At 55.0% G+C, this 56,996-nt stretch carries 51 protein-coding genes and 4 pseudogenes (1 of these 55 only partly in view); 29 read left to right on the top strand and 26 right to left on the bottom strand.

The window, feature by feature from the left end; genetic code table 11:
* The 6 genes from ACVC7O_RS22265 to ACVC7O_RS22240 form a co-directional block, all read left to right on the top strand.
* Positions 1–488 carry the 3' portion of a metal ABC transporter ATP-binding protein gene (locus ACVC7O_RS22265; protein ID WP_458326308.1) on the top strand. The gene continues 265 nt to the left of window position 1, outside the view, so only the last 488 of its 753 coding nucleotides appear in the window; the start codon falls outside the window, past its left edge; it ends in the stop codon at positions 486–488.
* Positions 481–1,383 (top strand): metal ABC transporter permease, encoded by a 903-nt coding sequence (locus tag ACVC7O_RS22260; protein ID WP_458326307.1) that lies wholly within the window; start codon positions 481–483, stop codon positions 1,381–1,383. Before ACVC7O_RS22265 ends, ACVC7O_RS22260 begins: the two co-directional genes overlap by 8 nt.
* Positions 1,380–2,255 carry a metal ABC transporter solute-binding protein, Zn/Mn family gene (locus ACVC7O_RS22255; RefSeq protein ID WP_458326306.1) on the top strand — a complete coding sequence of 292 codons (876 nt, stop codon included), beginning with the start codon at positions 1,380–1,382 and terminating at the stop codon, positions 2,253–2,255. Before ACVC7O_RS22260 ends, ACVC7O_RS22255 begins: the two co-directional genes overlap by 4 nt.
* A gap of 65 nt (positions 2,256–2,320) precedes the next feature.
* A complete protein-coding gene (locus tag ACVC7O_RS22250; protein WP_458326305.1) occupies positions 2,321–2,623 on the top strand; it encodes a hypothetical protein in 303 nt (100 codons plus the stop codon).
* A gap of 3 nt (positions 2,624–2,626) precedes the next feature.
* Positions 2,627–3,421: a cobalamin-binding protein gene (locus tag ACVC7O_RS22245; protein ID WP_458326304.1), complete on the top strand. Its 795-nt coding sequence runs from the start codon at positions 2,627–2,629 to the stop codon at positions 3,419–3,421.
* A complete protein-coding gene (locus ACVC7O_RS22240; protein WP_458326303.1) occupies positions 3,418–4,299 on the top strand; it encodes a DUF1289 domain-containing protein in 882 nt (293 codons plus the stop codon). The genes ACVC7O_RS22245 and ACVC7O_RS22240 overlap by 4 nt, the downstream gene beginning before the upstream one ends.
* Here ACVC7O_RS22240 and ACVC7O_RS22235 read toward each other — a convergent pair whose 3' ends face one another.
* The 8 genes from ACVC7O_RS22235 to dctP all read right to left on the bottom strand — a co-directional run bounded on the left by ACVC7O_RS22235 (position 4,300) and on the right by dctP (position 11,167).
* Entirely contained in the window at positions 4,300–4,824 is a 525-nt protein-coding gene (locus ACVC7O_RS22235; protein ID WP_458326302.1) for a GNAT family N-acetyltransferase, read from the bottom strand.
* Positions 4,821–5,093 (bottom strand): GNAT family N-acetyltransferase, encoded by a 273-nt coding sequence (locus tag ACVC7O_RS22230; protein WP_458326301.1) that lies wholly within the window; start codon positions 5,091–5,093, stop codon positions 4,821–4,823. Before ACVC7O_RS22230 ends, ACVC7O_RS22235 begins: the two co-directional genes overlap by 4 nt.
* 906 nt (positions 5,094–5,999) lie before the next feature.
* The gene (locus tag ACVC7O_RS22225) at positions 6,000–6,530 is read right to left on the bottom strand and encodes a YbhB/YbcL family Raf kinase inhibitor-like protein (protein WP_458326300.1); all 531 of its coding nucleotides are present in this window, start codon (positions 6,528–6,530) and stop codon (positions 6,000–6,002) included.
* Between the two features lie 82 nt (positions 6,531–6,612).
* Entirely contained in the window at positions 6,613–7,449 is an 837-nt protein-coding gene (locus ACVC7O_RS22220) for a helix-turn-helix transcriptional regulator (RefSeq protein WP_458326299.1), read from the bottom strand.
* A gap of 15 nt (positions 7,450–7,464) precedes the next feature.
* On the bottom strand, positions 7,465–8,247 hold the full coding sequence (locus tag ACVC7O_RS22215) for a maleate cis-trans isomerase family protein (protein ID WP_458326298.1): 783 nt from the start codon (positions 8,245–8,247) through the stop codon (positions 7,465–7,467).
* A 28-nt stretch (positions 8,248–8,275) separates the two neighbouring features.
* Positions 8,276–9,592, bottom strand: a complete 1,317-nt coding sequence (locus ACVC7O_RS22210; protein WP_458326297.1) for a TRAP transporter large permease — start codon at positions 9,590–9,592, stop codon at positions 8,276–8,278.
* Complete coding sequence (locus ACVC7O_RS22205; RefSeq protein WP_458326296.1) at positions 9,592–10,116, bottom strand: TRAP transporter small permease; 525 nt, start codon at positions 10,114–10,116, stop codon at positions 9,592–9,594. Before ACVC7O_RS22205 ends, ACVC7O_RS22210 begins: the two co-directional genes overlap by 1 nt.
* Before the next feature lie 64 nt (positions 10,117–10,180).
* Positions 10,181–11,167 carry a TRAP transporter substrate-binding protein DctP gene (gene dctP, locus ACVC7O_RS22200; RefSeq protein WP_458326295.1) on the bottom strand — a complete coding sequence of 329 codons (987 nt, stop codon included), beginning with the start codon at positions 11,165–11,167 and terminating at the stop codon, positions 10,181–10,183.
* Between the two features lie 112 nt (positions 11,168–11,279).
* Here dctP and ACVC7O_RS22195 point away from each other — a divergent pair, with 112 nt between their 5' ends.
* Entirely contained in the window at positions 11,280–11,942 is a 663-nt protein-coding gene (locus ACVC7O_RS22195) for a GntR family transcriptional regulator (protein WP_458326294.1), read from the top strand.
* 580 nt (positions 11,943–12,522) lie between these two features.
* On the opposite strand, the gene ACVC7O_RS22190 is transcribed toward ACVC7O_RS22195, so the two are convergent.
* Positions 12,523–13,500: a serine hydrolase domain-containing protein gene (locus tag ACVC7O_RS22190; RefSeq protein WP_458326293.1), complete on the bottom strand. Its 978-nt coding sequence runs from the start codon at positions 13,498–13,500 to the stop codon at positions 12,523–12,525.
* 602 nt (positions 13,501–14,102) lie between these two features.
* Here ACVC7O_RS22190 and ACVC7O_RS22185 point away from each other — a divergent pair.
* The 5 genes from ACVC7O_RS22185 (at position 14,103) to ACVC7O_RS22165 (ending at position 19,624) form a co-directional block, all read left to right on the top strand.
* A complete protein-coding gene (locus tag ACVC7O_RS22185; RefSeq protein ID WP_458326292.1) occupies positions 14,103–15,290 on the top strand; it encodes a tyrosine-type recombinase/integrase in 1,188 nt (395 codons plus the stop codon).
* Between the two features lie 595 nt (positions 15,291–15,885).
* The gene (locus tag ACVC7O_RS22180; RefSeq protein WP_458326291.1) at positions 15,886–16,071 is read left to right on the top strand and encodes a hypothetical protein; all 186 of its coding nucleotides are present in this window, start codon (positions 15,886–15,888) and stop codon (positions 16,069–16,071) included.
* A 57-nt stretch (positions 16,072–16,128) separates the two neighbouring features.
* On the top strand, positions 16,129–16,308 hold the full coding sequence (locus ACVC7O_RS22175; protein ID WP_458326290.1) for a hypothetical protein: 180 nt from the start codon (positions 16,129–16,131) through the stop codon (positions 16,306–16,308).
* Positions 16,309–17,355: 1,047 nt separating this feature from the next.
* Positions 17,356–17,571 carry an EAL domain-containing protein gene (locus ACVC7O_RS22170; protein WP_458326289.1) on the top strand — a complete coding sequence of 72 codons (216 nt, stop codon included), beginning with the start codon at positions 17,356–17,358 and terminating at the stop codon, positions 17,569–17,571.
* Between the two features lie 199 nt (positions 17,572–17,770).
* Positions 17,771–19,624, top strand: a complete 1,854-nt coding sequence (locus ACVC7O_RS22165) for an ATP-binding protein (protein ID WP_458326288.1) — start codon at positions 17,771–17,773, stop codon at positions 19,622–19,624.
* Positions 19,625–19,781: 157 nt separating this feature from the next.
* On the opposite strand, the gene ACVC7O_RS22160 is transcribed toward ACVC7O_RS22165, so the two are convergent.
* The gene (locus tag ACVC7O_RS22160) at positions 19,782–22,904 is read right to left on the bottom strand and encodes a calcium-binding protein (RefSeq protein WP_458326287.1); all 3,123 of its coding nucleotides are present in this window, start codon (positions 22,902–22,904) and stop codon (positions 19,782–19,784) included.
* A 54-nt stretch (positions 22,905–22,958) separates the two neighbouring features.
* Between ACVC7O_RS22160 and ACVC7O_RS22155 the strand changes: the two genes are divergently transcribed.
* From ACVC7O_RS22155 to ACVC7O_RS22145, 3 genes and pseudogenes are all read left to right on the top strand, one after another.
* Entirely contained in the window at positions 22,959–23,102 is a 144-nt protein-coding gene (locus ACVC7O_RS22155) for a hypothetical protein (RefSeq protein WP_458326286.1), read from the top strand.
* Between the two features lie 530 nt (positions 23,103–23,632).
* Positions 23,633–23,785 (top strand): annotated as a pseudogene (locus ACVC7O_RS22150) (IS3 family transposase); the annotation flags it as partial.
* 586 nt (positions 23,786–24,371) lie between these two features.
* Positions 24,372–24,572, top strand: a complete 201-nt coding sequence (locus ACVC7O_RS22145) for a hypothetical protein (protein WP_458326285.1) — start codon at positions 24,372–24,374, stop codon at positions 24,570–24,572.
* A gap of 258 nt (positions 24,573–24,830) precedes the next feature.
* Here the strand turns inward: ACVC7O_RS22145 and ACVC7O_RS22140 are convergent, their stop codons facing one another.
* A complete protein-coding gene (locus tag ACVC7O_RS22140) occupies positions 24,831–25,007 on the bottom strand; it encodes a hypothetical protein (RefSeq protein WP_458326284.1) in 177 nt (58 codons plus the stop codon).
* 180 nt (positions 25,008–25,187) lie between these two features.
* A pseudogene (locus tag ACVC7O_RS22135) lies at positions 25,188–25,787 on the bottom strand (acyl-homoserine-lactone synthase); the annotation flags it as partial.
* A gap of 331 nt (positions 25,788–26,118) precedes the next feature.
* Here ACVC7O_RS22135 and ACVC7O_RS22130 point away from each other — a divergent pair.
* Complete coding sequence (locus ACVC7O_RS22130) at positions 26,119–26,364, top strand: hypothetical protein (RefSeq protein WP_458326283.1); 246 nt, start codon at positions 26,119–26,121, stop codon at positions 26,362–26,364.
* Between the two features lie 203 nt (positions 26,365–26,567).
* Here the strand turns inward: ACVC7O_RS22130 and ACVC7O_RS22125 are convergent, their stop codons facing one another.
* The 4 genes from ACVC7O_RS22125 to ACVC7O_RS22110 form a co-directional block, all read right to left on the bottom strand.
* A complete protein-coding gene (locus ACVC7O_RS22125; protein WP_458326282.1) occupies positions 26,568–26,765 on the bottom strand; it encodes a hypothetical protein in 198 nt (65 codons plus the stop codon).
* Between the two features lie 552 nt (positions 26,766–27,317).
* Positions 27,318–27,512 (bottom strand): transposase, encoded by a 195-nt coding sequence (locus ACVC7O_RS22120; protein ID WP_458326281.1) that lies wholly within the window; start codon positions 27,510–27,512, stop codon positions 27,318–27,320.
* The gene (locus ACVC7O_RS22115) at positions 27,506–28,915 is read right to left on the bottom strand and encodes a putative bifunctional diguanylate cyclase/phosphodiesterase (RefSeq protein WP_458326280.1); all 1,410 of its coding nucleotides are present in this window, start codon (positions 28,913–28,915) and stop codon (positions 27,506–27,508) included. The genes ACVC7O_RS22120 and ACVC7O_RS22115 overlap by 7 nt, the downstream gene beginning before the upstream one ends.
* 299 nt (positions 28,916–29,214) lie before the next feature.
* On the bottom strand, positions 29,215–29,832 hold the full coding sequence (locus ACVC7O_RS22110; RefSeq protein WP_458326279.1) for an acyl-homoserine-lactone synthase: 618 nt from the start codon (positions 29,830–29,832) through the stop codon (positions 29,215–29,217).
* Positions 29,833–30,169: 337 nt separating this feature from the next.
* On the opposite strand from ACVC7O_RS22110, the gene ACVC7O_RS22105 reads away from it, so the two are divergent.
* Positions 30,170–31,150: an autoinducer binding domain-containing protein gene (locus ACVC7O_RS22105; protein WP_458326278.1), complete on the top strand. Its 981-nt coding sequence runs from the start codon at positions 30,170–30,172 to the stop codon at positions 31,148–31,150.
* Positions 31,151–31,331: 181 nt separating this feature from the next.
* On the opposite strand, the pseudogene ACVC7O_RS22100 reads toward ACVC7O_RS22105, so the two are convergent.
* The 3 genes and pseudogenes from ACVC7O_RS22100 to ACVC7O_RS22090 form a co-directional block, all read right to left on the bottom strand.
* A pseudogene (locus ACVC7O_RS22100) lies at positions 31,332–32,635 on the bottom strand (HlyD family type I secretion periplasmic adaptor subunit).
* Positions 32,632–34,370 (bottom strand): annotated as a pseudogene (locus ACVC7O_RS22095) (type I secretion system permease/ATPase). Before ACVC7O_RS22095 ends, ACVC7O_RS22100 begins: the two co-directional pseudogenes overlap by 4 nt.
* Positions 34,371–35,209: 839 nt before the next feature.
* Positions 35,210–36,142: an IS5 family transposase gene (locus tag ACVC7O_RS22090; RefSeq protein ID WP_458326277.1), complete on the bottom strand. Its 933-nt coding sequence runs from the start codon at positions 36,140–36,142 to the stop codon at positions 35,210–35,212.
* A 780-nt stretch (positions 36,143–36,922) separates the two neighbouring features.
* Between ACVC7O_RS22090 and ACVC7O_RS22085 the strand changes: the two genes are divergently transcribed.
* Positions 36,923–37,570 carry a response regulator gene (locus ACVC7O_RS22085; protein ID WP_458326276.1) on the top strand — a complete coding sequence of 216 codons (648 nt, stop codon included), beginning with the start codon at positions 36,923–36,925 and terminating at the stop codon, positions 37,568–37,570.
* 30 nt (positions 37,571–37,600) lie between these two features.
* Here ACVC7O_RS22085 and ACVC7O_RS22080 read toward each other — a convergent pair whose 3' ends face one another.
* Both ACVC7O_RS22080 and ACVC7O_RS22075 read right to left on the bottom strand, forming a co-directional pair.
* Positions 37,601–37,990, bottom strand: a complete 390-nt coding sequence (locus ACVC7O_RS22080; protein ID WP_458326275.1) for a response regulator — start codon at positions 37,988–37,990, stop codon at positions 37,601–37,603.
* Positions 37,991–38,005: 15 nt separating this feature from the next.
* A complete protein-coding gene (locus ACVC7O_RS22075) occupies positions 38,006–39,202 on the bottom strand; it encodes a sensor histidine kinase (protein WP_458326274.1) in 1,197 nt (398 codons plus the stop codon).
* Between the two features lie 530 nt (positions 39,203–39,732).
* Here ACVC7O_RS22075 and ACVC7O_RS22070 point away from each other — a divergent pair.
* Positions 39,733–40,938 (top strand): HAMP domain-containing protein, encoded by a 1,206-nt coding sequence (locus ACVC7O_RS22070; protein ID WP_458326273.1) that lies wholly within the window; start codon positions 39,733–39,735, stop codon positions 40,936–40,938.
* Positions 40,939–41,165: 227 nt separating this feature from the next.
* On the opposite strand, the gene ACVC7O_RS22065 is transcribed toward ACVC7O_RS22070, so the two are convergent.
* Together ACVC7O_RS22065 and ACVC7O_RS22060 are read right to left on the bottom strand one after the other, a co-directional pair.
* The gene (locus tag ACVC7O_RS22065) at positions 41,166–42,467 is read right to left on the bottom strand and encodes an MFS transporter (RefSeq protein WP_458326272.1); all 1,302 of its coding nucleotides are present in this window, start codon (positions 42,465–42,467) and stop codon (positions 41,166–41,168) included.
* 16 nt (positions 42,468–42,483) lie between these two features.
* Complete coding sequence (locus ACVC7O_RS22060; RefSeq protein ID WP_458326271.1) at positions 42,484–43,446, bottom strand: zinc transporter ZntB; 963 nt, start codon at positions 43,444–43,446, stop codon at positions 42,484–42,486.
* A gap of 135 nt (positions 43,447–43,581) precedes the next feature.
* Between ACVC7O_RS22060 and htpX the strand changes: the two genes are divergently transcribed.
* Complete coding sequence (gene htpX / locus ACVC7O_RS22055; RefSeq protein WP_458326270.1) at positions 43,582–44,433, top strand: zinc metalloprotease HtpX; 852 nt, start codon at positions 43,582–43,584, stop codon at positions 44,431–44,433.
* Positions 44,434–44,505: 72 nt separating this feature from the next.
* On the opposite strand, the gene ACVC7O_RS22050 is transcribed toward htpX, so the two are convergent.
* Positions 44,506–46,647, bottom strand: a complete 2,142-nt coding sequence (locus tag ACVC7O_RS22050; RefSeq protein ID WP_458326269.1) for a mechanosensitive ion channel domain-containing protein — start codon at positions 46,645–46,647, stop codon at positions 44,506–44,508.
* Between the two features lie 185 nt (positions 46,648–46,832).
* Here ACVC7O_RS22050 and ACVC7O_RS22045 point away from each other — a divergent pair, with 185 nt between their 5' ends.
* Complete coding sequence (locus ACVC7O_RS22045; protein WP_458326386.1) at positions 46,833–48,206, top strand: mechanosensitive ion channel family protein; 1,374 nt, start codon at positions 46,833–46,835, stop codon at positions 48,204–48,206.
* A 192-nt stretch (positions 48,207–48,398) separates the two neighbouring features.
* On the opposite strand, the gene ACVC7O_RS22040 is transcribed toward ACVC7O_RS22045, so the two are convergent.
* Positions 48,399–48,605: a hypothetical protein gene (locus tag ACVC7O_RS22040; RefSeq protein WP_458326385.1), complete on the bottom strand. Its 207-nt coding sequence runs from the start codon at positions 48,603–48,605 to the stop codon at positions 48,399–48,401.
* A gap of 218 nt (positions 48,606–48,823) precedes the next feature.
* Between ACVC7O_RS22040 and ACVC7O_RS22035 the strand changes: the two genes are divergently transcribed.
* The 5 genes from ACVC7O_RS22035 (at position 48,824) to ACVC7O_RS22015 (ending at position 54,294) form a co-directional block, all read left to right on the top strand.
* Complete coding sequence (locus ACVC7O_RS22035) at positions 48,824–49,765, top strand: LysR family transcriptional regulator (protein WP_458326384.1); 942 nt, start codon at positions 48,824–48,826, stop codon at positions 49,763–49,765.
* 126 nt (positions 49,766–49,891) lie between these two features.
* Entirely contained in the window at positions 49,892–50,719 is an 828-nt protein-coding gene (locus tag ACVC7O_RS22030; protein ID WP_458326383.1) for a DUF481 domain-containing protein, read from the top strand.
* Between the two features lie 726 nt (positions 50,720–51,445).
* Positions 51,446–52,105, top strand: coding sequence for an SOS response-associated peptidase (locus ACVC7O_RS22025; RefSeq protein WP_458326382.1), 660 nt, complete (start codon positions 51,446–51,448; stop codon positions 52,103–52,105).
* 547 nt (positions 52,106–52,652) lie between these two features.
* On the top strand, positions 52,653–53,570 hold the full coding sequence (locus tag ACVC7O_RS22020) for a hypothetical protein (RefSeq protein WP_458326381.1): 918 nt from the start codon (positions 52,653–52,655) through the stop codon (positions 53,568–53,570).
* A gap of 283 nt (positions 53,571–53,853) precedes the next feature.
* Positions 53,854–54,294 (top strand): hypothetical protein, encoded by a 441-nt coding sequence (locus tag ACVC7O_RS22015; RefSeq protein ID WP_458326380.1) that lies wholly within the window; start codon positions 53,854–53,856, stop codon positions 54,292–54,294.
* A gap of 515 nt (positions 54,295–54,809) precedes the next feature.
* On the opposite strand, the gene ACVC7O_RS22010 is transcribed toward ACVC7O_RS22015, so the two are convergent.
* The gene (locus tag ACVC7O_RS22010) at positions 54,810–55,208 is read right to left on the bottom strand and encodes a GNAT family N-acetyltransferase (RefSeq protein WP_458326379.1); all 399 of its coding nucleotides are present in this window, start codon (positions 55,206–55,208) and stop codon (positions 54,810–54,812) included.
* A 206-nt stretch (positions 55,209–55,414) separates the two neighbouring features.
* Here ACVC7O_RS22010 and ACVC7O_RS22005 point away from each other — a divergent pair, with 206 nt between their 5' ends.
* The 3 genes from ACVC7O_RS22005 (at position 55,415) to ACVC7O_RS21995 (ending at position 56,851) form a co-directional block, all read left to right on the top strand.
* The gene (locus tag ACVC7O_RS22005; protein WP_458326378.1) at positions 55,415–55,888 is read left to right on the top strand and encodes a DUF427 domain-containing protein; all 474 of its coding nucleotides are present in this window, start codon (positions 55,415–55,417) and stop codon (positions 55,886–55,888) included.
* Between the two features lie 540 nt (positions 55,889–56,428).
* Positions 56,429–56,614: a hypothetical protein gene (locus tag ACVC7O_RS22000; RefSeq protein WP_458326377.1), complete on the top strand. Its 186-nt coding sequence runs from the start codon at positions 56,429–56,431 to the stop codon at positions 56,612–56,614.
* A gap of 57 nt (positions 56,615–56,671) precedes the next feature.
* Complete coding sequence (locus ACVC7O_RS21995) at positions 56,672–56,851, top strand: hypothetical protein (protein WP_458326376.1); 180 nt, start codon at positions 56,672–56,674, stop codon at positions 56,849–56,851.
* Positions 56,852–56,996 lie beyond the last annotated feature (145 nt).

Below are 56,996 nucleotides of genomic sequence, written 5' to 3'. Positions count from 1 at the left end.
GTGATTTGGTGGCAATGGGGGCCTGGAAAGGCTTTGGCCTTGGCGGTCGTCTGGATCGCGAGACGACCGCCAAAGTTGCATCGGCAATGGATGCAGCAGGCGTATTGGATATCGCGGATCGGTCCTTGCACACGTTGTCTGGCGGGCAATTGCAACGTGCGCTTTTCGCGCGCGTGATCATGCAGGATGCTCCTCTCATCCTGCTCGATGAGCCCTTTGCGGCAGTGGACCAAACCACTGAGGCGCATCTGTTGTCGCTCATAGACCGTTGGCGGGATGAGGGCCGCGCTGTTGTGTTGGTCGTCCATGATCTTTCATCGGTCCTAGATCATTGCGACAACGCATTGCTCCTTGGGAATGGTGAGGCCTGCCATGGTGCAGTCGATGCGATCCTGACGCCAGAGCGCCTTGTTGCGCAGAACTACCTCTCCAAAAGCCAGGTATCTTGGATGTTCCGCGCCTCTCGGGAGGAAGCCGCGCATGTTTGAGCTCTTCTCTGAGATGTGGAGTTTCGCCTTCATGCAGCGCGCATTCGTTGCGACCACTGTTCTGTCGGCCTCCGTTGCCCCCATCGGCGCATTTCTGGTTTTGCGCAGGCTTTCACTGGCTGGAGAGGCCATGGCGCACGCCATCACGCCGGGCGTTGTCATTGGTTTTGTTGTTGCTGGACTGTCAGTCATTTCGCTCCTCGTAGGCGGCCTTGTGGCCGGGGTTGTCGCTGCTGCGTTAACGGCACTTCTCGCCCGCAAAACTATCCTGCGGAGCGACGCGAGCCTGGCATCAATTTATCTGATCGCCCTGGCTGCAGGCATCTTTATCCTGTCCGCCGCAGGATCAGCCGTTCCGCTGAAAAGTTTCCTGTTTGGGTCCATCCTGGGCATCGACGACGCCTCCATGCTCCTTGTAGGCGGCGTGGCGACGATCACGCTCGTGTCCTTCGCGGTCCTTTTGCGCCCCCTGATCATCAGCACGTGTGACCCAATCTTTTTTGAGGCACAGACCAAACGGCCCTGGCTGATCGAGCAAGCATTCATGCTACTTCTCGTTCTGAACCTGCTTGCCGCGTTCAAAACACTCGGCACACTGATGGCGGTTGGCTTGATGATATTGCCCGCAACGTCAGCGCGATATTGGTCCAGCACGATCACAGGCCAGCTTGGCCTGACGTTCTTCTTCGCGCTCGCAAGCTGCTGGGTCGGCTTGACGCTTTCCTATCTCTTTCCGGAAACCCCCTCTGGCCCCGCCATCGTGCTTACAGCCGGTGGGTTTTTCCTGATCTCGGTCCTTTTGGGACCTCTCGGTTTTGGGGGGCGGTGGCGCAAACCGTCCGACCAAACATCAACAACCCTTGCGCAGACATCAAACAAAGAGAGACCTCAATGACACTCAAAACCACTTTAGCCACTGGGCTCTTCGCCGCTTTTGCGGCTTTCCCATCTTTTGCAGACGACATGAAGGTTGTCGCCAGCTTCTCGATCCTTGGCGACATGGTTGAACAGGTGGTGGGCGATCACGCCGACGTCACGACCATCGTTGGACCTGATGCGGACGCGCATGTCTACCAGCCCTCCGTTGCCGACGCGCGCGCGGTGGCGGAAGCCGATGTTATCTTCGTCAATGGCATGGGTTTTGAGACTTGGTCGGACACATTGATCGCCGAATCCGGCACTGACGGCACCGTCTATGTCGCGACTGAAGGTGTGACGCCGGTTCTCGTTGATGGCGAGATTGACCCGCACGCATGGAACGCACTGACCAATGGCGTAGTCTACGTCCAGAACATTGCAGACGCTATGTCGGAAGCGATGCCGGATCATGCGACCGAGTTTCAGGCGAATGCGGCGTCCTACATCTCGACACTTTACGCGCTGCACGCTGACACGCTGCAACGCCTCGCAGCACTCCCTGAGGATCGTCGGACAGTTGTAACAGCCCATGACGCATTCGGGTATTTGGCAGATGCCTATGGCATGAACTTCATTGCACCCATTGGGATTGACACCGAGGCAGAGCCATCGGCCCAAGAACTCGCAACACTGATCACACAGATCCGCGATGAGGGTGTTGCCGCGCTGTTTGTGGAGAACATTTCGAGCCCGGCGCTTGTCCAACAGATTGCAGATGAAACCGGCCTGGAAATCGGCGGCCAACTGTTCTCCGACGCGCTGTCTGAGCGCGGCGGCTCGGCCACCAGCTACCTCGCCATGTTCGAGCATAACTTGGGCCAACTGCTGGCAGCGTTGGAAAGCAGCTAACGCAAATCGAGCCGGGGCATCCTTGTGGGTATGCCCCGGCCAAACCTCGCAATGGACTTAGGCTAATGTTGCTCGAACGGACGCTTTCACAACTGGATGTTGGATATGTTCCCGATCATATCGCACAGGAGATGGGACATCTTGGCTATGCCCAATGGCTCGGTGCTTTGAAAGGCGACGCAGGCTACTTCAATGAGGCGATGAGGGCCTATGAGTTGGCGCAACCCTTTATCCGCACCTCCCCAGCAGTCGCTGTTTTTTGTGACTTGCTCGTTGAATCAACCGCATACCCACTCAAAGCTTTGGAGTTGAAACTCCCCGCACCCGCCCGACGCGGCGGTGCCAAAGCACGCCGGGATGCTCTGTAGACCATGCGCAGGTTTCCTCCAGAGCGGATTGTCTGTTTGACCGAGGAAACGGTTGAGACGCTCTATCTGTTGGGGGAAGAGGACCGTATTGTCGGAGTGTCTGGCTACGCTGTCCGCCCTAAGCGGGTGCGTAAAGAGAAGAAACGCGTGGCCGCGTTTACCTCTGCCGACATTCCGAAGATCCTCGCACTCTGTCCAGATCTCGTTCTGACGTTTTCTGATCTACAGGCAGATATTGCCGCCGAACTCATCCGGTCAGGCGTCGCTGTCATGGCGTACAACCAAAGGGACATCGCAGGCATTCTCGCCATGATCCGCCACCTTGGTGCAACAGTAGGACAAGGGCGACGAGCCGCTCGTTTGGCGGACCATTACGAACAACGACTGGCGGCCATAGCTGCAAGAACGCAACAGCGTTCCCGCCTCAAAGTGTATTTTGAGGAATGGGACGCGCCGATGATTTCTGGCATCCGCTGGGTCTCAGAACTGGTGGAGATTGCAGGGGGCCAAGACGTCTTTCCGGGTTTGGCTGAGCAAGGTGCGGCGAAGGATCGGTTCGTGACCTCGGACCAGGTGATCGCAGCGGCTCCAGACGTTATCCTCGCGTCTTGGTGTGGCAAGAAAGTGCGACCTGAGAAAATCGCAGCGCGACCCGGATGGGACACCATCCCAGCAGTCCGCGACAACCGGATCATCGAGATCAAATCCCCTCTCATCCTTCAACCCGGGCCAGCGGCACTCACCGATGGATTGGATGCGATCCTGGCTGCGCTGACCAAAGAGAAAGAGACCCTATGATGACCGTCGCAAGTCCCTGCACAGGCGTATGCAAACTCGATGAGGCGACTGGTTGGTGCCTAGGGTGTGGGCGGTCCGGTGAGGAAATGGACGGGTGGCGCGTGCAGCCGGAAGCAACGCGGCAAGAGGTCTGGGATCAGATACCCGGTCGTTTGAAAGAGCTGGGTGTCACGTGCCGCAGGATGCCTTGGACCACAGACAATGTCCGCGCGTTTGTAACCTCAACGCTGGAAGCCGGACGCGGCACCTGGGTCATCGGAGTTGTCGGAGCCGTCGCTGAATTCACGGCTGCTCAGGGCGAAAAAGTTGAAGTGCAGGTCGATGGTGATGACATCATCGCCTACACGAAGAACGGCGCATTGCGGGTGAAAATCAACGATGACATTCGCGCGCTGACATTTGATCCCCCCGACTGGGAGGCCAAACCTCGGATTGTTCTTGCAGTTAAACGAGAGCGCGGACGTCTGCCCGTCGCCTCTGGTGTTGCCGATCTAGGCCCCGATGCCGGTGCTTTGCTGCAGGAGAAAAACACCAAGCTTTATGACCTTGGGTTGGCTCGAAAAGAGGGGCGTTTCTGTGTCCGATTGGGCGAAGGAGCCGCACAAGAGGCGCTTGATGCTTCCACGGGACTCACGTTTCCAAAGGCCTTACCAATGATCGCTGGTTCATTGGTCACAGAAAGTCCGACACGCATTGTCGAAAGCGCGCTCGGACGTATCGAAGTACAGGGGCAAATCCCGCCGCCTGACGCGAAATCACCTGATGGGCCTCACACGCATCTCTTGCCAGATCATCTAGAAACAGCGCGAGCGTTGCCCGTTGGTATGGATTTGCCGCGCGCATATTTGCCTGGGGCAATCTTTTACCCGCCGAAGTGATCAACGCGCTGCTGAGGCCAGCGCCAGGCTAAACTTATGGTCGGGATAGTCGTAGCCTTCGAACATCACGTCCCTTTCATAGGTCATGCCGATCTTCTGCAAGACGCGTACTGATTGTTGGTTGTTTGGATCGACAATGGCCACGACACGTTGGGTCTTTGGCAGGCATGTTGCGTGAGCCACCATGCCCTTTCCGGCCTCCGTCGCAATTCCGCGACCCCACCAATCATTGGCCAAACGGAAACCGAGTTCTGCTTCACCTTCGCTCACACGGTGAGGATCGTTTGCGAGTGAAACATATCCAATCAACCGATCGTCCGACTTCAGGCAAATGGCCAGCATCAGGGGCAATCCGTGATCCGGGGTGGTTTGTGTCGCACGCTTCAACCATTCGCAGCAGGCCGTATGATCAAGCGGACCATTGCCGCTGAAAGCCATAACCTTGGGATCGCCGAGGATTTCTTTGACTCGAGGAAGATCATCATCGCAAAACGGCCTTAAGGCTAGACGGTCGGTGTTGATCATGTCTCACTACTCTGTCCTGACCGAGGCGCATTCGCCAAGCGTGCCATGCTGACGGCATCAATGAATGCACCCCCTCGCAAAGCATAGTCTCGCAACACACCTTCGCGTTCAAACCCCATACGTTCGTACAGACTTATAGCGCGACCGTTGTCCACGTTCACGGTCAATTCGATCCTGCGCAAGGCCCACCAATCGTCAGCCACCTCAAGCAATGACGTCAACAAACGCGTTCCAAGTCCATTACCGACGCAAGCATCGTGAACGCCCATGCCTAATGCCTATGGCACCAACATGTGACCTGCGCCCCTCAAAGCGCGTCAGAGAGGCCATTCCAACAATCTCTTCTTTCGAGGTGGCCACAAGGCATACGAAATTCGGTCCGCTCGTCGACATCTTTTGTCGCGTTGTGCTCACGCTTTGGTAAGGCAGCCGCATCGTGCCCCAACGATAACCAGGCAGGTTCATCAAAGCTGTCACGCCAGGCGCATCTTCCGGCTCGACAGCTCGGATGAGTATTTCGGCTGCCAACCGCATCTCGGTTATCTCGCAGGCGCTATGCTTCGCATTTTTTGTCGTCATACTTTGCTCCTTGGTTTGCCGAAGGAGCAGCGACCCCACTCCAATCGGTGGGGTTCTAAAGAAAGGTCTCAGCCTATGCCGCGCACGCCTTTCCACCCCATACAAAATGGGTGAAATGATGTGCGTGGTTCAGTGCCAAAGCCATGGCTCCGGTTAACATGCCTGAATGATGATAGAAAGCGGCTGCTTCTGCGACCAAATCGAACATTGGCCTTTGCAAGGTGATTGGCCGCTTTGTCCGCGAATTGATCTTCGTATGTTTCGTTGCCACTGTGGATTGCATCAATGACCGCTTTACCCGCCGTGCAGCAGTGTAGAGTTCTGCGCCGTTGCAGCAGTCTCTAAGCTGCGTGCGCACGCAGCGAAAAATCACAATGACCACATTGGGCTCTCTGCCGACCTTTGCTGCAAAGCGATCGGATGGCCACAGGGCGGACTGAACGGCCGTTCCTGCATTTATTCTTGAGGGCCGCCTTGCACGAACCGCAGCCATCGCAGGTGTCACTTAGAACACCCAAAAGCTTTGGAGAAAGCGAAGAGCGCGACTAACTCTTCTCGCTCTTCGCCCTCTTTGAATCCTGAAAGCTGCTGAAATGCTATCGTGTGAACACCGCAGTAATCGTTGAGCTGTCTATGCTGTTGGCGTTCACCATGAAGCCTGCCAAGGCATTGCTGACCGAATTGTCGATTTCAAGCGTTGTGCCCAGGGCGTGCACGGTGAACATGTAGCGGTGAACTTCACCTGGAGGCGGGCATGCACCGCCAAAACCGGTCGCACCGTAATCATTGGTCAGCTCGACAGCGCCAGCAGGCATCGCCTCGCCACCCGGCAGCGACGTCACATTGTTCGGAATGTTAAAGGCAAACCAGTGCCACCAACCCGAACCGGTTGGTGCATCAGGATCATAGACTGTCACGGCGAAGCTTTCGGTTCCTTTAGGCGCACCTGTCCAGGAAAGAGTGGGGGCCACGTTGCCGCCATCGCAGCCAAATCCTTGGAAGACAAAGTCCGATGCAAGCTGCTGACCTTCGGCAATGTCGGGGCTGCTGAGGGTCAGGCCTTCAGCGGATACGGCCCCTGAAAGGCCTGCAACAGCGATTGTCGAAGCAAGAAGTGTGCGGATCATTTTCAAGTCCTTTCGATCAGTGTTTCGATGGACTTCAGATATGCGCAAGCGCCCTCCGCGACTTCCGGCTGGCGCGCAACAACTATCGGATTTCGATCAGATTTGCGGCTGAGCGTATGTCCTTTGGCTTAATTCCGAACCTTTGGCGGAAAGCATCCGCAAAATGAGACGGGGTTTTGAACCCGCAGTCGAGCGCAATCGATGATACCTGTTCCTGTGTTGTTTGCAGCAGCGTCAGACCGCGTTCTAGGCGTGAATTCTGCAGAATCCGAGCAAAACCCTGACCGGTCGACGAGAGCAATCTCCGCATTGACGCTTCGCTCATGGCAAGCTCGGACGCCACATCGCTCGCCCGCCAGGGATAACTCAGGTCGGCGTCGATGATGCGGCGCACCTGGCTGACGGGACTGTCTTCACCCTGTGTCGGAACATCGATTTGCGCGTCCTTGAGCCAAACCAAAGGTTCCAGCATCCGGCTCTCTCGGATGGATTGAGGCAGGTCATGCTCGGTCAACGTGTCTCGCAAAAGTCTCAGAATGCGGGCCGGCGCATGTTCGTCCGCCCGTAGAACACGAACCGTGGGCGGCTTCGACGGTTGCACGCGACGGGGAAACACGATCTCCGTCAGCGCGCGGGTATAGCTGACGCCTGTGGCCTTGTAAGACTGGTTCATCAGCGGCCTGTTGATCATCGTGACCATAGCGCCCGCCGGAAAGATCATCAGGTCTCCAGCTTCGCCGACCAGATCGCCGTGCACAGGATCTGAGACCAGTTTGCTTCCGCGCTCGATAAAGAACAGAAACGTTTGGCGAAAATAGAGATCGGTGAAGATGGCAGTGGTTGCTTGGGAGATGTCGAGGACCGAAACACCATTGGTTTCGATCCTCTCTGATTGGTCCACTAGGCCGTCTGGAAGCATAGTAGTTCGCTAGGCTTACGCCACTTGTTGCAAAGCGGCCGGAATGCCGTTCGATAAAAGCGCTCCGCCGCCGGGTGCGACCTCTGTCAGGCCAAGTTCGCGCAAGATTTGGCGCGTTGTCGCCACGGATGCAGACAGCGTTGGCAGGCCTGACGCCCGTTCGATCATTTCTATGGCGGGCAGAGACGGCATTTGCACGCAGGCAGAAGCAACAATGGCATCGACACCGGTGAGATCAAGCTTCCGCCAAAGTTCAGCGGGCGCAGCCGGGTCCTGACCGGCAACTTTCAGATTGTCGGGGATTTCAAGCGCCAGAAAGTCCTGCACTTCAATGCCTTCGTGCTCGATGTAGTCCACGACGAGTTTCGTGAGCGGCTTCATGTAAGGGCAGATAATGGATACCTTCTTGAATCCCATCTCTTTCATGGCATCCACTAAGGCTCCGGCAGAATTCAGCACTGGCGTTGGACATCCGTTTTCCACGGTGGCTGCGTGGAGCTTTTCCGAAGATGTCCGATGATACCCAAGGCCCATGGACATGATGGCAACGAGACAAGCATAGGCTTGGACTTCGACAGCCGCATCCGAAAGCTCGGTCGCACAGCGCACGCTGTCGGCATCCATGGCCTCAAGCTCTTCCTTCACAACCGCCTTCATGCGCATCCGCGAAGCGTGAAACGTGAAACGGTCGGGCAGGATCGCTTCACGTGCCTTCAGAAGCGCCGGAATCTCCGTTTCCATGGTGACGTTGGAGCTGGGCACGATCATCCCAACGCGGCGATAATTGAGGGTGTTCATGGTTCTAAACTCCACTGTGAGATTAAGGTCAAAGCGCCGGGCCCATCACGGCATCGGGCAACCACGTGGCCAGTCCGGGGAACAGGCAAAGCAGCACGATGGCGATGAGCATGCATGCGACAAAGGGCAGTGAACCGCGCAGGATTTTCTTCAGCGAGATTTCAGGCGCGATGCCGTTGATGACGTAAAGGTTCAGGCCAACAGGTGGGCTGATGAGCCCGATCTCCATGTTGATCGTCAACACAACCGCAAACCAAATTGGATCAAAGCCTGCGCCTGTGATGACAGGGAGCAGGATAGGCGCTGTCATCAAGATCACCGCGACGGGAGGCAAGAAGAACCCTGCGATGATCAGGAAGACGTTGATCGCGCCCATTAGTACCCAACGGTTTACGTCAAGCTCGCTGATCCAGGCTGCAATCGATTGTGTGATGAACAGGCTGGAAAGCATGTAGGAAAAGACACCAGCAGCCGCGATAATGAATAGGATCATGATGCTTTCCTTTGTGCTGTCGCGCAGGACAGACCAAAGGGCGGTCGGGCTGGTGAGCTTATAGATGATCATAGCGACGATCAGACACAGAAGCGCGCCCACAGCTGCGGTCTCGGATGGCGTGGCGATGCCGCCATACATCGCGTAGAGCACGCCAATGATGATTGCGATGAACGGTACAACGCGGGGCATGATCTCGAACCGCTCGCGCCAGCTATAGCCGGCTTTCGCAAGAACGGCGCGACCGCCCGACGCCCAGGTCGCATAGATCGACCACGCCATGAACAGACCCACCAGCATGAGCCCAGGGATGACGCCAGCAAGAAACAATCGCCCAATCGAGGTCTCTGTCGCAATCCCGTAGACGATCATGGTGATTGAAGGCGGGATTAGGATGCCAAGGGTGCCGCCAGCGGCGATGGATCCAGTTGCGATTTCCTCCGAATAGCCCCGCTTGCGCATCTCAGGGATGCCCATCTTGCCAATCGCCGCGCAGGTGGCTGGACTGGACCCAGACATTGCGGAGAAGAGTGCGCAGGCCCCGAGGTTCGACACGACCAATCCGCCGGGTACTCGGGTCAACCAGCGCTCTAGCGCTTCGTAAAGATCTGCGCCTGCCCTGGTCGACGCTATAGATGCACCCATGATGATGAACATAGGGATCGACAAGAGTGCAAAGCTGTCAAGCTTGCCAAACAGCACTTCGGGGATCAGCTCCAGCGACCGCAAGCCATCGAAAATGAACAGAAAAGCTGCTGAGACGAGCAACAATCCAATGGCCACAGAAATTCCGGAGAACAGGACAAGGATCGTGATGACGCCAAGCAGCGTGCCGAGAGTTAACGGGTCCATCAGATGTCCCCTTTAGAGGATAGAGTTGTGAGAAGATCTGCGATGAGCTGCAGCAAAAAGAGGCCGAGGCCGAGGGGGAGCGCCAAATAAGGGATCCATAAAGGCACAGCTGTCACTGTGTCAGATGTCCAGCCACGCGATTGTGCCAGATGCCAGAACTCATATCCATAGAACAGACAGAGCGCGACAACGAGCATGGCGGCAACTTGGGTGACGATGGCCAGAACGCGCGCAGATTTTGCGCCGAGCATCATCGGCAGAAGGTCTACGTTTACGTGACCTTTGTGCTTTTGCACGAAAGCGAGCCCCAAGAGCGTCGCGCCAACCATGAGGTACACGACCACTTCGGTCTGCCAAACTGTTGAGGCGTTGAGCACGAAACGCACGAAAATCATCTGGCAGGTCAGCAGAACGGCTCCGAGTATCATCGACGCGGCGACCCAGCCCGACACTTCTGATAGCCACCCGATGGTGCGGGTCACAGGCACAATCTGTGTGCCGAGAGTCTTGGTTGTTGCTGTCATGGGAATTTCTTCTCAGGAAATGTAAAAGGCGAAGGGCGGGACCTTGGCCCCGCCCGGAATGGCTTCACTCGACGGCCAAAGCCATATCGAGCAGCTCTTGCCCGCCATCGACCGTCTCTACAAACGACCTGTAGGATGTCTCCTGCGCCAGCGCCTGCCAGGCAGCAAAGTCCTCGGTTGTCATTTCTGCGATCTCAACGCCTGCTTCTTCAAAAACAGCGACCGATGCCGCATCCTGTTTCTTCGCCTCTTCCAGATAGAAAGCTTCGGCGACTTCGGACGCTGCTAACAACGCTTCTTGCTGTTCGGTACTCAGGCCCTCAAACGTCGATTTGTTCATCAAGAGCGGCTGATAAAGGAACCAAAGAGCTACATCCGAAGCGGGTGTATAGCAGGCGACCTGCTCAAAAATCCGATAGGATACAAAGGAGGAAGACGACGTATTTGCTGCGTCCAGAACACCTGTTTGCATTGCGCTGTAGATTTCCGAGGACGCCATCGATGCAATCGATGCCCCGGCACCAACCAGCATCTGCTCAAAGGACTTACCCGCCGCACGGGTCTGAAGGCCGACCACGTCTTCGGGACTGGTAATGCAGCTCTCCTTGCCGACAAAGCCACCAGCAAGATAGCCATGCACCAGAACCATCACATCATCCTCGGCCATCTTTCCTTCAAGCGCTTCCATGAAGGGCGATTGAGAGAGGCGCGCCGCATGATCATGGTTTTTGACAAGACCGGGCATCAGCGTGAGGTTAAACGACGGCTGCTGACCACCCGCATAGCTGAGCGGGAAAACCGACATATCGAGCTGCCCCCGGCTGAGCGGCCGATATTGCTCACGCGGTTTGAAAAGCGACTTTGACGGGAAAATCGTGATCTCCAGACCGACATCGGCCGCAGCCACCTCATTCGCGACGATCTCTGCAACCTGGTGACGTATGTCTTGGGTCGACCATTGGTGGGACAGCCGAAGCTCTTGAGACTGGACTGCTGTGGTCAGTGCAACTGCGGTTAAAGCGGCGGCAAAAGCCGTTGTCGTGAGACGCATGATTTCCTCCCTGCGCGTTCAGATATGGATTATATGTATACAGATAGGATTTATGTGGGCGCAATATATATTTTTGCGTATCGACAACACTGAATTCAGATGGTACTTTCCCATGAAAACCAAGGACTTGCTGATGAACCGCGTTGCTGACCAACTCATTGAAACACTTAAGAAAGAAATTCATGAAGGTGTCCTGAAGCCGGGTGATCAGCTTGAAGAGGCGGAACTCGCACGGCGATTCGACGTATCACGCACGCCAGTCCGCGAGGCAGTTCGTTCGATGGTGGAGTGTGGTCTTCTTGAGACGCGCTCGCGCAAGGGAGCCTTTGTCCGCACGCTTTCGGCGAAGGAGATCATCGACATCTTTGAGGTTGCAGCTGAGTTAGAAGGGCTGGCATGCCGACTGGCGGCCGAAAGACTTACCGAGGACGCAATTGCAAGTATCCAAGCAGGGTGCGATGCTTGTGCGGAGGCGGCCAAGCAGAATGACGCTGTCGCATATGCCGCCGCCAATCTGCAATTTCACGCGGCCATTCACGCCGCATCAGGAAACGCATGGCTAGTCGAAGAATTGGCCGAGATCGAAACTCGCATCAACCCGTACCGCTCCATGCCGTACAAGATGCGCAACCGTCTGTCTCAGTCGTCGCAGGAACATGAAGAGATAAGGAGTGCGATCGCTGATGGGGAGGGCGCGCGCGCAGCCGAGCTCATGCGCAGCCACATGATGCTGCAGGGTCAGCGACTGCCGCTTCTGCTTCAAAACGTGGCCTAGCGTGATTTCAAATTTCTGATCTTTGTTCCAGTCTAAACCACTGCCGCAAAAGTCGGCTTTGGCTTACATAGGAGATGTTCATCCGAGTCGCAGCATTGGTTGCTATGGGCTCGTAGCCGGATTTCGCCGCGATCAGGACCTATGTCAGCTCTCGCCGCTTCGGAACCTTTGGGCCCAAAATGCTTGACGTTTGGGCCAGATTTTACGTCACGCTGCCCATTGATCGGACTCTGAAATCCCATCCAACGGAGTCAAATGTTCGTAACGTTCCGCAGGAGTCGACGGTTTTGGGTCTGGGGGTGTTTCTCAAACACCATCGGTACCATCAGCGAAGACATCTTACTTCAGTACTTGGAACAGCATATCGCAAGTCCCACCAACGCCAGTCGATGGCGATTTAATTACCATAAGTTAGCTTATCAAACTCTTGCTCGGCCGAGCCAGCTACTAGAAAAGGCTTTCAATTTCAGTCCATCAAATCTGCTGACCACTTCCCGGCGTCAAACAGATGTGTGTTGCTTCAGGTCTGCCCTGCCCTGCCACTCTTGACGGAAGCACGCAAACTTCAGGGCAGTTCGCTCTATGCCAGGGCGAGGATTGGACCGTCGAGAAGTCTCATAAGGTCCCCAAAGTATCCACCGGACCTTGCAGGCCGGGTCGGATCGGAGGTGATTGCGACTGCCAGGCCTCGCTCAGGGTGCGCAGCGATAATTTGTCCCCCGTAGCCTCTACCCAGAACGTAGCCGGAGGGCGACAGAAACCAACCGTAACCATAGGATAGGCCAGACCAAGGTGAGCGGGCCCACGGTTCGGTAGAAGCGTTGATCCAGTCACGTGAGACCACCTGCCTGCCATCAAACCGACCTCCATCGCGCATGAGCACTGCAAGCTTCAACATAGCAGTTGGATGCAGTGCCATCTCATTGCCGCCGAGATAGTACCCTTGGGGATCGCGCGTCCATGGCGGGATCTCTATCTCGAGCGGTCTACCAAGATGAGTGCGTGCAAGCTCCAGAAGGCTCAGGCCCGTGGCTTCGGTGAGCACGGCGCCCAGAATGTGCGTAGAACCAGTAGAATAGAGCATTCGGCCACCCGGCTCGTCGACCATTGGACGGGTCAGTGCGTACGCGAGCCAGTTCGATGAGCTCACCCACTCTCCGTAGTTTGGTCCCGATGTGCGACCGAGCCCCGCGCGGAGCGTTACGAGGTCCTCGAGAGTAATATCGGCTGCGCCTGGCGCTGCACTTGGAGGCAGTATGCCGGGAGCGGCGTCACCCAGAGTGACCTCGACCGAAGCGAAGGTGCCGCGATCGATTTCTGCCCCGAGCAGCAAGGCGACAATGCTTTTGGAACACGACTTTATGTTTGCCAACCGCTCCAATCCCGGCCCTCGAGGAGCTTCGGCGAAGACCAGTTCGTCGTGATGTTGGACTTGAAGCGTGTAGAGCTGTGGGAGGCTGTCGATAGCCTTTCGGAGTTCGGCGTCCCGGGCAAAAACATGTCTCGGAGCCGCGACGGCAACGACGGCTGACATGAGTAATCTTCGGCGAGGGATCATCCCTTTACAATGTTCGAGTGCGCCATCGTGTCCATGATTCCCCAATCACAATAGCGTGGGCAGTGAGAAACGGTTTCGACCGGAGGTCCCGACGAACCCTGTCACCCTGGCTGAGACCAACCGCGCGCAGGGGGCAAGACGCAGAGATGTGGCTCGTCGCATCAGACGTATTATACGACAGTTCGCCACTCCGATATCACTTGAAATCGGCCTCGCTGCGACACAGCGGTGGGGCCCCTGTTAACTCTGTTCATAGGCTGACGTTCATCATTCGCAACTAGCATTACGTCTATCCATACTTGTTGCGCTGTAGAGCGTGTCGGCAACACTGAAGTCGTTCAAACTGACGGAGCAACAAAGACATGCGAAAAACAGTACATGCGCCCTCATTGGCCTGTGAAGAAAACGTGAAGGCACTCAGGCCCAGAAATAGCCCCTACTGGAACATCTTGGAGTTCTGTCGCCACCTTGGTTTGCAGAAGCTACCGTCTGGCAAACTGTACTGGATGGCCCGGGTTCGACGCTTGGATGGAGGATACAGGCAAACAAGACTCGGATCACATGTGCTAAGCCACAGCGGTGGGCTGAGTTATGAGCAAGCCATGGGTGTTGCCAATGACTGGTTCAATGAGCCGAAGGTCGCGGCCGTCTCGTCCAAAAAGTATCCGGTCGGCGTCAACGCCCAGCTCAACTACTTAAAAGCAGAAGCTCGCTTCACTGTTGGGGATGCGATGCACGCGTTCGTCGAATGGAAGCGCATAGCCGCCGCGAGAACATACTTCGAAACATCTTTGTCCCTGATCAACTATCACATCATTCCTCGCCTTGGGCATTTGCCCGTAGAGGAGCTCAGCCAATCCGTTTTCACACAATTCTGTATCGACGTTCTTGAGACCGCGCCCAAACGAGGAAGAGGCGGTGCAGGAGCCAGAGTTCGCCTGGTCGACATTGATCATGAGCGACTTCGCAAGAGGAAGAAGACCCTCAACACAGTCATAGGGCTTCTCCGAACAGCCATTGAGATGTCCTGGGAAAACGGTGATGTCGATAGTGAGTTGTCTTGGCGGCGCCTTCGGCGCGTGCCTCATGCCGATACGCCGCGGCAGTCCTTTTTGACCAGGGCCGCGGCAAAGCGTTTGATTGCCTCCTGCCGACCGGACCTGGCTCTCTTGGTTCAAGGCGCTCTGTATTCGGGCTGTCGCGTATCTGAACTCGCTCGCCTTAAAGCGCGCGACGTTGGCGGCCATGTATTTGGCATCTACGTAGCACCCATGAAGAGCTATCGCGGGCGCTACGTCATGCTACCAAACGAAGGCATGACGTTCTTTTTGGACCGAGTCGAAGCATTGGATGACGAGGATCTGGTTTTTAGAATGGCCTCCGGGCGGTCTTGGTCTGGCTGCCACAAGTATCTTTTCAAGGAAGCTGTAAGGCGGGCCGATTTGCCGGAGAGCTTTGTATTTCATGGTCTGCGGCACACATATGCAAGTCAACTAGTTCAAGCGGGAATGCCGCTTGCAATGATTGCCAAGCAACTCGGACACGCTAACACCGACACTGTGAGCCGAACTTATGGTCATCTGTGCTGTGACGGTCTTGAGGGCGAGATTTCTCGACGATTTGCGCCACTTCAGAAACCGAGAAAGGACCATAGGCTCGAACGCTTGCGGGAGATATTGCAGAGCCATACGGAGCCCCAATGGTCCTGGCCAAGGAAAAACAGAAGCAGAGCATCTGGCGAGTTAGTGGGCTTGTTGCGGGCTCGCGAAGAGGAACTGAGATCGCCTTGACCACTGAAGTGGAGCTCGCCCTCGGCGAGCATTGCAAGCACTCCACTTTGGGCTGTCCTTCGTACTGATCAGGATCCTTTTGGGCAAACAAGCGAGACGTCCACTCGAGCAGCAATGAACGACACCAATGCCAAAACTTGCATGCTCAAAACTACTACAAATACCATATTGCCGACGAGAGCTTTCTACCTGTTTGAACTCGGGAGAATTGATTTTGCGGCTTCGAAAGAGTTTGGTGCCTACGTCGCAACGAGAGCGGAAACTGTGAAGCACTTCACATCTAGATTTGACACTTTGTGATATCACGCGTTGGAATCATTTTTCCCAGGCCGGGCCGACGCTAACTGTCCGCTCTGGGGGGCCTGCAAATCGTCGCATAGGGTTCGACCGTATTCCGTCGTACACCGATGCGTGTAACAATGTGACCATAGGGTGAGCCACAACAAAGGGTATTTTTGGCCTAACCTGCCACTACATGTAGATAGTCTTCGGGCCAAATCTACAATCTATCACTTAATGCCGTGGTTTTGTTTACGCCTTGTTAAGGACCCTCACTGAGACCCGCAGCAACAGAAGCACTAGCTTGGAGAACCAAATGGACCTTCCGGAATCAATACAAATCGCCGAGTCCACGATGATCGATGCTGAGGCGCATGGCTTTGATGCCACCGCCAAGGCCATGAGGAATTTGCTAAACGAAATGCTTACAGTCCAGCGTGGTATTGAAACAACACTGGATCGTTCATCAGAGCCTCTTCAGGGGCTGGTTGCTTGGAATTAACAAATTATTAGCCAATCTGTTTCGACAATGCCCCAACCTGACAACACGGGGTTTAGAATGATTCAGTCGGACGAAATTCTTAATTCTATCCAAGACCTTAAAGAGTTTGCAGAGACAAACCAGCACGAAGGCTTGATCGCCGGACTAAAGGTCGCTCTCGAAGCATACATCAACGATGCCACTTCCGACGAGGAAACTAGAAAGGCCGCATTGGGCGCGCTCGACGAAGTCAATTGAACCAGAGGATTTGGACCTTAGCGATGCCAGGACACAAAGTCAGCCAGGGGCCGCTTGCCAAATCTGCCTTGATTGGACAGTCATATGTTATGCGATTTGGGGAAAGCAGAATTCCAAGTTCTAGGTTCCATGTGGGGCGTACGCTAGGACGACCCGCTGCGGCGAACACAAATGCAAAGCCATCACGCGCCAAACCTGTTCATCTGATGTTGATCGCTTGCGCCGGTTGGGCCTTGATCCTCTTTTGCGTGCTTAGGTTCACCAGGCTCGTTTGAGCTGAATAGTCCAGAAGCATCTCGCAGTTTGTGCTTTGGCACTTGTTTGCTTCAAGTATTGAATGACAAATGCGGTCTTCAGAACTGATGTGCCGCTGATCCGAGTTGACACTCAATCAACTGAATTCGTTCAGTGTTTGACAACCGGCTTTATGTCTTGTCTCCGCATCGAGCCAATGAGCTTATCAACTGAAGACTGTAGACAATCAATGAGTACCGGAATGGTTGATTTTGGTTGGCCGACATTGGATACGACACACCTTGCATTCTTGGCGTTCGGTGCCCTACCGAGCATTGCGGGGAGATCTCCAGCAACCAACTCCGGCAGGACTTCAATTGGCTTCAGATCAGGGCGCGTATGGTGTTTTGTTGTACCGTCTGCGGATCCAGGTTCATTGACCCCAGCGTGAGGCAGCACACCATCTACGTGCCGAAGGGTCGGTATCGTGATTTTGGATAGTGTCAGGGGCGATGGTGCGAGGAACACCATCGCCGCGCAGCTTGGGTTGGGGTCGAGTTGCGCCGACAGCCAATATGCATTCTGCCGCCCGGACAATTTGGCGAGATTTTGGTGAACAAAAAATTAACATACGGTTCGCATGCCCACACTCGCCCAAACCTAAAGCGGGGGTCGATAGACAAGGCTGAACACGACGCGCGCTACATGGCCTCTCGTATTCCAAACGTGGAGGGTACGATTGCGATTGTGCTCCCAACAGAGGAGCAAGTACCTGTCATCAAGAAGCTCGGGTAGCCTGGTTAGCGGTTGGGCATGCGAACAACGGCTGAGGGGATTGAAACACCGGAACAATCGGAGCTACTTTCGAAGTCGGGTTGCGATGTACTCCAGGGGTACGTTTTCGGTCGCCCTGCTGACCTAGGTGATGTTGGGTTTTCGGAGCAGCCCATGCGCCTTGACCACCTTCTCCGCAGCAACAATCGCTTCCCTTTGCTCCTGCTCGACAATACGGCGAAGAGCAAGATTTAACCGATCATGGATTGCCAAGAGCCAGGAGTGCGGAATTGTGTCAGTATTGCGTTGATGCATCGCCCGCTGGTCACTGTGCGATGATGAATTTATCGAATTGGGTCGTAGAAATTGTTCTCTCAATGACGCTCTATAACTGCATTGCAAGATGCCAACACGCAGCATTCGACCAATTGGCTAAAGGGGTTTTGAAACGCCGATGAATTTGCCCGAACGCCCGGATAGAGCCACTTTGGAAACTGAGAGCGACGCGTTGGTTGACACGGGTCAAGTCTTGGCGAGGCGGATCTTTGCGATATCGCGCCTCACGCCAACCATGATGTTCGCGAATGCTGCGAATGCTCTATCTGTTCTGTTGATCCTCTGGTTCGAAGATCAAGTCCGTCTGGATGCCGTCGTGTGGGCATCGGTCGTTGTGGTGACGGCCAGCATGTTCACGGCTCGACAAGCGGCGCGCAGCAGCAAACCGTTTCCGGACTCGCTGTCTAAGCGCACCTACCGGCGTAGTGTTGTACAGGCTGCGCTTTTGGGAATGCTCTGGGCATATCCGGGCCTCATAATCTTGCCAGAGGTCGAGGGGCTTTTGCAGGCCTTCTTTATCGCCCTCGCGGCGGGAATGATCGCGGGTGGTGCCATTGCGCTCTATCCGCTTCCAGCAGCGGCATACGCTTTTTGCGGGATGATCATTGCAGGGTCATTCATCGGTTTCAGTCGTACGGCAGAGCAGCCGACTTTCTGGGCATTCGCTTTGGTCACAACGACCTTTTTGTTCATTGTCTACCAGAGCATCAGGCGCCACGAGCGCGTCTTTGTCTCTGAATTTGAAGCACGTAAGATCCTCGACAACCAAAATGAGCACATGGGTGAGATGCTCGAAGCCGCTCGTAACGACGCTTTGGAAGAGAGGAAGCGAAATGAAGAGAGGCTCTTACAGGCACAGAAGTTGGAAGCGGTAGGGCAGCTTACGGCCGGGATTGCTCATGACTTCAACAACCTCCTTACGGCAGTCCGAGGTCATGCTGAGTTGCTTGCGCTACCGGAAAACGCAGACAGAGATCTGATCGAACCAATCATTCAGTCCTCGGACCGAGGCGCAGAGTTAGTTCGGAGGTTGCTAGCCTTTGCCCGCCAACAAACGATGGCACCGAGTCCCGTTTTCCCTGAAGAGATTGTCCGCGAAACAACGGCACTGATGCGACGCACGCTCCGAGAGGACATCGAAGTCAGGCTCGAACTGACGGCGGATTGTTGGCCGATCTTGATCGACATAAATCTTCTGAGCAATGCAATCCTCAATCTGGGAACGAATGCGAGAGATGCGATGCCAGAGGGCGGGGTGATCACAATAAGCCTAAAAAACACTCCCAATGGCCGGACGCCGCCTCATCTCACTGGGGACTTCGTGCGCCTCCGCGTGCATGATACGGGCAGCGGCATGGATGAGGAAACTCAGCGGCGCGCGATTGAGCCGTTTTATACGACCAAGGAATTCGGGACGGGCAGCGGCCTTGGGTTGTCGATGGTGTATGGCTTTGCGGTTCAATCTGGCGGCGCAATGTCAATCGAGAGCAAGCTCGAAGAAGGAACAGCCGTGACGCTCTATCTACCACGGTCTGCGATTGCCCCAGAGTCCGCCGCGGACGAAGCGTCCGAGAACCCAGCGACAGGAAATGGTCAGACCGTCCTGCTTGTCGAGGACAATCCTTCTGTTCGTGACAGTGTGACCCGACTTTTGGAATCGCTTGGGTATTCCGTGATGGCGGCGGAAAGCGTCGAAGCAGCGAAAAACGTCATGGAAAACGCGTCAGACGATCCGGCCATTATCTTGTCTGACGTTGTGCTTCCAGGCGGGCAACGCGGAACAGGCTTTATCGAAGAGGTCCGCCAAAGCCATCCAAGGATCGCGCTGATCTTAATGACCGGCTACGCGGAAACCGAGGGAGTAGTGGTGGAAGGAGCTCGCCAGGGCGTTCTACTCCTAAACAAGCCTTTCTCGCGCTCTGAACTCGCTGCTGTGCTAGTTGAGGCGTTACAAAGAGCTGGACCCAAGTAAAGAAGCTATGAACACGGTGTCGCGGGCCTTGGTAGGACACAAAAAGCCAGATCACTTCGCTTAAGAAGTGATCTGGCAAATGTTTTGAACTCATCTCTTGATTGATCGCAACGTGCTGGACCAACGAACAGATCTAGACGAGCTAGTATTGAGGAAGCTAGAACAAGAAGTTATCTTCGGACAACGAAGACAGAGCGAAGTCCTCTAGAGTGATCGTAATGTTCGAACGTATCACGACGTCGGAACCGACTTCACTCACGTGTTCGCTCATCAGGTCAGCGAAACTCTCAATCTCGAGGTCTAGTTGTCGCAGATCAATACGATCTTCTACGGCAAAGTCGACAATTGTTTTGATGCCTTTGTCTCGTTGAAAGACAAAAACATCAGCACCATCGCCTCCCGAGAGCAAGTCGTGCCCAAAGCCAGAAACGATCTCGTCATCCCCGGCTCCGCCGATCAGTGTATCGTTGCCCTTGGACCCCCAAAGGACGTCATTGCCATCGCCTGCATCGATATAGTCGCTGCCTGAGCGCCCATATAGAACATCGTCTCCGGCTGCACCAATCATGTAGTCGCGACCATTTGTGCCAAAGAACTTATTGTCCCGATCCGAGCCATCAAAGATCCTGCCGTACTCGCTGGGATCTGGCTCTGGAAGGTCATTGGGTTCTTCTACCTCTTCTTCAACTTGATCATCAGGCTCTTCGGCGTTTGGATCTTCGACATCGACAGCAGGAACTCTGGTCAGAGCTTCCCAAAGGTCTTCGTTGTCTTTTGCATTGCTGGCATCACCCGTAACTTGGATGTCATATTTGCCTGTCCCGCTGCCGGCCGTCCCAATGTTCAAAACGACAGTGTCGGCGTCATAGTCGATGACCAGGTTGAGGTCACGTGTTTCGCCAAGGCCAACTACCTCCAGGGACCCGAACGTACCTATGATCTCATCCAGCTCTACCAGTACATATGACAATGATTGGTCTTTGTCGAAACTGCTAAGGTCTAGCTTCAAGATGCCTCCACCGAGGTTGATGCCGGACTGGATATCGGGGGCGCTCTTGTCGAAATGCCCGCTGCGGAATTCCTCGATCGTGCCGAGTTCGCCGCCCTTGGCCGAGAAGGAGAGGGAGGCATCGTCCGAGAGCAGCAGAACGCCCGTGCCGCCGGCCTCGCCGTCAAAGCCCACGCGCACGTTGCCCCCGACAATGTCGAGGCTGCTGTCGTCGCCCAGCACGAAATCCGCGCCATCGGTGCCCAGGATCATCTGGGCATTGTCCGACACGGTCACATCGGCGGTGCCGGTGAAGAGACCGGTGTTGGCAAAGCGGCCGCCATCGACGGTCACGGTCAGCGTGTCCTTGTCGGTGTAGCCGTCGATCCAGAACTGGCCCGCGCGGTCGATCTCGACCGTGGCGCCCTTGTCGTTGACAAAGATGTAGTCCTCGATCTCCAGGTAGCCGTGGGTGATGTAGAGCTTGCCCCCGGCGCCGAAGGTCAGATCCTCCAGCGTGGTGGTGCCGCCGTATTGCACCCAGTTGCCGCCCAGATCGACGCTGTCGCCATCCTGCGTGCCCGGCAGATCGCCGGTGTCCCAGTTCAGGCGGTTGTCCCAGCGCACGCCTTCGCCCAGGTCGTTGGGCACGAAGCGCAGGGTCGTGTCATTGGCCCGCAGGTCAGTCGAGAGGCCAAACCCCTGCTGGAAGAAGGCGATGATCACATCCGCATCCACCACGTCATCGAGCGCGCCCTCGGCCTGCGCCCGCAGGTAGTTGGCCAGATCGTTGATCGTGGCGCTGTTCTTGCCCAGCAGATCCGCGGCAAAGTTCTGGATCGTGGTCTGATCGAGCACGTTCTCGTTCAGCCCGTCCTTGTTCTGACCCGAAGTGTCCCAGTTGCGCTCAAGCGCGCGCCCGCCGAACCAGTTGTGGATGATGGTGTCGTCGTGATAGGTGTCAAACTTGTTTTTTAAGGCACGATGTGACGTGTATTTCTCCGCAAATTCGTCAGGATTGTTCGGATCTGCCAGATGCGTGACGATGTTGTCGACCAGCGTGCTCATGCGCCCGCTGTTGTCGATCCCCATGGTCAGCGCGCCGCCCGGCCCCTCGGCCTCGCGGTGCCCGCCGGAGGTGATCAGGTTGTTGGAGAACAGCGAATACTGGCCCTCGTTGTAAGAGCCTCTGTCGCGGCCGCCCAGCGAGTTTACAGCCGCGTTGTTGTCGAGAAAGACGTTGTCCTCGATGAAGCCGCCCGAGCGGACTTGGGCGCCGAAGGAGGCGCCGCGCATCAGGATACTGTCGCGCAGGGTGACATCCTCGTTGCCCCAGCTCAGATAGAGGTTCTGGCTGTAGATGCTGGGCGGCTGGCCGCCCTCGTAGGACAGGTCCTCGCGGTAATCATCCGCCCAGCCGGTGTGATCGACGAGTAGACCCTCGATCAGCAGCCCATCGACATCATTGGCAAAGAAGCCGCTGATCCGGTCGTTGTGAAGACCCCACTTTCCATTGTGCTGATTATTCGACTCATGCTGCTCGCGGAAGACATCGATGATGTCGGAGTTGCGCAGGGTGAAGCCATCGATGTTCTTGGCGGTGAGCTCCCGATCGGTGACACTAATGTCGTCAGCAAGAATATTCTCACCTGCTTGAAACTTTGCTCCCCGTCCGAACTCGATGTCTTGGATAACAATGTTGCCGCCCGGATAGCTGTTCTGTGCGCTGCCGATGATCGGCTTCTCGCCATCGCCGTAGGATGTGATGACCAATGGATGCAGTTCGGACTCACCAATTGTCTTTGGTTGCAGCAGCTGGCCGGTGTTTTTGTACTCATAGCCGGCTTCGAACTTCAGCCAGTTCGAGGTGGGCTCGAACTTGGGTGATGTGGTGTACTTCCACAGTGACATGCCGGCACCTTCGGCCAGCGCCATATCCGGGCTGCTGCCATATTCGGGATGCTCGGCCAGCCATTGAGCATTGACCTTATTGACTGCGATGCCTTCGAGCGCGGCGATATCCTTGAAGGTCAGCGCGTCATCGCTGCCGGAAATGTAGATTTCGCGGTGGTTTTCACCGGTCTCGATGATCACGTCGTCGTTCGCATCGGTCTCCAGCATGTAGAAATCGCCGGTGCCCCAGCCGCCTTTCTGCACCCCGGCGCTGACGTCGAGGTCAATGGTGTGATCCGAGGTGCTGCCGTCCTTATGCGTGACCTTGACGGAGAAGGACTGATCGGCAGTTTCTGTGGTCCCGGTCAGCACGACTGCAAGTGAATGATCGGGATTCACTGTGACGTTTCCATAGTCCAAGCCGTTGGTTATCTGAATGGACGCAATGTCTGAATGCGGGAGTTCAACGGTAGTCACGCGCCCCGAGACCGCATCGACAACCAAGCCGTCACCGAATTGACTATCGGCGGCGCCCAGATGATTCACATCGGCATCATCAGCAACAGAATGTTCGAGCTTGACTTCTTGTGTGGTTGAGGATTGATTGAGGGAGATATTTGAATCTGAGGATTGCACGAGCATTTCTCCGATCTTTCACAGTTTGTTTGTTCGGCTCTTCTCTCGAAGGCCGTGCGGCGTGTTTTGTATTGGTAAGATTTATGGGGTGGTTCGGTTAACGAATTGCGCCACGCGCCAAAGCTAAGAACTTAAAAACAAAGACAAATTTTTATGATCTGTCTCAGACCGCTCTTCCATATTTTTATAGCTGAAAATCCTAAGGATATCATTTGGAAGCAGAAATTGCGATCCTTGTACGCTCATTTTGAAGCCGTCTTGGGTCTAGAGTGGGCGCCGAAATGATGAACGCAGTGCATGGTTTTTAACAATTGGTCATGCGTCATTGGACGATAAACGGACTAGGCATTGCAGCTGATGCAGCAGAATTTGCTCCAAAGCTTGAGAATCAATCTGTCAGTCAGTTGTCTGACGTTCGCGCCAATGGGACAATTTAGGGCGATGTGACAAGAAGGGGGTTTGTGGCACACCCTAGCCACTAAGGAGTGGGGATGAGGCAGAAACCCGAAACCCATTGGAGCCAAGGTGAGAAGGTCGTCAAAAACGTTCGACGTGCCACGCAAAGAAACCATTCAGCCGAAGAGAAGATCCGGATCGTGCTGGACGGCCTGAAGAGAGAGGACAGCATTGCTGAACTCTGCAGGCCACTGCGGCTCGCTCATTGATCAGTTTGAAGCTTGTTCGTAGAAGATTCTTGCCCGGCGCCGTATTCAACTTCGCCTAACTGTCTCAGTTGCATCTTGCGCACTAAAGATCCATGTGAGCTCAACGAAATATACCCAAAGGCTGGAATTTGTAGTGGCTAGTGCCCTTCATCCCCAGTGTTTTCCTTCGTTTACTCAAGAAGCGTCTGCGTAAACCTAGGACCACAACATATGGTGTTTCCAATTGAAAGGTACGCGAAACGTCGCTGATGGCGCACCAGCGTTTACAGCTTGTTAAGAAGAGTTATCCATACTTCGACCAAACATAGTTAAGATAAGGTGAGATAAAATATGACAGCGACTGAATTTGTGACTCTCGCCAAGTTGGCCGCTGAAAACGCGGAACGAAGCGGTTTCCACAACACGGCCCGTGCGCTGAGACGAGTTGTCCAGGATATGTCCGGCGCAGAGCTTGGATGTAAAATCCAGCCTTCTCCAGAACGTGAAGAAAACTCAATACACTTCTTAAATTGACTATTTGTTAACCTACTCTCCTTTAGGTTGTTATAGGGAACGGAGAGTACGAATGACAGAGGACAAGAAGATCCTGCATCAAATCAATGATTTAAGAGATTTTGCAGAGCAAGTCGGGTTTGATAAGGTTGTTTTGGAGTTGGAGCAGGTACTGAAAGCTTATGCCGAAGACTTGCGCTTGTTGGCTGAGGCCAATGACGACCCCACAAGAGGTTTGGACACCAGACCTGATCGGGGAAAATACAACGCCTGAGGGGTTCGTAGAAGCCCGCGTAGAAGCGGCACTTTTGCGCCAGCAGCTGCTTTGACCTAAACCGGTTCAACTAAAATAGTATCTTCATGGCGTCCCGACTTGACCTTGGGACGGGCTCTCTTTGGCGGGGTGCAGGAATGGGTACGATACACCAAATATGTGGTGACCGCGAAATCTGAACGATCAAGCCAGACAGATAGATCAAAGAGCTAACCCGCCTAGCTTGACCGTTGAGATTTGAGTATCTTACCTTTGCACTTAGGTAGTGTGTCTTTCCTGCTGTGCTTCGTTTTGACTTCGTTGGTATTCTGACGAAAGCTCGGTTACGGCTTCGATCGCAGCAACTTCCAACTGCAAAGCCAAAAGCGGCATCTTGTTGGACTTTGCGTAGTTCACCAAGTCGATCAGAACATCGAGAATCCACTCATTTTTCATGTGGTCTACTTCCAGTTTGAGGTGTTGATTTCAAGCGATGATCGAAAGACTTGTTTGGTCTGATCGCGGCCGGGCGGTTTGGTCGGTGCGTGGGGATGTCTTTGATAGTAGATCACCAATGGTATTGCTGTCACAATACCCATTGTTCGAAGCCGTAGGCGCGTCAGGAGGTTGATAGTCGAAGGATGACTGAAACCAACTCGTGGATTGGTCTGGTGTGATACCAGACGCTCTGTACAAGCCTCGTTTCTGTTCCGATGAATAGTGCCAGAGACCAACACTTACCTTTGCGCGCCCGCTCCCGCTACTGCCCAGGACTTCGGGCGACGCGCCCAGCCTGCGATAGATTCGGACCATTCGCTCGTCAAAAACGCCGACGAAGTGCTCGACACCGAAGTTCTCCATAATCTCTCCGCCAGCGAGCATGAGTGCAGCAGCTGCGCGGCTAGGCGTTTTTTTACTCAAACAAAACCGCGTACACTCCCAGATTGCGGGACTTACAATGGAGCCACCACCAAGTAGATGTTGAAAGCAATCATTCACCATAGTGCGCTCGACGGTTGGCAAGAACCGCATTGATCCGCCATGTGTCCCATCTGGCAGCTGCCAAACGACATAGAGTGGATTGAGCCGATCATATACGTCTTGCTCTCGCCCTCTATCATCGACGGTCACGTCCCACCGAAGTCTGGTGTGAAACTGATCTGCGCGATCTCGAAACATAGTAAGTGCGAGATCAGGATAGGCATCAAGTCTGTCAGCATAAATGTAGCGTAGCATTCTCTGTTCCTTTCGCGACATTGCGATGGTTACAGACAAAGCAAAAGTGACTTGACAATTGCCTATTGTAGCGTGCTGAGGAACAACACTTCATTCACGTCTCTTAACCGAACACGAGGTTTGGGATTGCTACGCCGTCGCAAGCAGGAAGCCAGAGTAAGACCGCAAGAAGTAGGCATCTTCGCGGCATATTTTCTTATCAGACTTCAACGCGATAGCGCTGAAAGTGCCTGCTACACTCACTTTAGAACATCTTCTAGAGTGATTTCGGGAGGGACTGTCTGTTGTCAGGGATTTTGCGACAGATGGCTGTTTGATCCAAGAGAGTGTCTTGCTCCTCCGCTTGGTTCGACTATGCGGCGGATTTGCGGTGAAGCCAGCGCAGGGTTTCGATGGTCTTTCGTTTGATCCTAGCTCATTGTTGCAGGATGGCCTGGCCGCGCCCGAAGCAGACGTCGGCCGGTGTCAGATTTTGCTCGCCTTAGCAATAGCGCCGGTGGTTGCAGTGCGCGACGAGTGCATCGATCCGTTGCTGGAGAACGGATACAACGAACGCATCAAGGGGACGCTTCGTTGAGAAGTTCTCGATACCGAATGGGTCACACCCACTGCACAGCCATAGGTCGTCATCTATACGGGCTCAGAAAGCAAATTCACACGCACCGCCATCAGGCGCTCAAAATGCGTCTGCCAGTGTCAGAAACAATAATAGACAGGCCCCAGTTAAGTACGCTAGCCCCGGGGGGGCTAGAAAGACCCCGATATCCTTCTATCAGAATTCTATTCATTGCTGCTATCGGGAAGTGATAGATACTCATCCTGGTCATACACATGGCCAACAAGGTCAAAACCAGGCAGGCCAGCCAAGCACCGCTCCTCCAGTATCATCTCCAACCGCATCGCCGTTAATGGAAATCCCAGGGCCAATGCATCTGTTGCCGCAATAGACACACGGTTCAATAGCTCTGCTTCTGTCATTTTACTGCTCCAAAGCTTCTGATTGGTAAGTTTTTACCAAAATACTAGTTAATGCCTCGCTAACGACGGGTCGATGTCATCCGCATTCCATAGACCTCTGCCAAAGACCCAGTAGGTTGCAAGGGAGCCGCAGCAAGGTTCGGACGAGTAGTTTTGGTCCCGGCTTCGCTAGCTGCCTTTGCTTGAGTGGATCTCCGAGTCTTTATCGCTTCATTGATCTTGCGATAGCCATACTGTCCGTATTGATTCTCAAGGCGGATCAGCGCCAATTGAAGTGCATCGTCATCTGCCTTTGCTGGCCGGCATTGCAGGGAGCTCGGCGCCAAACGAACGACCCGGCGCGTCCGCCGCTCAGACGTGACGAGCTTCTGGCGTGTATGAATGACGGCCTGACGGAGTTCCTTTGTGATCTCCCTCTCGGCGATTGTCGTGCAATCATCTGCCTGTCATCGGGACCCTGGGCTTAAGGAAGTTCAGGCTTTCCTCGAGTATGAGCTTGTCCAGTTCGAGCTCCGCGACGATCTTCTTCAGCATTCACCTTTGTCTCTCGGACTAATGACGTTCTAAAGGCTCATCGTTCTCTTTCTCCGGCGTCTTCAACTCCGACAACTGCGCGCGTCCCATTCCGCCGAACCACTTCCGCCAACTTTGGTAAGTCGCATCACTGATACCGACATTGCGGCATGCAGAGGCTACATCGTTGTCTGTCGATAGCTTCAGCTCGGTCTGACGCAGCAGCTTCAGCACGTCTTCGTCCGAGTGTCGCTTCCTCGCCATGCCATTTCCCCCGCTCGCGGCCAATGTAATCGCCCAGTTTTAGAGGAGAAAGACAGTTGTGCGTCTGCTGAGACTAGGGGGCGGCAAAAGTAATAGCCTTGTGCCGCGGAGATTCCGGCGCCGCGAATGACGGCAACTTCTTCAAGAGTCTCGACGCCTTCCGCAATCAGCTCGAAGCCGACCTTGTCCGCGACCGCTTTGATTGCCTTGATAAAAATCTTACTACTAATGCGATTATCGCATCCACAAATTAGGGAACGGTCGATCTTTACGAAGTCAGCGGGAAAACCATCTATGTTGCCCATCGACGAGTGCCCGGTTCCAAAGTCATCAACACCGATCTTGATTCCACACCGCCTCAGGAGAGAAAGGTTTCGCGTCACTGTTTCATTCAATTCGAGTACTTCGGACTCAGTAATCTCAATGCGGAGGCGCCGAGGGGACAGGTTCACTTCCTTGAGAATTGTCGAGATCGAAGCGGCGAAGTCGACTCGCAAAAAGTCTGCTGCTGAAAAGTTCACACAGACATACATATTGTCAGACCACGCTGTCGCAGCCGAACAGGCTGTTCTGACTACAAATTCACCCAGATCTCTGATGCGTCCACTTTTGGACGCGAGTAGAATGATTTTCTCAGCTGGTATCGCTCCATAGTCAGCGTGTTCCCAGCGCACCAGAGCCTCAGCACCGAGTATCGCGCTAGTTCGAACACCCATGGTGTAGATTGGTTGAAATGCGACGGCAAGCTCTCCCCTCTCTAAGGCACCGGGGAACTGAATCGACAGCGCGCGCATCATTTCGAAGTCTGCGCAGTCCACCTTGTCAAAAATCTTAAACTGATTCTTGCCGCTTTGCTTGGCCCAATACATTGCAATGTCAGCAGCTTGGCACTGCTCTTGAAGACTTACCGTTCCTTTGGGTTCGATTGAGGCGCCTATTGAGCAGCTGAGAAGGATTTCATGGTCGCAGATTATCTGTGAGCCTCGTAGTGCGGTGATGAGTTCATGCAATATACCCTCAGCTTCGAGCCTATCCTTGCAACTAAGTGCCGCAACGAACTCGTCTCCGCCCTTACGACAAACCAAAGTCCCAGGAGGAAGGTATCTGGAGAGGATCTCGCTAATCTTGATGATCAAGCCATCTCCAACGTTGTGACCGAGGCTGTCGTTGATGAGCTTGAGGTTATCGGCGTCCACAAAAATGACCAAAGTCACACCATGCAGAGATCCAAAATACTTAGTGTCAGCACAGCTCCGCTGGAACTCTTGGAATCTGAGCAATCCCGTCAATTCATCCAGATTGTAGTCTACTTCGTCGGTTGTTTGACGAGAAAGGGCCGGAGAGAGCATCTCAAACTTCATCGCACTGGTCATCCATCTTTCTTATTCTACGCCTAGGCGTGGCCGCTTAAGCGAGACCTGCTTGTCAAGCGCCCGGCCGATGTTTCCCTTATTGAAGACATTACTTAAATTTGAATGAATGATGTTCAGCCCCAGAACCGGGTGCTCTCCATGACTTGAAGCTTACCCAAATCTAACGCCTTGAGACTGCAGAATCAGATCACGGTCTCAAGATGAATAGGTTTTCCCCGAAAACGCCACGTCAGATCAGCTCGGGTGATTTGAAAGCTTGCCGATCCGCGGCAGCCGCCTATCGACCGCGATGGGCGCAACTAAGCGGCGGCTACATGGTTCTCCAGGTCTTCCGAAAGACCGGCAAACTGATCTATTGATGCGGAATCTACCCGTGTCGCCTCGGTGATGCAGATCATGTAAACCTCTTCGCCATTTACCTCTGATCTCGAGAGCACAATGTAACGCATCCCTATCGCGCTCATAAAACGTGCTACCTTCGGGTAGACAACCGCAACAAAGCCGGTCAATTGCCTTTCTCTCCTGAAATGCTCGAGTAAGAGCAACAAGTCTCGAAGCACGGTTTTGCTTTGAGCACTTGGTACATCGGGAGAGCGGCAGAAGCGGGTTAGCTCATAAACCCGACCGCGCTGCATTTGTAGGAAATCCCTTGCATCTGGAAAGCTACGGAAAAAGTGATCAATGAGCATCGTAGGGGAGGTTGTGGGCCTCACTCGGCAAGAACCGAAGTGACGGTATCGCTGATGGACAATCAGGTATCGGCTGCTGCTGTCATCGTATTCGTCGATCTCATACTCGCCTTCTGTGAGATTCAGGTCCCAGCGTTGGCGATCAACAAACTGACGTCGACGATCACGGAACATCGCTTTGGCCAAGGAGGTCGGGAGCGTTTGTTGAGTATAGACTAGGCTGTTCATGATCACCTCAAAGTGTAGATGACGTGACCTTGTTCCCTTAGTCTTACCCTATGGATAATCAAATATTATCAATGACTTAAGTTAATGTAATGTAACCGAAATCGTTTAGACTTGTGGCACGACGGTTACAGAGATCAGTGGGGACACATTCATGTTCTGATTTGTACTGAGAAGCCGAAATGCGTCTCAAGGCCTTTGAACGAAAGGCCAAATCGTGACTGGATAGCCACACTTCCTAGCAGCGTTCTTTACCGGGACCCGTGGCACGCTCGCTGATTCAGCCGTTCTTAACTTAATGAAGTCCATAAAATGCGAAATACTTCGTTGGATTGGCTGTATGCAACACTGGGCTAGAAGCGTGCTCGAAGAACTACTGTGGGCGAACAAGGACGTTTCTGATCGTATCAGAGCAGATACGATGAGAATCGTAGGTTTGATTGAGGAGCGTGATGTGCATGACTTCAGAACGCACGAATTATCTGAGATCGCCGACCATCTCTCGGTTTGTACAGACTTGTCTGATCTATCCTACCACATGTGGAGTCTGACAACGTCTCTCGGGTTTCAACACTTTGCCATCTTTGTTTTATCTCAAGGGCCTGGAATGAGCTTTAAGCCCCGGATCTGCACTTCATTCAACCAAAAGTGGATAGATCGTTATGTAGAGCGCCGCTATCAGTACGTCGATCCTGTCATGGCCAAGGCAAGCAAGAGTGACGGGTCGTTTCTTTTTTCAGAGGCATTTAGCAACGCTCCAATGGCAGTTGAATTCTGGGCAGACGCAAAGGCCCATCGGATCGGCCAACAAGGTGTTTGTTTTGCAATGACCAGACCCAACGGTTCGCGAATTGGAATCTCATTTTCTGCTGACGCGACCGAGGAGAAAATATCAGAGACGGTCCTTCTCAATGAATACGATCTAAGTTTTCTGGCTCAACTCGCTGCAGACTCGTTTTGTTTCTCAGCGGCCGGCCCGTCACTTCCCAATGACACTCTGAGCGTCAACGAACTGCGGTTTCTTCAAGTCTTAGCAAATAGCCCAGACCCGAAGGAGGCTTTGAATGTGTCGTCTTCCTTCGGCTCGAATGAGAGCTTACAAGCATCAATACGATCAAAACTAAATGTAGAGACGGTTTTTCAAGCGATCGCTATTGCGGCGTCGAGGGGTTGGTTCGACGATTTACCCTACGACTCAATGGAGATTCTCAAGCCGTTTTCGCCGCTTTTGGGACTAGATGAAAAGACCGGTGAGATGGATGGTTGTCTCATAGAATCTGGTCAAAGCAGCGACAAGAGAGGTGGGAGAGGGATCAAATAGTGTTCGATTTGACTTACACCGGACCCACGTGGTTTGCTCAGTGTGACTGATGCACACGAGCGCTGAGACACTAAGTCATGGAACTGTACTCCGGCATCTCCCCATTTGGAGATGTCAAGCTCGGAAAAACCAACAGATCAAGGGGCGTCTTAAGCGCCTAGCTTGAAGCGTTGCTGACGCTTTAGCTTTCGCGGAAGGCCCGCGCGAAATAGTCCGCCACCGGTTTCACAAGATAGGCGATCGGGGTGCGATCCCCGGTCTTGATGTAAGCCTCGACCGGCATGCCGGGAATGAGCACGGTGCCCTGCGCCAGCTTGTCCACCTCACCATCATTCAAAACGATTTCGGCGCGATAATAGCTCTGGCCCGTCACCTCATCCTCGAAGGCATCCGCGGAGATCTGGACCACCTGTCCATAGAGTTCAGGCGTTGTCCGCTGATCGAGTGCGGACAAGCGCAGCGTCACATCCTGCCCGGCAACCAGCTGGTCGATGTGGATCAGATCAACCCGCGCGGCAATCACCAGTGGACGATCCTGTGGGACCAGGAACATCACCGGCTCGGCCGCCCGGATCACCGAGCGGGGTGTGCGCACTTGCATGTCGTAGATGACACCCGACACCGGTGCTCGGATGTTGAGCCGGTCAATCTCTTCCTGCAGGGCGTTGCGCTGCTCCATAAGTTCGAGTTCCCGCGCCCGCAGGTCGCGCAATTGGGTGATCGCTTCTTCACGGGTGCCGGTAGACAGCCGCAGGCGCTGGATGTCGATCTCGGTGATGCGGCCTTCCGCCTGGGCTTTGGACGCGGCCAATTCGCCCAGCTGGCCATTCAATCGCGCCGACTCCCGCTGCAGGCTGAGGACCGTCCCCGCCTGGGTCAGCTGACGTTCCAGAAGGGATTGCTGATTGGCCAATTCCTCTTCGATCAGCGCAAGCTGTTGAGACAGCGACACCTGTTGCGCCTCGATCCCTTCGATCTGGCTGCGGATTTGCCCCGACTGTTTGGAGAGCTGCTCGGTCTCCTGCGCCACGGACAAGCGCCTTGCATTGAAGAGGTTCCGCTGTCCATCGACCAATTCCTGTACATCGGTATCGGCCTGTCCCGCAGCGACGAGTTCCTGATCAAAGTCGATTGCGTCGGCTTCGTCCGCTCCGCTTCCAGCCGCCCCTGCGCGCCATAAGCTCGAACAACTGATCTTCGACAATTGTCAGGCGCGAGATCAGCTGCGCGCCGTCGAGTTTCAGCAGGAGATCGCCGGCATCCCACGGCGTCCCCCTCATCCACAAGGATTTCCGCGACGGTCCCGCCGGTTTCGTGCTGAACGATCTGTCGGTTGCGGTCGACTTCGAAACGACCCGAGGAAACCACCGCACCCGAGATCTGTGTCATCCGCGGCCCAGGCCCCGAAGCCTCCCACGAGACAAAGAGCCCGAGAAAGCCGAGGAACAGCGGCTTGCGCGCCGACCATTTCGCCACGTCGCTCATGTCACACCTCCTGCACCGGCCGGGGCCTGTTTGATCTGCTTGTGGTTCTTGACCATCCCGGCGAGCACCTCGTCTTTGGGCCCGAAGGCAAGCCGCATCCCGCCGTCGAGCACCAGCAACATATCGCATTCCTGAATGGCCGCAGGCCGGTGCGCCATGATCAGCCACCGAGCTGCCATTTTTCTTCAGCGCCCGGATCGCTGAGTTCAATGCGAGGCTGCCTTCGTTGTCCAGATTTGAATTGGGCTCGTCGAGCACAACCAGAACCGGATCGCGATAAAAGCGCGCGCGCCAACCCGATGCCGCTGCATCTGGCCGCCTGACAGGCGCGACTGCCCTGAGGTGATGATGGTGTCATAGCCATTCGGCAAGTCGAGGATCATCTGATGCGCCGCCGCTTTCTTCGCCGCGATCACGACTTTCTCGGGATCAGGTGTGCCTCGAGTCGGGCGATGTTCTCGGCAATTGTCCCATCAAAGAGCTGCACCCGCTGCGGCAGATAGCCGATGTGCTGGCCCAGAACATGTGGCGCATACTGATCCAGGGTCGCCCCATCAAGCCGGATCGACCCTGCCGTCGGCGCCCAGACACCGGTGAGTGCGCGCGCCAGCGTCGACTTTCCCGCACCAGACGGCCCGATCACACCAATCGCCTGCCCCGGTTTCACATCGAAGGTCAGCGATTTCAGCGAAGCCTGCCGCTCGCCCGGCGGCACAACGCTGAGCAGTTTCACGGCCAACTTCGCCTTGGGTTTCGGCAGCGGCGTCTTGTCCTTTTCTTCCGGAACAGCGCCCAGAAGCTCGCTGAGGCTGTCCCAACCTTTGAACGCACGCTGCACCACAGGCCACTGGTTCAACGCAAGCTCTACCGGTGCCAGCGCGCGGCCCAGAAGGATTGAACCCGCAATCATTGCCCCGGCGGTCATCTCGTTTTGCAGCACAAGGTACGCGCCGATCCCCAGCATCGCCGATTGCAGTAAAAGTCGCAGGGATTTCGTTAACGACGAGAAGAGCCCGGTCACATCGGTGGCCTGCACTTGCCGCCCGAGCGACTGGCCGCGCGCGGTCTGCCAGCGTGCGAAGGCCGCATCACGCATGCCCATCGCCTGTACCATCTCGGATTCCGTGCGGATCTGGTCGGACATCAAGGTGGCGACATGGCCCGCATGGGTCGCGCTGGCCTGCGGCTCACGCGAGAGTAACTGGTTGGCCAGCGCGATGATAATCAGGACAGCAGCGCCACAGACCGCGAAGTACCCCAAAATCGGGTGAAAAATGAAGATGCCTGCGAAGAAGACCGGCGTCCACGGCATGTCGAAGGCGGCCATCAGCACGGGCGAGGTCATCAGGCGTTGCACCGCTTCGAGATCGGCCAAGCCGGTCTGAGATTTCACATCGGGCGCCACGACTGATTTGCGAACCACGGCATCGAACACGCGACGGTCGAGATCGGCCTGAAACCGCGCCCCCACGCGCGCCATGATCCGACCCCTGGTGTAGTCGAGCAGACCCATGATGCCGTACATGAAGATCACGATCATCGACAGCGCGATCAGTGTCTCTTCCGAGCCAGAGCCGAGCACACGGTCGTAGACCTGCAGCATGTATAGCGGCCCGGTCAGCATCAGCAGGTTGGCAAAGAGGCTGAACAGCGCCACCGCCCAATAGAGCGACCGGCTGCGTCTGCGGACGCGTCGTAACTCCTTGCGTCCGGTCTTCGTGTAAGAAGTCTGCATCGCTCTGTTCCGTCTCTCGTCTATTCGGCGGCGTGCGCTGAGCATCCGGGGCTTTGCCGCTCAAACGTGGGCATTCTCTGCCATTCACAAGATGACTTCTGGTGATGTGAACGGTGAGTTCTGTTTGAGTGAAATAGTGTATAAAACTTCAACTTTCGGTTAAGATGTATCCGTCCGCGGAACTACCCCGGTAGTCAAAATCCAAAAGCTAACCAAATGATGGATGCGCCCAGGCAGGCGTAATCACCAGATGAATATGATGCGACGTGGACTGCCGACACCTTCCTGCGGTCTTTGATGCATCGCTTTTTGCGCTAACGACAGAAGGGCAAGTAGATCAGTTTACCTTTGAGATAAGGCGACCGTCACATCAGGTTGCTGCACGTAGACAGCCCCTTGGCCCACAAAACACAATCTGGACACCATTGCACGTCTGGTCATGGCGCAATTCTTATGCGGCAGATTTGAAGAGGCGTCCTTTTTCAAGGTAGCTTAAAAACCTCAAGACACAACGGAACAGCATTGCCCAGCCAGAGAGATCGATCAACCTGAGACAGACTGACCTGGTGATCGTTGGTCTTGCGTTTATGTTGACCGCTAGGGTCTTTGCCAAGAAAGGAATGTCTTGGAAATCCACTTGATGCTGAGACCAATTTGAAACTTGCATTTTTGGGCAACGAACAAAAGTCTCCGTTTTGGATATCCAAGAACCGCGCCAGCCCCACAAAGAGGCTACATCGCCTCTAGCCTTCAGCAGAAATTCATTTCTCTTAAGGTCGTCGCAGGGCTTTGTTGCACAAATCGGTGCGTGACTGTACTTCCCCTTTCCCCGGACGGATTTAACCTACGACCTCGGTAACAGGTATGCCAAGAGCTGTGTATTTGTTGAGGACGGCTACGCGGACTTGGATTTCGGCGACCTGGCGGTCGAAGTCCCGCGCCATGAGGCTCTGACTCAGCAACTTTATACAATGCATCTTGGTTTCGACACGGCTTCGTCGGTGATACCCGCTCCACCGTCGCCAGATGGCGCGACCGAGATATCGTGATGCATTGACGGCCTCATTACGGGCTATGGCACCGGCGCTGGTGGGTTTCCACGGCTTGGCGTTCTTGCGCGGCGGGATGACCGCATGGGCATTCCGGGCAGCAATCACGTCATGGCATCTGCGTGTGTCATAGGCCCCGTCGGCTGTCACTGACCCGATGGCCTGATCGGCTGGAATTTGATTGAGCAACTCTGGCAGCATTGGCGCGTCACCGACATTGCTGGTGGTGACTTCGATGGCGCGAACTTCTAGCGTTTCCTCGTCGATGCCAAGGTGTATCTTGCGCCAAATCCGGCGTTTCGGGCCACCATGCTTGCGGGCGTTCCACTCGCCTTCACCCTCGGCCTTGATGCCGGTGCTATCGATCAGAAGGTTCAGTGGACCGGTGCCACCACGATAAGGCAGGCTCACGTTCATGGTTTTCTGGCGGCGGCACAGGGTGCTGAAGTCTGGCACTGACCAGTCCAAGCCGATGAGCCGCAACAAGCTTTGGACAAAGCCAGTTGTCTGCCGGAGCGGCATCCCGAACAGAACCTTCAAAGTAAGACAGGCCTGGATCGCAGCATCACTGAAACTCTGTTGCCGGCCGCGCTTGCCGCTCGGCGGCGGCACCCAAACCATCTCAGGATCAAACCAGATCGACAGCGATCCGCGTCGCTTCAGGCTGTCGTTGTAAGCCGACCAGTTCGTGGTCTTGTACTCTGTAGGGGTCCAACTGCTCATGCCCTGCAGCTATCATGCTGGATTCAAACAGTGAATCTCACAACGCGATTTGTGCAACAAAGCCTCGTCGCAGGACTCTTCCAACACCTAAGTCCGATTGCAAAACGTTTCTTCGGAGGAAGCTACGCGACGAATGATCAGCTATGAAGTGATGAATAGCGATGTGCGCCTGAACTGTCGGAAGTTTCGACGTGATAGCAAGCACTTGTCGTCGACATTTCACGAATGACTTGCCTCAAGGCGCGAGCGGTGTTGGTAAAGCCGCTTCGATCTGCTTCGTCAGCCGCCATCCTGGCGAGAGTCAAAAATTCGGCTTCAGTCATATCGCGTCTCACCTCGCCTAGATTAAGATTTGTTCAAGTGTCAGCAATCATGCTTAACAAGTTGTAAACGTTGATAAAGGGTGAGCGAAGTTTCGCGCATCATCCGATGACCATTGTAAGACATTGCAAATCGAGGTTTCTTCTATTCCCGCTGGCGCGGCGCCGTCTGATGCTAGAGGTGGGCTACAGAGAAAATGACTTGACCGGGGACGGGTACCTGACGTCGAGAGAAACTCAGGATACCGCAGCTTGGGAGAATTTTGGGTGGGCGTGAAGGGTTGAAGAATTGCGGCTTTGGCCGCTCTGTGAGCTCGCCCAACCTTGGAAATCGCGCTGGCAATGAAGGTATGCAGTGCGGAACAAAGCTGGCGTTTGCTGTGTTGATGCCAATGGCTGCTCTTTGCTCAGGCAATCGCCATGCTTAGACATGCGTCCGCTACATGTGGTTGGACAAGAAGTGAAGGAAATCGTCGCCGGTGCACTTTGCTGCAAACTGGCTACCAGTTGTTCAAGTTCCGTGCGGATCAAACCGCGCCAACGCCACGCTCTTGCCACTGTTTCCCACTGTCCGTCGAACCCGCATAAATCGCGCAAAATTTTGTTTTTTTCTTCATCCTTCGTTTACGCAATGAGTGCAGTTTTGCCTGTAATCCGCGTGCAAAAGAGATTACCCATGAGAGTGCTACTAATTGAAGATAACGATCTCGATGCTTTCGTTACGGAGCGTGCGCTCCGCTCGGTCGTACACGACATTGAAATTGCTCGTTCGGTCTGTGCAGAGACCGCGCTGGAGAGCGCTCGATGTACAGACCTTGCATTCGATTTTGTCTTGTTGGACCAAAATCTTTCCGGAACCAAGGGCACTGACTTGGTTGTGCCCCTCCGTCGAGAAGTATCCACTGCGAAATGCCCTGTGATAATGCTAACTGGTGACCACTCAGATGACACGCGCATCCAAGCACTTAAACATGGTGCGACAGCTTTTTTGTCAAAGCCGATCGATAGCCGACGCTTTACGGATCTTTTCATTGAGCGAAAGCTCTACTGGGATATCCATGACCTTCCGAGGAACCTTGAAAGATATAAAGCAGCAGTTGCCGTATGAGGCCAGGCGCCGTCATATTTTTTGCCGACGCTATGCAACGAGCAAGGCTTGGGTGTCATCCTCGGAAAGTGGTTTCTGGAAGTAGTGTGAAGCTTGACGGAAGGATTCCGCTTTAACCTTGTCCGCAGGGTCCTCTGACGACGTGAGGAACGCAATTTTACTTGTCACCACGTCCGCTCCGTAGTGCTCAGTAAGCATTTCCAGCAGGGTGAACCCGGACATAAACGGCATTGAGATATCGAGCAGGACGTAGTCAGCAACCGGCAGCGATGATGTACGTGCCATGTCCAGCATTTCGTTGCCACTGTGCACGCCAATGATCTCTCCAACCTTTGGGTTTCTTCTCAACACGCGCTTGGTCACAAAGATGTCGGTGTCGCTGTCATCGACGATGACAATTTTGCATTTTTGTTCGTTCATTTGCATTAGCCCTTTCTAGGCTTCTAGCGGTAATTCTATGTGGAAGGTGGTTCCTCGCCTGTCCCGGTTCGAGGCTGCCGTGATCGAACCACCATGGTTTTCAACGATCTGACGGCAGATAGAGAGACCCAAGCCGGTACCTTCGATGTCATCGCTTCGATGCAGTCTTTTGAAGGCTTCGAAAACAAATTCTCGGTCTTTAGGAGCAATCCCAATGCCATTATCGCTAAACTCCAAGAAAACGGTTGTCTGTGACACCTCAGAAGCCAAGGTGATTTCGGCAGGCTCATCGTCTTGCGCGTATTTCAGCGAATTCAGAAGAAGGTTTTCAAACAACGATTTAAGCTGCTGCCTATCACCTCGGAGTGTAGGCAGATCATGATAGTTGATCGTAGCTCGCGCAGCTAAAATTTGAGTTTCGCAATCGTTCTGCACCTCTTGCAGGAGGAGATTACAGTCGACGCTGTCTTCACCCGACCGTTTTTCCATTGCCATGGAATACTGAAGAACACGCTCTAGCATCGTAACCAGTCGGCGTTGGTTCGCTTGGACATGTTTGAAAAGCTCAGTCTCTTCGGCATCGAGCTTTCCACCAAGGGAATTACTCAGCTCATCAACCAAGAAACTCACGTTCTTGGCCGGTGACTTGAGATCATGCGCGAGCCCATAAGCAAACGCTCGAAGCCTCCCATTTGTACGTTCAACCTCAAGAATTTCATCTTGTTGGATCTTCGCAAGATCGCTTGAGACTTTACGCGAAACCGCTTCAGCATTCTTGACTTCTGTAAGGTCATTGTGCGCACCAAGCATGCGAACAGGCGTTCCGTTTTTGTCTCGAATCGCCACACCACGACAGCGCACCCATACAGTCGAGCCGTCAGCGTGCTTGTAACGAACGACTTGATTATAGGGGTGGGTAGGATCAGCGCAGTGCTTATCAAAATTCTCTAGGGCAACTGCCAGGTCGTCTTCAAAAATGATGTCCTGCCACTCAGCAGGGTTGTGCGACTTGGACGAAGGTTCGATCCCGAGTAATTGCCAGAATTCGGGACTCATCCATTCATCTTGGGGCCGCTCAAGGTTCCAATACCAAACACCGTCTAGAGAACCCTTTTGAAGAAAGTCCCAGATGTCCGGATCCTTGCTGACCAAATCGTACAGCTCGGACTGGAGGTAATGTCGCCCTTCTGGCTTACTCGCCTCGTCGTTCATTTTAGCCACTCAGCACATTTGTAGAGGCATAACCTTGCATTTAGGAAGGTTACTGTTTCGTTAAAGCTGTCATTTTTTCTTGGCTGAAAAGCTATGAGTGCGCGGAAAGCAGCCGCGCGACGTTTTTTTGATGCTCAAGCAGAACCATACTGTTGATGGCTGCAGGAACTGACTGCAAAATCGCGTACGCTCTTCCTAAAGTCGCCGGTGGGACACAACACAGAATATGGGAGGTATGGGCCCGTTCCAGACGTCGGATGCAGTTCGGCATCAGACATAGGAACTGGTCCCCTGCCCTAACGGACGGCCCAGAGCCGCCGTTGGGCCAGCGATCAAGTCTCTGCGATCGCACCCGCAACAGCTGCCGTTCGGTGCACCTGCTCAATATCAGCAGTTGCCGAATCTGAAGGGTGGACCTAGTCGGCCTACAGACCGCCTGCAGTCTCGCGCTTTCAATGCGCCTTGCATGGGCTAGCTTTACGTAAGGTAAATTTAGGTGTCACCACATGATTGACGACGACAGCCCCGCATTGGGCCGCTTCGACAAATCATTTCTGATCCACATGATCCGGGATTTCTTTATAGTCTTGGTGATCGTGACTCTGATCGAATTCTCGCTGAAGGCGGCGCTGGTCTATTTCAATTATCAATCCAGTGGCCAAGACGAGGCGGCCATCGTAGCCAACGATCTGGCCGAGAACGTCAGATCGATCATGCTAAACGAAGGCGGTCCAGTCGCCGCGAGGACGATGTATCCGATCCTGGAAAAGAACTGGTCGGATCTTGGTTATACGATCGCCATCGAACCCTCGCCCGTGACAGTAAGGTCCATCGAGGCAGGGTTCGGGTTCACGCCTCAGGGCATCCCAGCTACGGAATGGCTCGACGGACAGTTCAAGTCGGCCGAACTCGAGATCGTCGCCGAGGAATTCTGCCTCGCCTGCCATTCTCAGGCGGAGGTCGGTGATACGCTGGGGACCATCACGGTTCGGAACTATCTTGCGCGCGATTTCGCCCTCTGGCTCGAAGACGTTCGCCTGACCGCAACTCTATCGACGGGCAAGATCCTTCTGCATTCATTCCTTCTATTCCTGATCCTGCGTGCGCGGCTGGAACCGCTGATGGAGCTTCGCGCGGTCGTGAGTAACCTCGCGCGCGCCTACGGCAATATCGGACACCGCGCGGAGATCCGGACATCGGACGAGTTCGGCGTACTTGCCCGTGACCTCAACCTTTTTCTGGATCGCATTTCGAGGATCGTTGCAGAACTCGACACCGTATTGGGGCGGGTCGTGTCGGCAAATGACGATATCATCGCCATCCAGTCGGATCTGCGACTGTCGATCGAGAAGGTTGTGTCGAACATGCGCACCGTGGAACGCGACGCCATGCTGGGCGCACGGCGTGAGCCTCGGCTATCGAACGAGTGGTTCAGCGCAGTTCGCGGCCAAATCGGCCAGCTTGACGCCGAAGTGTCGAAGGCGGGAAGCGTTGGAGACGCGACTGAGCTTCTCGATACCCTCAAGCAGGTCGTAAGCGATGCCGAGACACAGATTGCCGCCAACGAGAAAATCTTCGAGAAGCTTGCCGGTCTCGGTGATGAAAGCGATGCCCTCAAGGACTCCATGCTCGAGATGACCCGTCTCGAAGAGCGGCTTCAAGGGATCGTCGAGACTTGCAGTGTTCTTGTGCGCCGCCTGCAACCTGAGACAAGTTCAACGAACGAAAACTCGTAAATTGCGCGCAAACCTTGAATGGGCCACACAGCAGACGTCGGAGCAGATGTAGCAACTTAGTCCAAGACATGAGGTCCACCTGCAGAGGTGGCCCCCACCTGCCTTTCATCGCGACCGGTAGTACCGTGGCGCAGCTTCACCAAACCGGTCATTTGCTACTGCCTAGCCCCGTGTCTGGGTGCCATTGACCAAGCCTATTAGGCCAAATTTGACCAACACGTTGACGCTCATTCCACCTTGTCTTTCTCGGGCGTTTGAATGGTCGGCGGTCTGTCCAGAGGTCGATCTGCGTCGAGTTCCGCCTGATTGGACGCAAGGGCTGCCGTTTCGGGGGTGGACGCGCGTGCCAATGGTTGCGACTGGAAGGCAACCTTGTTTTCGGCGGCCACCGGCGGTGCCGTCTTCAAACGCAAGAGCGCAAACAGGATCAGCAATACATGTGCTCCCCCAGTGATGCCAAAAAGGCTAGCAGGTCCGAAAGAAGTCATCGCAAAGCCGGCGATGGTGGGTCCAATGATTGAGCCGATGCCGAAGACCAATAGGAGCCCGCCGCTGACCTGAATGAAGGTGCCGGGTTCCGCATGATCATTGGCGTGCGCAACGATTACGGGGTACATCGCGAATACCGTCGCGCCGAAGAGGGCAGCGAATGCCAGCACAGCAACAGGCTGCGCTAGGCCGGTGAACAGGAATAGCGCATCAGCGATCAGCGCAAAAACGGTGATCCCAATCAATACTTTGCGCCGGTCAAACCTATCTGAGGCAATCCCTATCGGAATCTGAGAGGCAGCGCCGGCCAAGATCGGGATACTGGCGAAGAGCGCAATGTCATTGAGGCTCAGTCCGATCCGGGCCGCATAGACGGCTGCCAATGTACCGAAGGATGCATTTGAAATCCCCACCATTAGAACAGCGAATACCGCGACGGGGGAGTTTTTCCAAAAGCTTCGAAGGTTCAGCGAAACCTGGGTAAGCGGGCGGGGTGTCGTGGTTGCACTGATCGCGGTCGGTAAAAGAGCAAGACAATAGACCATCGCAGCAAGGACGAAAAAGAAGTATCCATTGGCGTCTCCCAGCGTAAGAACCATTTGCCCCGCCGTTGTGGCGGCCAAATTTACCATGGTATAGACGCCAAAGATGCGCCCGCGTGAAGAGGCGTCGGCCCGCTCGTTTAGCCAACTTTCAACGATCATCGCTGCTCCGGCGAAGCAAAAGCCGGACAACGCGCGCACAGGAATCCAGACCCAGGGCGAGATCAGCACCAACGACAGCAAAACCGCAATGGCGGCGATGGCGCACATGGCTCCAAAGGCACGGATATGGCCGACTCGGGCGACCAGGGCCGGTGTTCGCAGGCATCCCGCAACATACCCTAGTGCCCAACCTGTTCCAAGCAAGCCCAAAGAGGCGGCCGTGAAGCCTTCGACCTCACCCCGGACAGGCAGGATTAGCGCGTTGACCCCGCCCGCAAACAAGAGGAACGCCGATCCCATCAACAGGGCCGTTAACGGAAGCAGGCTTCTCAGCATGAAACGAGTTTGCCTTTCAGAGCCATTTCGAGAACTTGAATATCAGAAAGAGGGCAACACCGCCGACAAGAGAAACACCTGTCAGAACCCAGAACGCCAGCGGCGCGGCAGTCCCTGGCATCCCGGCGACGTTCACGCCAAAGAGCCCAGTCAGAAAGCCGAGCGGTAAGAAGATCGCCGCCACGACTGACAGAACATAGCTGTTGCGGCTAAGCGCATGGGCGCGGTCTGCGTCTATATGGTCCTGCAAGGCTGTCAGGCGGTCGCGTGTTGCGTCCAGCTCTTCAACAATGCGGCGTGTTCGGTTCGCAGTTTCGCGCAGAAGAGCGAGTGCTTCAGGCGCGATGATCCAGTCTTCCAGGCTTGCCAGCGCGGATATCGCTTCGCGCTGCGGATTGATAAAGCGCCGCATCTTGATGACGGCCTGGCGAAGGCCGCCGAGTTTGCCCGCAGGCAGGCGTTGACCGGCCGCTACGACTTCTTCCAACTCATCCGTTTCTTCCTCCAGCCGCAGTGAGACGGTTTCAATCCGGTTTGTCAGTCCATAGGTCAGTTCTGCAAGGAATTCGCCGACCAATCCCGGCGCCGTTCCCGCGTCTGCCGATTGTCGGATCGCATCCACAGCCCAGACCTTGCGGAGTCGCGCCGAGACGATGGCACGCTCGGTCACCCAAATCCGCAGAGACACCATGTCTTCAGGATCGGATTCGGGGTTCAGGTTCACCCCGCGTAAGTTGAGGATCAGACCGTCATCCAGCCTCTCACATCGTGGACGCGTTTCGCTCTGCCAGAGGGCACGGGCTGCGATATCAGGAAGATGCTCCTTCACCCAAGGTTTGGTCATGGGGTCGGTCAGATCGAGGTGCAGCCAGCGGTAGCTGGCGTCAGTCTGCAGGTTCGGCCAACTCTCCAGTAACTTTTCGGTACTTCCCTGCAGAACATCGAAAGCTGCTATTGGATTAAGTGCAGATTGGGCCATCTCGTCAGCTTAGTGCGAAAAGATGAGATGATCCAAGCCGTTGCAAGTCCGGCGCTGCCGATAAATCACCAGCCGCATTTCCGGGGAAAATGATCTAACGTATTTGGTTGGGACGCCCGCATTCCTATATGCGCGATGCAGGTAGCTGGAAAAGATGCGATGGTACGTACTTTCATTCTCATGGCCGCAATGACGGCCTTTGTCGGCGTCATTGGGCTGATGCTGGGTGGTGAGGTTGGGCTCATCATTGCCCTTCTCATAGCCTTTGGCATGAACTTCTTTGCCTACTGGAATTCAGACAAGGCGGTCTTGCGGATGCATGGCGCGCGCGCTGTAGATGCCCGTGCTGCGCCCGATCTTTGGCAAATGGCGGAAAGCATGGCGCGCCGCGCCGGCATGCCCATGCCTGCGCTCTACGTCATTGAAACCGAGCAACCCAACGCCTTTGCGACCGGACGCAACCCGGAGAATGCCGCCGTTGCCGTCACGCGGGGGCTCCTGCACAGCATGAGCCGCGAAGAGGTGGCCGGTGTCGTGGCCCATGAACTCGCGCACATCAAGAACCGCGACACACTCACCATGACGATCACGGCAACGCTTGCCGGTGCCGTTTCGATGCTTGCCAATTTTGCGATGTTTTTTGGCGGTGGACGGGACCGGCCCTTTGGTCTGATCGGCACCATCGCGATGGTGATCCTGGCACCCTTGGCCGCAGCCATGGTGCAGATGGCAATCAGCCGGGTGCGAGAATACGAAGCGGATGCCGAAGGTGCTGCCATCTGTGGCAACCCAGAATGGCTGGCCTCGGCACTCAACCGGCTTGGCGTGTTGTCAGGTCGGATCGACAACATCGCAGCAGAGCGTAACCCGGCCACGGCTCATCTGTTCATTGTGAACCCGCTGCATATGCAAGCGGTGGACAGCCTTTTCGCGACCCACCCACCAATCGAAAAGCGCGTCGCAAAGCTGCGTGCAATGGCCTCCTGACGTTAAAGAGCCTTCGCTCGCAGCGCACGTGTGGTCATACGTCAGTGGACCTCACGTCAAGCGGTCCGCTGCCTAGGGCTCGCCGTCACGTCTCAGGTGCAGAGCAGGCGCGGATCCGTCCTTGTTCTCACCAAAATAGATCGTCTGGTGAGGATAGGGGATTTCTATACCGCGTGCATCGAGAACGCGTTTGCACAGCTCATTGTAGGCCCGCCCAATGGCCCATTGCTTGCCGGGGGCACATTTGATGCGGGCGCGTAGGACAACGGCGCTGTCCCCAAGCGCCTGGACGCCGAACCATTCAAGTTCGCCTTGAATAAACGGACCATGCTCACCGGCGCGAAGCTGCTCGAATGCTTCCAGCATCGCATCGCGGCCATCATCAATGTTTTCTCGGTAAGCAATGCCTAGGTCACAGACATAGTAGGAGAAATCTTTGACGTAGTTCGAGACCATGTCGACAGAAGAGAACGGGATCAGATGCACGGTTCCGTTCACATCCCGAAGCGTGATCGACCGGATTGTCAGTTTCTCGGCAACGCCGGTGGTGCCACCCAAGGTCACGACATCGCCCACGTTGATCGCATTCTCGAACTGAATGAACACCCCGGTAATGATGTCCTGCACCAGTTTCTGCGCGCCAAAACCGATGGCAAGCCCCAAAACACCTGCCGATGCGATGAGCGGCGCGATGTCGATGCCCATCTCGGCGAGTGCGAACATTAGGATGATCACCATCAATACAATCGTCGCCGCATTCCTCAGGAGCGTCAGCAGCGTCTTTTCGCGAGACGTCGGCGTCGAGCCGTATTCGGGGTTCAGCCGGTAGTCCACCCAGGAGACCAGCGAGAGCCAGATGAGCATGCCAAAGAGCAGGATGAGGCCGACGCTGATAGCCGTCCCAATCACCCATCGGCCTGCGTCACTCTGCAGTAGCCCCTTAAAGTCCAGCAGCCCTGCAAATTCCAAGGCGAAGCCAAGCACACCGATCGTGACCACAACCCGCGCAATGGCGAGAACGCGGACAACGAGACCATTTAACCGGTCCTGCAGGGCTGGCAATCGGCTCCGCACCACCTCCGGCAGGCGCATGCCTTGGCCTCCGAAGCGAGAGAGCCCGCCCGAGATCAGCAGGCCCGCTGTGACAACGGCAATGACTTGGGCGGTGGTCAGCAGAACGGGCCAGATCAGCCCATCCGGCCTGGCGGCCACGATCACACCGAGACTAAGCAGGTAGGCCACAACCGGCACATACCAGTTGCGCGACAGAAAGCGGATCACACTGGGTTTTTCGTCGGGCGTTGGGCCCAGCAACCAGTCGGTCACGTCCCTCCGGCTTCGCATCACCAGCACCAGCGCCACAGCAATCGCGAGGAACGCCAGCAGCGTCGATACACCACGACCCGCGCTGAAAGACGCCTGCCGGTTCACGATTGGTACGACCAACAGCTGGCCGTATCCAATGATCGTGGCAATGCTTCCGAGCCAGCGTGATGTCCGTTTCGCTGCTCTGTCCGATATGGCGATGAACCGGAGCTCATCCGTACTCGGCGAAAAAACAGTGCGGATAGCCACCTTGGCCAACCCCACCAGCAGGAACGCATTCAGATAAAGCGATTGCCGAACGCCCATCGTGCCCGGATCGCCATGCAGATAGAGTGCTGCCAGGTAACCAAGCCCCCAAGCCAGAACGACGACTGCTGCATCAATCAGGGCCGTGGCAATCAAGACAGCCAGCGTCCGCAGCACGTCCCAATCATGCGCTCTGGCGCCCATCCGCCGATAGACTCTCTTTGCGAAGTACCGCAGAACGATGTAGCTAACCGTCGTCGCAATAAACACCACAGCCAGTGCGACAAGCGCGTCGATGAGCGCCGCCAATTGGTTGGTGTCCAGCGCTGACAACGTCATGACGACGGACGCAAGGCCGGTGAAGGCCGCTTCCAAGGAGCCGGCCGCCGTCTCAACAAAGCTAGAGGTTAACCGTGCAATCTGACGCCCGAAGGAGACACCCTCCTCCGCTTCGGGAATGGCTTCGGTTGCTCTAGCTACCTCTCGCAGACTGGCTATCAACGCCGCTCTGGCCTCTTCATTTTCCAGAAGGTCAATCAGTTGCTGCGTCTCAAGAGACGCGTTTGGTTCCTGAGCGAAGGCGTTACCCCCGAAACCAACAAGGCTTATGAAAGACGTAAACGCCAACACCAGCAGGCGCATAGAAGTTATCCCCGAACTGCAAAACTCCATGTGCCTAGCGCGCCCTGAATGTTTTCACAACCAGATCGCAAGCCAGCGGATATCTAACTTACAAATGCAGTTGCGCGGTTACTTTACGGCCGCGCCAATTGGTCCGAGCCAGAAACAAGCGTTGACTTTGGACGGCACAGGGGCGTGAGTACCACATGGATCAAGATCAACAGACGATCGTTGAGCAAGAAGTCGAAGAGGTGGCGTCTGCGGTTACCGAAACGCTGCTTCTTTTCTATCAATGGCTTCGCGAAAACCTCCTCGTCTTTGAAAGCGTCTACGAGTTAGCCGTGATCGTGGGCACGCTGTTCCTTGCGGCCGTGTTTCGCGCGCGCGTGTCGCGCTTTTTTGAGAAGCTGAGCACACAGCGAGAACTTGGTATCGCGCTCCAGCGCCTCATTCGCACGGTCTCTTCTATCGCCCTGCCCGTGACTTGGTCGATCCTGCTTTCAATCTCCATCGCGGGTTTCGAGGGCTATGGCCTGCCCATCGGGTTTATGCGCCTGGTGATCAGTTTGCTGGTTGCGTTCATTGTCATCCGCATCGTCTCCATTTTCATTCCCTCCGCCTACTGGAGCAGGGTCTTTTCCTGGGTTGCCTGGACGGCGGCTGCGCTGAATGCGGTCGGTGTTCTCGACACCGTGATCGAATTTTTGCGTGCAACCGGCCTGACCTTGGGTCCCGTCAACATCACCGCCTGGTCGCTCTTGAAAGGCGTCATGTTGGTGGCGCTTCTGATTTGGGGCGGGTCCCTGCTGACTGGCCTCGTGGAGCGCCGTCTTCAAACGATGGAGAAGATGAGTTCCGCGTTGCGGCTGCTGATCGTACGCATCCTTCGCATGGTCCTGGTGATCCTCGCGGTGGTGATTACGCTCGCGGCAATTGGTGTTGATCTGACCGTCTTCGCAGTCTTTTCTGGTGCACTTGGTATTGGCCTGGGTCTTGGTTTGCAGCGGACCGTCGGGAACCTCTTGGCGAGCTATACACTGCTTGCTGATCAATCCGTCAAACCTGGTGACGTGATCGAAGTCGAAACCGCCCATGGTCCGACCTACGGACAGGTGAGGAAGATGACCACGCGCTACGTGTCGGTGCGCACGCGAGATGGCACCGAAACACTCATCCCAAATGAAGTGCTGGTCTCAAACCCGGTAACCAATTGGTCGCATTCCGACAAGGTCACTCGCCGCAAAATGCCTGTCGGAATCGCATATGACGCAGACGTTGGGCTTGCTCTGAAACTTTGCATCGAAGCTGCGGGTGAGACAAATCGCATTCTGAAAGATCCCAAACCCAACTGCCTTATGCGCGAGTTCGGGGACAGCTCCATCAATATTGAACTGAGGTTCTGGATAAACGATCCGGAAAACGGGGTAGCAAACGTTACCAGTGATGTCATGCTGAGGGTATGGGAGAAATTTCAGACCAACGGAGTAGAGGTGCCGTTCCCGCAGCGCGACTTGAATGTCAAAGGTACGGTCGAGGTCGAAACCCCCAAACTTGCAAGCAACGCTTTAGGTCAAGACTAGGCCAAGATCAAAGCTGTCCGCACGGCTTGATGGGTTCGGTTGCCGTGAAGGCGACCTACATCACGGCCATGATAAAAGTGTAAATCTTGGAGCAAGCGTATGCGGACAGTTGTTTGCCGCATACGCGATTTTCAGTCGTCGAACCAAATCCTGACAATGGACCATGCATGGGCATGATGTGGGAGGCAACGATCAGCCCCCGTCAGCACCGATGATCTTTTTGCCACCCTTGTAAGCCAGCTTGCCAGCGCCGACGGCGCCTTTGGCAACAACCTTGGTGGTGCCCGCAGCAATGCCAACGGTGTTGTCGATGGCCTGGTCGGTTGTGCATCCGGTGACCGCGACAGCGGCGGCGATCAGGGTGACGCAGGCAGCTTTACGAGCATCAAACAATTTCATTTTCAAGTCTCCTTTTCCCAACAAAGAAGGGTTCAACTTCAGATGTGGAAGCTGACAGCGCGGGTTTCACGCGTTGGGACGGTCGTCCCGGCAGGCCAGTCCCAGAAGTCTGTTCGGCCCATCAACTTCCGCAAACCGGTCTCTACGGAGTTTTCACCAACAAGAAAAACGAATAAGAATTATGCTTAAAAGCAGAATTAATCATGGAAGGTTCACAGATGGACATTGCCCTGATCCGCACGTTCCTTGAAGTGGCCGCGACCGGCTCGTTCGTTAATGCCAGCGATCGGCTGTTCGTCACGCAATCGGCTGTGAGCCTGCGCATCCAGCGGTTGGAAGATGCGTTGGGCAAGGCGTTGTTCATCCGCTCTAAAGCTGGGGCGGAACTCACGTCCGCAGGGCGTGAGTTTGAACGCTACGCTTTGTCCCTTATCAAGATTTGGGAAGAGGCGCGCCAGCAAGTGGGTGTGCCAGAGGGGTTCACCAAGTCGCTGAGTGTCGCGGCACAGTACTCATTGTGGCCGCGTCTGGGTTTTCGGTGGGTGGATCACATGCAGGACGCCATGCCGACGCTCAACATCCGGGCCGAGTTGGGTATGCCCGACCGCATTATGCGCTTTCTGATCGAAGGCGTGGTGCAGATTGGCCTGATGTACAATCCGCAACTCCGACCTGGCCTGACGGCGCAGAAAGTGCTGGAAGAAGAGCTGGTCTTGGCTGCGTCCTTCGAAGGCACGGTTGATGACATCCGCGAGCACTATGTGTTTGTCGATTGGGGGGCGGAGTTCGTACACGCGCATGCGCTGGAGCTGCCGGAGTTGACCAACCCAGGCCTGACGCTGTCTTTGGGTGCAATGGCGGCTGACTACATCGCTAACCGCCACGCCGCGGCCTATCTCCCCGCGCGCTACATCAAGCGCTTTCTCGATCAGGGGCAGTTGCACTTGGTGCCCGACGCACCTGTCTTTCCTTATCCGGTCTGGTCGATCTGGCGAGACGATCTTGACCCGGCGATCATGTCAATAGCGGAAGCAAGTCTGGCAGCGATCAAAGATCAGATTGATGCCGAACAGACCGAGGTGCTGGAGGCGCTGGCTCAGATCAGTGAAGGCGACACGCCTGCAATTCTCGGAGGTGCCGAGGAAAGCTTATCCATTTAGAATACTTGCTTTATACCCAATTATTTTGAATTTCTCTGATAGTTAATCAACCTCTATCTCTTGCCTCAGCAGAAATGCTCCCGCCCTCTCGGGCCGGGTCACACTTTGTTGGGAAAGGATAGACCCATGCAAAAAAGTAACCTGCTGGCCGCTTCGGCCCTGGCACTTCTCCTGGCGTCTCCCGTGTTTGCGCAGGGCGCACTGGTTGGCGTCGATGCTCTCGACGACCGCATTGATGACATTCAGGAAGACGTCGCTGACGACCTGAACAACGCCGACGCGCGCGATCGCGACCGCTCGAACAACCAGTACGCACAAGGCTGGACCGGTAGCGTGGCCCTCGGCTTCTCTGCGACATCGGGCAACACCGATACCACCGACCTCGATCTGGCGGGTCGCTTCCGCTATGGCAATGGCCCATGGAACCATACCATTGGCTTCGCGCTCGAGTTCGCCGAGGACAATGACGTCAGCAACAAGGAAGAGATCTTTGCGACCTACGACGTGAACCGCTATCTCAATGGCGACTTCTACGTCTTTGGCCTCGGCTCGGTGCGCTATGACGACTTCGATAGCAACCGTTGGGACGCGTTTCTTGGCTTTGGTCCAGGCTACCGTGTGATCAATCAGAAGGATCAGACCTGGCGTCTGCAAGCTGGCCCGGGCCTGCGCTACATCGAAGATCAGAACGGTGCGAACAACACCGAGATCGCCGGGATCGCCTCGTCGCGCTACTACATCAAGTTCAACGAGAACATCTTCCTGACCAACGATACTGACATCCTGTTCTCCGATGAGGACACTGTTGTGACCAACGATCTCGGCGTGAACTTCCGGATGACAGATACGCTCTCGACCCGCGTGTCGTACCGCTCAGAGTGGGACAGCGACCCGCTGGCCAACTTCAGCAGCGCCGACAACTCCTTGGGCGTGTCGCTGGTCTACGGCTTCTAAGCCGACCTGAACTTTTCTCGGTAAACGTGGGGGCGGAGAGATCCGCCCTCCTTTTTCCAAACATGGCCGAACGCGAGGTCCCGACCATGACACATTTTGAAGCGGTCCATAAAACTGACTCTGGGTTTGTCGAAGTTCTGACCACTGTTCGTGACGGCGCCATCTTAGGGTATCGTCTCACGGGCGCTGCGGTCGGGCCTCAGCTGTTGGTTGCGGGCTTTTGCCCTGAAGCAGAGCTGGTCTTTGACCATCTGTTGCGGATTCCGACGCTCCCCTGGATGCGCGGCAATCTTGTTCTTATCCGGTTGGATGCGCTCGATGACATGTTGGGTGACTTGAACGACCTATCCTCTCTTGGTCTGATTGATCGGACCGTGATTTTACCTTGGGGAGGGAGGGCCCGCAGGTCTCGCCTCCCCTTGCTTGAAAGTGCAGGAGGCGCGGACCTTAGCCAGACAATGGCGTGCAAAAGGCCAACATGCAGTTGTGCCTGGCCCAACTTCGGATGGAACAGCAGACGTCATGCATGCAGCGATAGAGTACTCCAATGCGCGCGCCGCTCACCGAACTGTTGCTGATCAAGTGCAAGTTCGATAGGCCCCTGATCCGCTTCTAGCTGGACTTCTCAAAAACTGCGACACAACCACCAACACTCGGGAGTATATCGTCTTGATCGGCGAGATATACGAAGGCTCAATGCGCTGATGGGGAATCAGGCAATGATTTATGTGCAACCTTTATTCGATGACCATGCCGCTCGACGCGATGCGCAACATGTTCGATGTCGCGCCAGAAAACTCGACGGTCGGAAACATGGAGCCTCGCCGGTCGGTCTGGCCGAAGCACCGGGCGCCAATCGTCGTGGCAGACGGCGATATCAGAACGATGTGCCTCGCATCCTGGGGCTTTCTGACGCCGAACAAATCCAGGAAGACCGGGAAGTGGCTTTTGCCCACTGCATGGAACAACACCCGAGAAGACAAGGTATGGTCCACGCCACTTTGGTATGGAAGCTTCAAGAACCGGCGTTGCTTGGTCCCGGCTACAGCTTATGCAGAGGCAACGGGAAGTATGCCCGCAACCTATCATTGGGCGAATGTCAAAGACGCAGAGGGCTTTGCATTCGCTGGCATCTGGAAACACCAGATTGGCACGTTCGGTGACACTGACGTTGATGAGACAGTCTTCTCCATCATGACCACGACGCCGAATGAGTTTGCTGTGCAGTACCACAACCGAATGCCGGTGATACTTGATCGGAGAGACTACGATCAATGGCTTCGTGGGTCCGCTGATGAGGCGTACAGCTTGCTTGGCGGCTTGCCCGCTGATCGGATGCAGTTGATCGGTGAAGGCGAGGGAATGCGCGAGCAACCCGAAATGTGAGGCTGGACTCCGGACGAATGTTCCTATTATGTTCTCTCTGGTGTCGTGGCCGAAGATCAGAGATGAGACCCCTTACATTCTTAGCGTATGGTGCCCCTGCGGCCATCACGGGCAAATTCACTACCGAAACCTACCGCAGAACCTGACCTGGCCTGAGGTCAAGGCACGCTTTGTGTTTCGATGCATGGTCTGTCAGACGAAGACTGTCGATCCACGTGTAACCAAGAACACGATCAACCTACCGAAGGGCGGGTATCCTGACTTTCACGGCAAGCAGGAGTGACCGTTGGTCAACCTGGCCGGGCGCTTTCGGTGTAGGCGATGCGACTGTCGCGGGAGGGCAAGATATTACGTTTACCGGGCCGAATGTTTGGCAACAGAGGTGAGGTGATTGCAGGTCAGGGTCGCGGCTTCACTTTGGGAGCGGGTGACAGGCCGGTAGTCCAGCGCAAACAGCTGCTGCAAAAATGTGTTAAGCTGTCTATCAGCTGCTTGGCAATTTGCAGCGGCATGATTTTACATCGAAGACATTTGGAGGCGTTGGGTCGTGGATTTAGTTCCCAAGTTACCGGAAAGGCTTTGGGCCCAACTGATCCGATTTCCAACCAACTATGCAAGCTTGCTTCTTGGCCCGAGAGATTTTTTCAGGTCCATGAAAGAGCAAAGCGTCTCACGAAACAACGATGTGATTGTCGCTGCCTACTCCTTTGCATTCATCTGCTTGTCGGTTGGTGCTGCCGTTGGCGGATATCTAAACTTGGCAGGCAGACCGCAGCTCTTTGACATACAAGCAATCATCTTTGTTCTATTCGTCTGGTGCGTTACGGCGGTCGCCCTCCATCCTTTTCTGAAGCTCTTCAAGGCGACAGGAACTGCCGTTCAAACTATGGTTGTGGTCCTCTTCACATCTGCGGGGTTGCATATTGTTTGGATCCCGATATTCGCAATGGTCTCAAACGTGGTCACCGAGACACGAGTCGTCCTAACCTATGACTATGCGGTCTCTTACTCCATTGCATCCAGGGGTCGATGGGGAGACTCCGCCGAGCCGACGCTCAGAACAGCTGAAGAGATTGCCCGATACTTGGTGCCGAACTATTCAGAGAGTTATGTCCCCGAAAACGAGCCCCATAAAGATGGCACTGTGCTGCCGCCGATTGGGACGCCAAAGCCACCATTCATACCGATGGCGCAGAGAGGTTTGGATCGTATCCCGCTAGCATCTTCGGATCTACCTCCACCCGACCGAAGCGAGCAAGCGGGATTGGGGGCACACAGTACACCACTTCTGGCTGCAGTTTTAGCGGTCTACCTTGTGTCGCACATCATTTACCTTGGAATTGGGTTCTCGGAGGTTCATGGGAGGTCAGCCGTCTACTGGGTTTCGTTGGCATTCCTAGTGCCCATTGGCATACTGCTACTGACGGTGGTGCTGCTGGTCATCTTCTTGCTATTCGCAACTTAACTCGCAGCTCTTCGCCTCTAGTTTTGATCACAGCAACTGGCCAAAAACCTTAGGACCTCGTCCGCAGTCACCGCTCCAATCCCAAACATGCGGCTCCTGATGTCGTTGGCGCCGCATTCACGCAACAGGCGCCGCTGCGTTTAGGTAACGCAAGCCCATTCTGGATGACGCGCTTATGGTCATTCACTGATGCGCACGTGCGGATGGCGACGCAGCTTGACCAAGGAAATGCCGGGGGCTCTCTAACTTGCCCAGTGTTATGGAATCGCGTCAAGGTAGTGGCATGAAATGGCACGCAATGCTGACAACGCTTACACTGGCGCTGATTGCTGCAGTCTCTGGTCTCGCATGGTGGGGATACTGGTCCTGGCAAGAAGTCAGTGTCACCGTCCGCGCTGGAGCTCACAGTGGAACTCATTGTCTGGAAAACCGTAACTATCCTATTCCCGTCATAATCCAAAATAAGAGTTGGCATACTGTCGAACGTGTTCAGTTTCGGATCAGCATTAAGGAGAAAGGCGAAACCCCCGAGCTGACGAGCGGCACTCCCCGCGAGGCGGATCAAATCTTTGAGCCAGGAGATATGGCCAGTGCATGCTGGCAGATACCGCCGAGGATTGGACAACAATCAGAAGAACATCGACTTGAATTCGCCGAAGCAATTGCGCGAGATCCAAGCAGCTATGTTATCAGTGCTGAACGGCTGTCAGTCACGTTCAAGTAGGGCCCCCATCTCGCCAGTTCAAACGCCGGAAGCTTCCCGATCCTATGGACAATCGGAGGTCTCGTCAGTCGCAGGTAGCCCCGTTGCTTTCGGGTCAGAGCCGCGCGCTGGTTGTAACAAAAGGTTCTGCTGTACGTTAGACTAGCATTCGAAAGCTCTTGTGCGACATTTTGCTTCTACAGCTTGCCGTTCGCAAGGTCATCCAGATTGGCCCGATATGGCGCAATTTGTCCCCCATATGTCCCCCAGTGCCAGCTAAGGACCTGCCCGCCCACAGAAGGGTTCCTGTAAAGTATTGAAATTATTGGTTTCAGTGGTGAGCCGTGCAGGATTCGAACCTGCGACCCACTGATCGAAAGACAGGTGGTCACTGCATCTTGGTTGCGGCGGCAGTCGCCCATGACAGTCTTCAGCATTGCTCTGTTGGGGGATAGCGTAAACCCCACACCAATCCCACTACCAGCAGGTGGCCTGCTGCTACTTTTCGCAATGGCTGGCTTGTGGCGATTCCGGCGCTAGAATTTCAGCACCATGAAGTGGTCGCTCCTCGATTGACCATCTATCCTGACGCTGTCTTTGAACGTCGTGATGCGATGGAAACCGTGCCTTTCATAGAACGCGATGGCCCTTGGGTTTTCAGTATCTACGAATAGCTCGATTTGAGAGACACCAGCAGTCTTGGCTTCTTCGACCACGCCAATCATCATGGCGGTTGCGGCGCCCGAACCTTGCAAATCGTAGGTCACGAAAAACGGCCCAATCTCGCAGCGATGTCTTGTCCTTTCCAGGCGCTGAGGTCGGTAGCCACAAAAACCGCCGAGAAAGCCGTCCGCGAAAACGCCGCGCATGCCTCCGTAGCCTAGGATTTCGCGACAACGTGCCAGGCTGGTCGCGGATACCTCCTCAAAGGTCATCAGTGAGCCCAATGGAAAGTCGCGCGCTCCTTCGAGCCTCAACTCTTTCCATCGCTCAGCATGTTCTGCTCCAAGGGTACTGTAAGTGAACTCTACCAAAGCGCGCTTCCCTAGCTTCGACTGGCGTTAGACTGTACCAAGTTCACGCTAGCCATTCGCTCATCCTGAACACTTTCATTGCAGACCTAGAAACCTATCTCTCGAATATGGAAAGACTGCCGACGGAGAATGTCCAGCAGTATCCGCGCCCACCAGCGTTGGAGGCTGTACCGCAAAAGCTGAGCGTCTTGTTTGGCGGTGTTGAAATCGCCAACACGATCAGCGGTTTTCGCGTGCTGGAAACTCATCATGCTCCGACTTACTACATACCGCGCCAAGATGCGACTGGGCACTTGCTGCCAACCTCTGGCGGAAGCTTCTGCGAGTGGAAAGGCCGCGCCTCTTACTTTGACGTTCAGGCTGGCGAGGCGGTCGCCAGGCGGGCCGCGTGGACTTACGATGCCCCGACCGAGAGCTTTCAGAGGATTGCTGGTTACGTGGCGTTTTATGCTGGCCTGATGGAAGCGTGCTTCGTGGGCGAGGAGAGGGTCATCCCGCAGCCGGGCGACTTCTACGGCGGGTGGGTGACTTCCAATCTAGAGGGTATTCCCAAAGGCGCTCGCGGGACCGAGCACTGGTAGCTTTGACCGATGGGAACGGCTTAGCCTCCCGAAACATAGCTCACTGATCTTTGCAACTTACTGCCGGATCGCCACCTTCTCGAGGTGTCTCAGCGCGTTTGAACGGCATTGGTACGTCGTCGTAGTAGACTCTGTTTGCCATGAAGGGCCTCATAGTTCGAATTTCATTCGGTTGGTGTGGTGCTTACTTCGTAACGAGAGCGGAAACTGTGAAGCACTTCACATCGCGGTTTGACACTTTGTGATATCTCGCGATTGAATCATTTTTCCCAGACCGGGCCTACGCTGACTGTCCGCTCTGGGGTGCCTGCAAATCGTCGCATGGGGTTCGACTGCATTCCGTCGTACACCGATGCGTGTAACAATGTGACCATAGGGTGAAGCACAACCACGGGTAGTCGCGACCCAATCTCCCACCAGACTTAGACACTTTTCAGGCCAAATCGGCAATTTATCGCTTAATGTGCCGGTTTTGTTCACGCCTTGTTAAGGACTCTCACTGAAAACCGCAGCAACAAAACCACTAGCTTGGAGAACCAAATGGACCTTCCGGAAGCAATACAAATCGCAGAGCTTACAATGATCGATGCTGAGGCGCACGGCTTCGATGGCACTGCTAAAGCCATGAGGAACGTCCTAAACGAAATGCTCACAATCCAGCGTGGCATTGAAACAACAACGGATCGCTCCGCAGAGCGCCTTCAGGCGCTGGCAGCTTGGAATTAACAGATTTTTAGCCAATCTTTTTCGACAATTCCCCAAACTGACATTGCGGGGTTTAGAATGGTTCAATCAAATGAAATTCTTAATTCTATTCATGACCTTAAAGAGTTTGCGGAGGCAAATCAGCACGAAGGCTTGATCGCCGGACTAAAGGTCGCTCTAGAAGCATACATCAACGATGCCACTTCCGACGAGGAAACTAGAAAGGCCGCATTGGGCGCGCTCGACGAAGTCATTTGAACCAAAGGATTTGGCCCTTAGCGATGCCACGACACAAAGTCAGCCAGGGCCCGTTTGCCAAATCTGCTTTGAATGGGCAACCATGTGTTATGTGGCTTGAGGAAAGAAGAATTCCAAGTCTTGGACGTCATGGCAGTCCAACGTT

It is taken from the genome of Roseobacter cerffii (assembly GCF_054226325.1).
Note: the sequence above shows the minus strand (reverse complement) of the source record. Positions and strands in the feature narration are given on the sequence as shown.

Excerpts from the sequence above, each read along its gene's own strand:
- ACVC7O_RS22260 (WP_458326307.1), top strand. The coding sequence starts at position 481 with ATGTTTGAGCTCTTCTCTGAGATGTGGAGTTTCGCCTTCATGCAGCGC.
- ACVC7O_RS22255 (WP_458326306.1), top strand. The coding sequence starts at position 1,380 with ATGACACTCAAAACCACTTTAGCCACTGGGCTCTTCGCCGCTTTTGCG.
- ACVC7O_RS22250 (WP_458326305.1), top strand. The coding sequence starts at position 2,321 with ATGTTGCTCGAACGGACGCTTTCACAACTGGATGTTGGATATGTTCCC.
- ACVC7O_RS22245 (WP_458326304.1), top strand. The coding sequence starts at position 2,627 with ATGCGCAGGTTTCCTCCAGAGCGGATTGTCTGTTTGACCGAGGAAACG.
- ACVC7O_RS22240 (WP_458326303.1), top strand. The coding sequence starts at position 3,418 with ATGATGACCGTCGCAAGTCCCTGCACAGGCGTATGCAAACTCGATGAG.
- ACVC7O_RS22235 (WP_458326302.1), bottom strand. The coding sequence starts at position 4,824 with ATGATCAACACCGACCGTCTAGCCTTAAGGCCGTTTTGCGATGATGAT.
- ACVC7O_RS22230 (WP_458326301.1), bottom strand. The coding sequence starts at position 5,093 with ATGGGCGTTCACGATGCTTGCGTCGGTAATGGACTTGGAACGCGTTTG.
- ACVC7O_RS22225 (WP_458326300.1), bottom strand. The coding sequence starts at position 6,530 with ATGATCCGCACACTTCTTGCTTCGACAATCGCTGTTGCAGGCCTTTCA.
- ACVC7O_RS22220 (WP_458326299.1), bottom strand. The coding sequence starts at position 7,449 with ATGCTTCCAGACGGCCTAGTGGACCAATCAGAGAGGATCGAAACCAAT.
- ACVC7O_RS22215 (WP_458326298.1), bottom strand. The coding sequence starts at position 8,247 with ATGAACACCCTCAATTATCGCCGCGTTGGGATGATCGTGCCCAGCTCC.
- ACVC7O_RS22210 (WP_458326297.1), bottom strand. The coding sequence starts at position 9,592 with ATGGACCCGTTAACTCTCGGCACGCTGCTTGGCGTCATCACGATCCTT.
- ACVC7O_RS22205 (WP_458326296.1), bottom strand. The coding sequence starts at position 10,116 with ATGACAGCAACAACCAAGACTCTCGGCACACAGATTGTGCCTGTGACC.
- dctP (WP_458326295.1), bottom strand. The coding sequence starts at position 11,167 with ATGCGTCTCACGACAACGGCTTTTGCCGCCGCTTTAACCGCAGTTGCA.
- ACVC7O_RS22195 (WP_458326294.1), top strand. The coding sequence starts at position 11,280 with ATGAAAACCAAGGACTTGCTGATGAACCGCGTTGCTGACCAACTCATT.
- ACVC7O_RS22190 (WP_458326293.1), bottom strand. The coding sequence starts at position 13,500 with ATGATCCCTCGCCGAAGATTACTCATGTCAGCCGTCGTTGCCGTCGCG.
- ACVC7O_RS22185 (WP_458326292.1), top strand. The coding sequence starts at position 14,103 with ATGGGTGTTGCCAATGACTGGTTCAATGAGCCGAAGGTCGCGGCCGTC.
- ACVC7O_RS22180 (WP_458326291.1), top strand. The coding sequence starts at position 15,886 with ATGGACCTTCCGGAATCAATACAAATCGCCGAGTCCACGATGATCGAT.
- ACVC7O_RS22175 (WP_458326290.1), top strand. The coding sequence starts at position 16,129 with ATGATTCAGTCGGACGAAATTCTTAATTCTATCCAAGACCTTAAAGAG.
- ACVC7O_RS22170 (WP_458326289.1), top strand. The coding sequence starts at position 17,356 with ATGCGAACAACGGCTGAGGGGATTGAAACACCGGAACAATCGGAGCTA.
- ACVC7O_RS22165 (WP_458326288.1), top strand. The coding sequence starts at position 17,771 with ATGAATTTGCCCGAACGCCCGGATAGAGCCACTTTGGAAACTGAGAGC.
- ACVC7O_RS22155 (WP_458326286.1), top strand. The coding sequence starts at position 22,959 with ATGCGGGAGTTCAACGGTAGTCACGCGCCCCGAGACCGCATCGACAAC.
- ACVC7O_RS22145 (WP_458326285.1), top strand. The coding sequence starts at position 24,372 with ATGACAGAGGACAAGAAGATCCTGCATCAAATCAATGATTTAAGAGAT.
- ACVC7O_RS22140 (WP_458326284.1), bottom strand. The coding sequence starts at position 25,007 with ATGAAAAATGAGTGGATTCTCGATGTTCTGATCGACTTGGTGAACTAC.
- ACVC7O_RS22125 (WP_458326282.1), bottom strand. The coding sequence starts at position 26,765 with ATGACAGAAGCAGAGCTATTGAACCGTGTGTCTATTGCGGCAACAGAT.
- ACVC7O_RS22115 (WP_458326280.1), bottom strand. The coding sequence starts at position 28,915 with ATGACCAGTGCGATGAAGTTTGAGATGCTCTCTCCGGCCCTTTCTCGT.
- ACVC7O_RS22110 (WP_458326279.1), bottom strand. The coding sequence starts at position 29,832 with ATGAACAGCCTAGTCTATACTCAACAAACGCTCCCGACCTCCTTGGCC.
- ACVC7O_RS22105 (WP_458326278.1), top strand. The coding sequence starts at position 30,170 with ATGCAACACTGGGCTAGAAGCGTGCTCGAAGAACTACTGTGGGCGAAC.
- ACVC7O_RS22090 (WP_458326277.1), bottom strand. The coding sequence starts at position 36,142 with ATGAGCAGTTGGACCCCTACAGAGTACAAGACCACGAACTGGTCGGCT.
- ACVC7O_RS22080 (WP_458326275.1), bottom strand. The coding sequence starts at position 37,990 with ATGAACGAACAAAAATGCAAAATTGTCATCGTCGATGACAGCGACACC.
- ACVC7O_RS22075 (WP_458326274.1), bottom strand. The coding sequence starts at position 39,202 with ATGAACGACGAGGCGAGTAAGCCAGAAGGGCGACATTACCTCCAGTCC.
- ACVC7O_RS22065 (WP_458326272.1), bottom strand. The coding sequence starts at position 42,467 with ATGCTGAGAAGCCTGCTTCCGTTAACGGCCCTGTTGATGGGATCGGCG.
- ACVC7O_RS22060 (WP_458326271.1), bottom strand. The coding sequence starts at position 43,446 with ATGGCCCAATCTGCACTTAATCCAATAGCAGCTTTCGATGTTCTGCAG.
- htpX (WP_458326270.1), top strand. The coding sequence starts at position 43,582 with ATGCAGGTAGCTGGAAAAGATGCGATGGTACGTACTTTCATTCTCATG.
- ACVC7O_RS22050 (WP_458326269.1), bottom strand. The coding sequence starts at position 46,647 with ATGCGCCTGCTGGTGTTGGCGTTTACGTCTTTCATAAGCCTTGTTGGT.
- ACVC7O_RS22045 (WP_458326386.1), top strand. The coding sequence starts at position 46,833 with ATGGATCAAGATCAACAGACGATCGTTGAGCAAGAAGTCGAAGAGGTG.
- ACVC7O_RS22040 (WP_458326385.1), bottom strand. The coding sequence starts at position 48,605 with ATGAAATTGTTTGATGCTCGTAAAGCTGCCTGCGTCACCCTGATCGCC.
- ACVC7O_RS22035 (WP_458326384.1), top strand. The coding sequence starts at position 48,824 with ATGGACATTGCCCTGATCCGCACGTTCCTTGAAGTGGCCGCGACCGGC.
- ACVC7O_RS22030 (WP_458326383.1), top strand. The coding sequence starts at position 49,892 with ATGCAAAAAAGTAACCTGCTGGCCGCTTCGGCCCTGGCACTTCTCCTG.
- ACVC7O_RS22025 (WP_458326382.1), top strand. The coding sequence starts at position 51,446 with ATGTGCAACCTTTATTCGATGACCATGCCGCTCGACGCGATGCGCAAC.
- ACVC7O_RS22015 (WP_458326380.1), top strand. The coding sequence starts at position 53,854 with ATGAAATGGCACGCAATGCTGACAACGCTTACACTGGCGCTGATTGCT.
- ACVC7O_RS22010 (WP_458326379.1), bottom strand. The coding sequence starts at position 55,208 with ATGACCTTTGAGGAGGTATCCGCGACCAGCCTGGCACGTTGTCGCGAA.
- ACVC7O_RS22005 (WP_458326378.1), top strand. The coding sequence starts at position 55,415 with ATGGAAAGACTGCCGACGGAGAATGTCCAGCAGTATCCGCGCCCACCA.
- ACVC7O_RS22000 (WP_458326377.1), top strand. The coding sequence starts at position 56,429 with ATGGACCTTCCGGAAGCAATACAAATCGCAGAGCTTACAATGATCGAT.
- ACVC7O_RS21995 (WP_458326376.1), top strand. The coding sequence starts at position 56,672 with ATGGTTCAATCAAATGAAATTCTTAATTCTATTCATGACCTTAAAGAG.